This window comes from Streptococcus oralis Uo5 (assembly GCF_000253155.1).
Taxonomy (GTDB): domain Bacteria; phylum Bacillota; class Bacilli; order Lactobacillales; family Streptococcaceae; genus Streptococcus; species Streptococcus oralis_L.
This window is the reverse complement of the sequence record NC_015291.1, coordinates 264,499-322,169: the sequence shown is the minus strand read 5'-3', so window position 1 is coordinate 322,169 and position 57,671 is coordinate 264,499. Positions and strand designations below refer to the sequence as shown.

At 38.4% G+C, this 57,671-nt stretch carries 54 protein-coding genes and 2 pseudogenes (2 of these 56 only partly in view); 11 read left to right on the top strand and 45 right to left on the bottom strand.

The annotated features are described in order from the left end of the window. Nucleotides 1–263, top strand: partial view of a DUF3278 domain-containing protein gene (locus tag SOR_RS01650; protein WP_000711213.1) — the 3' portion only. Its footprint begins 277 nt before the window's first position; the window shows 263 of its 540 coding nt (coding positions 278–540); the start codon falls outside the window, past its left edge; it ends in the stop codon at nt 261–263. A 113-nt stretch (nt 264–376) separates the two neighbouring features. On the opposite strand, the gene SOR_RS10445 is transcribed toward SOR_RS01650, so the two are convergent. From SOR_RS10445 to SOR_RS09895, 6 genes and pseudogenes are all read right to left on the bottom strand, one after another. Further along, complete coding sequence (locus SOR_RS10445) at nt 377–637, bottom strand: TipC family immunity protein (protein WP_415918555.1); 261 nt, start codon at nt 635–637, stop codon at nt 377–379. 50 nt (nt 638–687) lie between these two features. Next, complete coding sequence (locus SOR_RS10440; protein ID WP_013670164.1) at nt 688–993, bottom strand: TipC family immunity protein; 306 nt, start codon at nt 991–993, stop codon at nt 688–690. A gap of 4 nt (nt 994–997) precedes the next feature. After that, nucleotides 998–1,607, bottom strand: a pseudogene (locus SOR_RS01640) (TipC family immunity protein). A 12-nt stretch (nt 1,608–1,619) separates the two neighbouring features. Continuing rightward, nucleotides 1,620–3,275, bottom strand: a complete 1,656-nt coding sequence (locus SOR_RS01635) for a T7SS effector LXG polymorphic toxin (protein ID WP_000510501.1) — start codon at nt 3,273–3,275, stop codon at nt 1,620–1,622. Beyond that, nucleotides 3,265–3,624 carry a DUF3958 family protein gene (locus SOR_RS01630; protein WP_000039826.1) on the bottom strand — a complete coding sequence of 120 codons (360 nt, stop codon included), beginning with the start codon at nt 3,622–3,624 and terminating at the stop codon, nt 3,265–3,267. The genes SOR_RS01635 and SOR_RS01630 overlap by 11 nt, the downstream gene beginning before the upstream one ends. Next, nucleotides 3,621–3,887, bottom strand: a pseudogene (locus SOR_RS09895) (TIGR04197 family type VII secretion effector); the annotation flags it as partial. The gene SOR_RS01630 and the pseudogene SOR_RS09895, both read right to left, overlap by 4 nt. 213 nt (nt 3,888–4,100) lie before the next feature. On the opposite strand from SOR_RS09895, the gene SOR_RS01625 reads away from it, so the two are divergent. Next, nucleotides 4,101–4,577, top strand: coding sequence for a glutathione peroxidase (locus SOR_RS01625; RefSeq protein ID WP_000205054.1), 477 nt, complete (start codon nt 4,101–4,103; stop codon nt 4,575–4,577). A gap of 333 nt (nt 4,578–4,910) precedes the next feature. Further along, nucleotides 4,911–11,105: an alpha-L-fucosidase gene (locus SOR_RS01620; RefSeq protein WP_001083127.1), complete on the top strand. Its 6,195-nt coding sequence runs from the start codon at nt 4,911–4,913 to the stop codon at nt 11,103–11,105. 358 nt (nt 11,106–11,463) lie between these two features. On the opposite strand, the gene SOR_RS01615 is transcribed toward SOR_RS01620, so the two are convergent. From SOR_RS01615 to SOR_RS01465, 31 genes are all read right to left on the bottom strand, one after another. Next, on the bottom strand, nt 11,464–11,757 hold the full coding sequence (locus SOR_RS01615; protein WP_000196988.1) for a DUF5960 family protein: 294 nt from the start codon (nt 11,755–11,757) through the stop codon (nt 11,464–11,466). Continuing rightward, the gene (locus SOR_RS01610; RefSeq protein ID WP_000567206.1) at nt 11,750–12,112 is read right to left on the bottom strand and encodes a hypothetical protein; all 363 of its coding nucleotides are present in this window, start codon (nt 12,110–12,112) and stop codon (nt 11,750–11,752) included. The genes SOR_RS01615 and SOR_RS01610 overlap by 8 nt, the downstream gene beginning before the upstream one ends. Continuing rightward, the gene (locus SOR_RS01605) at nt 12,109–13,524 is read right to left on the bottom strand and encodes a Y-family DNA polymerase (RefSeq protein WP_000540279.1); all 1,416 of its coding nucleotides are present in this window, start codon (nt 13,522–13,524) and stop codon (nt 12,109–12,111) included. The genes SOR_RS01610 and SOR_RS01605 overlap by 4 nt, the downstream gene beginning before the upstream one ends. A gap of 3 nt (nt 13,525–13,527) precedes the next feature. Continuing rightward, the gene (locus SOR_RS01600; protein WP_000284669.1) at nt 13,528–14,214 is read right to left on the bottom strand and encodes a LexA family transcriptional regulator; all 687 of its coding nucleotides are present in this window, start codon (nt 14,212–14,214) and stop codon (nt 13,528–13,530) included. 399 nt (nt 14,215–14,613) lie between these two features. Continuing rightward, nucleotides 14,614–17,256: an AAA family ATPase gene (locus SOR_RS01595; protein WP_000701590.1), complete on the bottom strand. Its 2,643-nt coding sequence runs from the start codon at nt 17,254–17,256 to the stop codon at nt 14,614–14,616. Then, the gene (locus SOR_RS01590; protein ID WP_000789564.1) at nt 17,253–17,948 is read right to left on the bottom strand and encodes an ABC-three component system middle component 1; all 696 of its coding nucleotides are present in this window, start codon (nt 17,946–17,948) and stop codon (nt 17,253–17,255) included. Before SOR_RS01590 ends, SOR_RS01595 begins: the two co-directional genes overlap by 4 nt. Before the next feature lies 1 nt (nt 17,949). Then, entirely contained in the window at nt 17,950–19,332 is a 1,383-nt protein-coding gene (locus tag SOR_RS01585) for a hypothetical protein (RefSeq protein WP_000168642.1), read from the bottom strand. 682 nt (nt 19,333–20,014) lie between these two features. Then, nucleotides 20,015–20,527 (bottom strand): GNAT family N-acetyltransferase, encoded by a 513-nt coding sequence (locus tag SOR_RS01580; RefSeq protein WP_000624240.1) that lies wholly within the window; start codon nt 20,525–20,527, stop codon nt 20,015–20,017. A 135-nt stretch (nt 20,528–20,662) separates the two neighbouring features. Beyond that, nucleotides 20,663–21,628: a hypothetical protein gene (locus SOR_RS01575; RefSeq protein WP_000243685.1), complete on the bottom strand. Its 966-nt coding sequence runs from the start codon at nt 21,626–21,628 to the stop codon at nt 20,663–20,665. Nucleotides 21,629–21,867: 239 nt separating this feature from the next. Next, the gene (locus SOR_RS01570) at nt 21,868–22,686 is read right to left on the bottom strand and encodes a hypothetical protein (protein ID WP_000359970.1); all 819 of its coding nucleotides are present in this window, start codon (nt 22,684–22,686) and stop codon (nt 21,868–21,870) included. 13 nt (nt 22,687–22,699) lie between these two features. Beyond that, nucleotides 22,700–24,022: a hypothetical protein gene (locus SOR_RS01565; protein ID WP_000763234.1), complete on the bottom strand. Its 1,323-nt coding sequence runs from the start codon at nt 24,020–24,022 to the stop codon at nt 22,700–22,702. 105 nt (nt 24,023–24,127) lie between these two features. Then, nucleotides 24,128–24,331, bottom strand: coding sequence for a hypothetical protein (locus SOR_RS01560; RefSeq protein ID WP_000807982.1), 204 nt, complete (start codon nt 24,329–24,331; stop codon nt 24,128–24,130). Nucleotides 24,332–24,406: 75 nt separating this feature from the next. Further along, on the bottom strand, nt 24,407–24,628 hold the full coding sequence (locus SOR_RS01555; RefSeq protein WP_000207593.1) for a hypothetical protein: 222 nt from the start codon (nt 24,626–24,628) through the stop codon (nt 24,407–24,409). Between the two features lie 8 nt (nt 24,629–24,636). Further along, nucleotides 24,637–25,026 (bottom strand): hypothetical protein, encoded by a 390-nt coding sequence (locus SOR_RS01550; protein WP_001106895.1) that lies wholly within the window; start codon nt 25,024–25,026, stop codon nt 24,637–24,639. A gap of 27 nt (nt 25,027–25,053) precedes the next feature. Next, nucleotides 25,054–25,356 carry a DUF4176 domain-containing protein gene (locus SOR_RS01545; RefSeq protein WP_041170803.1) on the bottom strand — a complete coding sequence of 101 codons (303 nt, stop codon included), beginning with the start codon at nt 25,354–25,356 and terminating at the stop codon, nt 25,054–25,056. Continuing rightward, nucleotides 25,244–29,788, bottom strand: coding sequence for a type VII secretion protein EssC (gene essC / locus SOR_RS01540; protein ID WP_000744025.1), 4,545 nt, complete (start codon nt 29,786–29,788; stop codon nt 25,244–25,246). Before essC ends, SOR_RS01545 begins: the two co-directional genes overlap by 113 nt. Before the next feature lie 21 nt (nt 29,789–29,809). Beyond that, complete coding sequence (gene essB / locus SOR_RS01535) at nt 29,810–31,081, bottom strand: type VII secretion protein EssB (protein ID WP_000796948.1); 1,272 nt, start codon at nt 31,079–31,081, stop codon at nt 29,810–29,812. After that, nucleotides 31,082–31,321 carry an EsaB/YukD family protein gene (locus tag SOR_RS01530; protein ID WP_000434883.1) on the bottom strand — a complete coding sequence of 80 codons (240 nt, stop codon included), beginning with the start codon at nt 31,319–31,321 and terminating at the stop codon, nt 31,082–31,084. Nucleotides 31,322–31,387: 66 nt separating this feature from the next. Continuing rightward, a complete protein-coding gene (gene essA / locus SOR_RS01525) occupies nt 31,388–31,852 on the bottom strand; it encodes a type VII secretion protein EssA (protein WP_000720507.1) in 465 nt (154 codons plus the stop codon). An 11-nt stretch (nt 31,853–31,863) separates the two neighbouring features. Further along, nucleotides 31,864–34,893 carry a type VII secretion protein EsaA gene (gene esaA / locus SOR_RS01520; RefSeq protein WP_013670162.1) on the bottom strand — a complete coding sequence of 1,010 codons (3,030 nt, stop codon included), beginning with the start codon at nt 34,891–34,893 and terminating at the stop codon, nt 31,864–31,866. A gap of 71 nt (nt 34,894–34,964) precedes the next feature. Beyond that, complete coding sequence (locus SOR_RS01515; protein ID WP_001173991.1) at nt 34,965–35,249, bottom strand: WXG100 family type VII secretion target; 285 nt, start codon at nt 35,247–35,249, stop codon at nt 34,965–34,967. Nucleotides 35,250–35,480: 231 nt separating this feature from the next. Next, on the bottom strand, nt 35,481–35,789 hold the full coding sequence (locus SOR_RS01510; protein WP_000358232.1) for a hypothetical protein: 309 nt from the start codon (nt 35,787–35,789) through the stop codon (nt 35,481–35,483). 13 nt (nt 35,790–35,802) lie between these two features. After that, nucleotides 35,803–36,117 (bottom strand): hypothetical protein, encoded by a 315-nt coding sequence (locus tag SOR_RS01505; RefSeq protein ID WP_000960732.1) that lies wholly within the window; start codon nt 36,115–36,117, stop codon nt 35,803–35,805. Beyond that, on the bottom strand, nt 36,098–37,819 hold the full coding sequence (locus tag SOR_RS01500; RefSeq protein WP_000185205.1) for an Mbeg1-like protein: 1,722 nt from the start codon (nt 37,817–37,819) through the stop codon (nt 36,098–36,100). Before SOR_RS01500 ends, SOR_RS01505 begins: the two co-directional genes overlap by 20 nt. Beyond that, on the bottom strand, nt 37,809–38,213 hold the full coding sequence (locus SOR_RS01495; protein WP_000747474.1) for a hypothetical protein: 405 nt from the start codon (nt 38,211–38,213) through the stop codon (nt 37,809–37,811). Before SOR_RS01495 ends, SOR_RS01500 begins: the two co-directional genes overlap by 11 nt. A gap of 140 nt (nt 38,214–38,353) precedes the next feature. Further along, nucleotides 38,354–38,776, bottom strand: a complete 423-nt coding sequence (locus tag SOR_RS01490) for a hypothetical protein (RefSeq protein ID WP_000747471.1) — start codon at nt 38,774–38,776, stop codon at nt 38,354–38,356. Nucleotides 38,777–38,911: 135 nt separating this feature from the next. Further along, nucleotides 38,912–39,301: a hypothetical protein gene (locus SOR_RS01485; RefSeq protein ID WP_000664642.1), complete on the bottom strand. Its 390-nt coding sequence runs from the start codon at nt 39,299–39,301 to the stop codon at nt 38,912–38,914. Nucleotides 39,302–39,437: 136 nt separating this feature from the next. Beyond that, complete coding sequence (locus SOR_RS01480; protein ID WP_000747479.1) at nt 39,438–39,848, bottom strand: DUF1433 domain-containing protein; 411 nt, start codon at nt 39,846–39,848, stop codon at nt 39,438–39,440. 53 nt (nt 39,849–39,901) lie between these two features. Then, complete coding sequence (locus SOR_RS01475; protein ID WP_000747460.1) at nt 39,902–40,291, bottom strand: hypothetical protein; 390 nt, start codon at nt 40,289–40,291, stop codon at nt 39,902–39,904. 553 nt (nt 40,292–40,844) lie between these two features. Then, nucleotides 40,845–41,792, bottom strand: a complete 948-nt coding sequence (locus SOR_RS01470; RefSeq protein ID WP_000051821.1) for an AEC family transporter — start codon at nt 41,790–41,792, stop codon at nt 40,845–40,847. A gap of 80 nt (nt 41,793–41,872) precedes the next feature. Then, the gene (locus tag SOR_RS01465) at nt 41,873–43,498 is read right to left on the bottom strand and encodes a malolactic enzyme (RefSeq protein WP_000123930.1); all 1,626 of its coding nucleotides are present in this window, start codon (nt 43,496–43,498) and stop codon (nt 41,873–41,875) included. 359 nt (nt 43,499–43,857) lie between these two features. Between SOR_RS01465 and SOR_RS01460 the strand changes: the two genes are divergently transcribed. Together SOR_RS01460 and SOR_RS01455 are read left to right on the top strand one after the other, a co-directional pair. Then, nucleotides 43,858–44,208: a helix-turn-helix domain-containing protein gene (locus SOR_RS01460; protein ID WP_041170833.1), complete on the top strand. Its 351-nt coding sequence runs from the start codon at nt 43,858–43,860 to the stop codon at nt 44,206–44,208. A 127-nt stretch (nt 44,209–44,335) separates the two neighbouring features. Next, the gene (locus tag SOR_RS01455; protein WP_001049292.1) at nt 44,336–45,214 is read left to right on the top strand and encodes a LysR family transcriptional regulator; all 879 of its coding nucleotides are present in this window, start codon (nt 44,336–44,338) and stop codon (nt 45,212–45,214) included. 545 nt (nt 45,215–45,759) lie between these two features. Here the strand turns inward: SOR_RS01455 and SOR_RS01450 are convergent. Next, the gene (locus SOR_RS01450) at nt 45,760–46,383 is read right to left on the bottom strand and encodes a hypothetical protein (RefSeq protein WP_001086726.1); all 624 of its coding nucleotides are present in this window, start codon (nt 46,381–46,383) and stop codon (nt 45,760–45,762) included. A 254-nt stretch (nt 46,384–46,637) separates the two neighbouring features. Between SOR_RS01450 and SOR_RS01445 the strand changes: the two genes are divergently transcribed. The 3 genes from SOR_RS01445 to SOR_RS01435 all read left to right on the top strand — a co-directional run bounded on the left by SOR_RS01445 (nt 46,638) and on the right by SOR_RS01435 (nt 48,374). After that, entirely contained in the window at nt 46,638–47,033 is a 396-nt protein-coding gene (locus SOR_RS01445) for a hypothetical protein (RefSeq protein ID WP_000708740.1), read from the top strand. A gap of 45 nt (nt 47,034–47,078) precedes the next feature. Further along, nucleotides 47,079–47,699 (top strand): hypothetical protein, encoded by a 621-nt coding sequence (locus SOR_RS01440; RefSeq protein WP_000537624.1) that lies wholly within the window; start codon nt 47,079–47,081, stop codon nt 47,697–47,699. 204 nt (nt 47,700–47,903) lie between these two features. Beyond that, on the top strand, nt 47,904–48,374 hold the full coding sequence (locus tag SOR_RS01435) for a hypothetical protein (RefSeq protein WP_000252743.1): 471 nt from the start codon (nt 47,904–47,906) through the stop codon (nt 48,372–48,374). Nucleotides 48,375–48,694: 320 nt separating this feature from the next. Here SOR_RS01435 and rpsI read toward each other — a convergent pair whose 3' ends face one another. After that, complete coding sequence (gene rpsI, locus SOR_RS01430; protein ID WP_000075973.1) at nt 48,695–49,087, bottom strand: 30S ribosomal protein S9; 393 nt, start codon at nt 49,085–49,087, stop codon at nt 48,695–48,697. Between the two features lie 18 nt (nt 49,088–49,105). Then, nucleotides 49,106–49,552 (bottom strand): 50S ribosomal protein L13, encoded by a 447-nt coding sequence (rplM, locus tag SOR_RS01425; protein WP_001044624.1) that lies wholly within the window; start codon nt 49,550–49,552, stop codon nt 49,106–49,108. Between the two features lie 392 nt (nt 49,553–49,944). On the opposite strand from rplM, the gene SOR_RS01420 reads away from it, so the two are divergent. Genes SOR_RS01420 through SOR_RS01410 form a run of 3 tightly spaced genes read left to right on the top strand, consistent with a single transcriptional unit; the run spans nt 49,945 to nt 51,893 of the window. Next, nucleotides 49,945–50,271 (top strand): PadR family transcriptional regulator, encoded by a 327-nt coding sequence (locus SOR_RS01420; RefSeq protein WP_000273867.1) that lies wholly within the window; start codon nt 49,945–49,947, stop codon nt 50,269–50,271. Next, on the top strand, nt 50,258–50,857 hold the full coding sequence (locus tag SOR_RS01415; protein ID WP_000167722.1) for a DUF1700 domain-containing protein: 600 nt from the start codon (nt 50,258–50,260) through the stop codon (nt 50,855–50,857). Before SOR_RS01420 ends, SOR_RS01415 begins: the two co-directional genes overlap by 14 nt. Next, nucleotides 50,850–51,893 carry a DUF4097 family beta strand repeat-containing protein gene (locus SOR_RS01410; RefSeq protein ID WP_001273948.1) on the top strand — a complete coding sequence of 348 codons (1,044 nt, stop codon included), beginning with the start codon at nt 50,850–50,852 and terminating at the stop codon, nt 51,891–51,893. Before SOR_RS01415 ends, SOR_RS01410 begins: the two co-directional genes overlap by 8 nt. A gap of 171 nt (nt 51,894–52,064) precedes the next feature. Here SOR_RS01410 and SOR_RS01405 read toward each other — a convergent pair whose 3' ends face one another. From SOR_RS01405 to pheS, 5 genes are all read right to left on the bottom strand, one after another. Continuing rightward, nucleotides 52,065–53,264, bottom strand: coding sequence for an ABC transporter permease (locus tag SOR_RS01405; protein WP_001245394.1), 1,200 nt, complete (start codon nt 53,262–53,264; stop codon nt 52,065–52,067). Continuing rightward, the gene (locus SOR_RS01400; protein WP_000895263.1) at nt 53,261–54,154 is read right to left on the bottom strand and encodes an ABC transporter ATP-binding protein; all 894 of its coding nucleotides are present in this window, start codon (nt 54,152–54,154) and stop codon (nt 53,261–53,263) included. Before SOR_RS01400 ends, SOR_RS01405 begins: the two co-directional genes overlap by 4 nt. Nucleotides 54,155–54,404: 250 nt before the next feature. Further along, on the bottom strand, nt 54,405–56,810 hold the full coding sequence (gene pheT / locus SOR_RS01395) for a phenylalanine--tRNA ligase subunit beta (RefSeq protein WP_000961558.1): 2,406 nt from the start codon (nt 56,808–56,810) through the stop codon (nt 54,405–54,407). 76 nt (nt 56,811–56,886) lie between these two features. After that, nucleotides 56,887–57,396 carry a GNAT family N-acetyltransferase gene (locus SOR_RS01390; protein ID WP_000619931.1) on the bottom strand — a complete coding sequence of 170 codons (510 nt, stop codon included), beginning with the start codon at nt 57,394–57,396 and terminating at the stop codon, nt 56,887–56,889. Further along, nucleotides 57,396–57,671, bottom strand: the 3' end of a protein-coding gene (pheS, locus tag SOR_RS01385) for a phenylalanine--tRNA ligase subunit alpha (RefSeq protein WP_000103743.1). It continues 771 nt past the right edge of the window; the window shows 276 of its 1,047 coding nt (coding positions 772–1,047); the start codon falls outside the window, past its right edge; its stop codon occupies nt 57,396–57,398. The genes SOR_RS01390 and pheS overlap by 1 nt, the downstream gene beginning before the upstream one ends.

Genomic DNA, 57,671 nt, shown 5'->3' with positions numbered 1-57,671 from the left:
ACCAGTCCGAAATCCATCACAAAAGCTACAGCAAAAGCCAAATCAACCTTCGTAGTTGGGGTGTATTCATCAGTATTCCAATTGGCTTGTTTGTCTTATCAGCCTTTCACAAACTCTTTGTTCAGCATCTCCCCCTCGATACCTTTTGGGACAATCTCTCCCAGTTCGATAAAATGCTCCCTTTACTAGTGTTGGGGTTGGGTATTGGTGCCATCTTTGGAACCATGACCTATGCCTTTTTATCGGAACACGTTAAAAAATAGAGCAAGATTCGCTAATTTCTCATTTTATAGGCAAAGAATCCCACCTAGTTCGTTCTAGGTGGGATTTCCACTTCAATTCATAGGATAATTTCCAAAATATCTACTGACCCTCGTCACCAATTCTCCCACTGGGTCTCAATCTTGACATCGCCATAGTTGCTTGGCGAGTACTCGCTGTCATAGATGGTACACCAGTCTTTCAAGACTTTCTGGTTAACGATTTCGTCGTAATAAGAATCCAAATCCTTGGCAGTGATACCATACTGCTCTAAGTAGGATTTCACTTGGGCCTCGTCTTTAATGTATGTTTCTGATCTAATTTCATAAATCATAATTTTTTTAACTAATACTTTTTTCTTAAATTCATAATGAATAACAAAGTTAATTTTTTCTCCTGAGTTAGCATATCTTTCAAACCAAATATTTACCCTTTACTACTACCATCAAAATTAAACCGTAGTTCTAAATTCTTTACATCGCTTCCAAGAGAAGAATCATCGTATGTTATTATTGATTCATACTTATCCGTTTCATTCATATTCGAATCATAAAGCTTTCGATTTTTTACTGTCACATTTTTTAAGTCTTTGAAGTTATAATGGCCCAAATAATTTTTTGCTGTTTCTTGGTAAATCTCATCAAAAATGTTTTTAGGTTGACGTACAAAAAAGTAAAAACAGGATGATATGATTATCACGAATAGTGCTACTAGGCCTAGGATTTTCTTCATGTTATCACCAATTCTCCCACTGAGTCTCTACTTTCACCTCGCCATAGTTGCTTGGCGAGTACTTACTGTCATAAATCGAACACCAGTCTTTTAAGACTTTTTGATTGACGATTTCGTCGTAGTCTTTGTCTAAATCTTCTTTGGAAATATTATTTTTTCTTAAATATTCTCTTACTTTTTCTTCATCATCAATAAATTGACCTGGCTTCCTTGGCTCTTCAAAAATCGCAAGCTCCTTTTGAAGTACCTTCTTTTGCATATTATAGTGTGCCGAATACCATAGGGTAATATCTGAATTAATCCTTTTTTCAAAACGTATCGTCATCCCTTTAATACCTTCTCCAAAATTAAAGCTAATACTTATGTCTTTATAACCTTTAGGATGAGTTTGATACTTCCCTGAAGGGGTGTATGCAAAATATTCTCCATCATTAGGCCAACCTGAACTAATTTCAAAGCCTTCTATGTTTCTTAAAATATTATTTGTTCGATAAGTCTTCTCCGTTTCTTGGTAAATCTCATCAAAAATGTTTTTAGGTTGACGCACAAAAAAAGTAAAAACAGGATGATATGATAATCACGAATAAGGCTACTAAACCGAGTGTTTTCTTCATTAACTTTTCCTCCTAGTCTGCCACAGCCTCTAAACGATTTAAAAATGTGGATACTTCTGGGTATTTTTCCTCAATATACTCTTTAATAGATGCCTCACCCTTTTTCAGTATATACGCAGGTACTATGCTATAATAGATCGTCCTTCTGACCTCTTTCCAATCCTTATTTTTCAAAAATTCTCTTTCTCTAAGAGTCGAATCCTTTTGAAGGTCAGCATAGTAAGAAGATATGGCTTGGTCATAGGATTGTCCCTTCTGCATACGGCCGATAAGATTGACCGAGTCCAAATCTGCCTTGTAATCATCCTCGCCAATGCTTGGCTTCATATCGTTCGCATTAAAGGTTGTGTCTCCCTCCCAGCCAGAAAGATCTTTGACATTCTCTCTACCGCCATAGACATCGGCTAACTGAACTTGATTAGGATTAAGATGAGTCGCCATAGTGATAGACTGGTGGGTAAAGTCTGCATGACCTGCCCCATTGTTAGAATAGGCCTTCAGTTTGCTATCCCAAAATTGGTCAAAGTTACCCTTATCACCATAAATCCCTTCATAAGTACTTTTATAGGAATCATAATGGTTAGTTCCATTTTTTTGATCATCATCCTTAATTTTTTCTATGTTATCAGATTTCCCACCTGCCATCTCATGTTGCAGTCTAAGATTATAAATCAATTTTTTTGCATCTGTTTCATCTTTGATTCCAAGTTCTTTAAAAATTTCAAGAAGCGGTTTTTCTACTGTTCTTGATTTTCCTGTAATCGAGCTGCCAACAGTCACATTATAAAAATAAGTTTTCAAATGACCCGCTGTTTCCTTCCACCTAAAGTCATTATAGTAGGCGGCACCGACGACTCGCAAAAAGATATAGTCACGGAACTCTTGACTTGAGGTTGGGAACTTCTTGTCTATCCCTTGCTTGATGGTCAAGAGCTGCTGGGCTGTCTCGGCATCAAAGCCGTATTCTGCCATCATGGTTTGGACAAAGGCTTTCTCTTGACGGCTGAGCTTCAGGTCCTTTGTATCAGCATAGGCAGTCAGGTAGTTGGCCCAAGTCAGGTCAGATGGAACTTTAAAGACCCCTTTCTTTGCATCCCAACTCGTTTCAATCTGAGCTAGTCCACGACTCAGTTGCACATCAATACTAGCTAGATCATCGAACAGGCCTCCTGAGTAGCTATCATAGGCGCGTAGGTCTTTCAAAATCGTTTCATAGACGCGTTTATTGGCATGATGTCCTCGCATGAGTTCCACATTGCTACGTCTCAATCTCCCTTTTTCTTCACTATCCATGGTCAAGGAAGAAAGGGATTGGTTGACTTCATCTAGATAGGCGATCATTTGCTCTTCCTTGCGGATCTTATCAAGTAGATCATCCTCACGCCAACTCTTGCTGTCGACCATCGTTTGGTAGTCTGCTGGTAGTTTCTTGATGGCTTGAGAGAAGGTTTCTGCATAGAGCTGTCCCCCTTTGCTCAAGGGTAGCAAGACACTTGCAAAAAAACTTCTAGCCGAATCATAAGCGTCACCCTTTAGGCTCTCCTTATCCTCTGAAAACTTTTGGATGGCTGATTGCAAGTCTTGATAAGCCTCCACCTGAGATTGGCACATGGTCGCTACACTCGAACTTTGTAGTTGTGATTGTTCCAAATACATATCAATGCCCATGTCGTTTCTCCTCCCCTCTTTCTAGTTCCTTGCGTCTTTCATAGTAAACCGCATCCAAGTCTCCCTCTAACCGGAATTTTTCTTTTTTCAAATCATCCATGTGATAGCTGAGGTCCTCAAAGATTTGGTTTTTAAGTTGGTTTCTTTGCAGGAGCGTTTCTTCCAACTGCCCTGCATATCGGCTCTGATAGGCCGCCTCCCACAAATCACTTTGATAACGGTGGCTAGCTCTATCATATCCTTCAAAGGTTTCTATCAGTGCTTTGGTGCGGTAGTTCTCTTTTCCATTGTCTTCTAGCTGGTACAAGAGGTCTCGCTCTCTTTTCTTCAACTCATCCAACTTACTCATGTATGACTCCCAAAACCATTGGCAGCAGCCTTATCTAGCGCTTCAAAATCGCTCGCTACAGAGTGAAGTCGTTCGGAAGTTAGGACGACAGCGGCTGTAATCTGACTAGCTAGATTTTGATCCTTTGTCAGACATTGATGAGCCTTGTTATTCCCTTGAAGGGTCGTTAAGCCGTCTTGACTAGCCGCAGCGATCGCTGTTAACGATTGACAAGCATTTTTAAGCTGAGTCGCATATGTTTGCGCAAGATTTAGATCGCTTTTTTACTGTTGACATGGCTGTTTTATCCTTTTTCTCATTCCCTTGTGATAAGTTTACTTCATTTAGCTATATAGGCCTATTATACCATGTTTCATAAAAGGAGCATCATTTTGTCCTGATTTATGTACAATTGTGTATTTTTCAACAACTTCTCTCATCCAACTCGACGAAAAAAAGAAAAACTGTTACAATGTAGAAAAAGAAAAGAGACCCTCATGACCAGTGTATATGATTTTTCAGTTTTAAACCAAAACAACCAAGCAATCCCCTTGGAGAGCTATCGTGGTAAAATTCTCTTGATTGTCAACACTGCTACAGGATGTGGTTTAACACCCCAGTACCAGGGGCTTCAAGAACTCTATGAACGCTATCAAGATCAGGGCTTTGAAATCCTAGATTTCCCTTGCAATCAGTTTATGGGACAAGCACCCGGAAGCGCAGAGGAAATCAATAGCTTCTGCAGCCTACACTATCAGACCACTTCCCCTCGCTTTGCCAAGATCAAGGTCAACGGCAAGGAGGCAAATCCTCTTTATGTTTGGCTAAAAGACCAGAAATCTGGCCCGCTAGGAAAACGAATCGAATGGAATTTTGCTAAGTTTCTCATTGGTCGAGATGGGCAAGTCCTTGAGCGCTTCTCTTCCAAAACAGACCCCCAAACCATCCAAGAGTCTCTTCAAAAAATACTTTAATTTCTTTTTAAAACGTATCCTTTCATTTAGTTTGAGCCCTGAAAGGATGCGTTTTTTCTTTAAAAAGTAACTGATTTTCTTTAATTTATATTTCTTTTTGCTATTGCAATTCTTTCATTAATTTAGTATATTTGTTATATTAAAAGTTTTCAGTCATTTTAAGGGAGAAATGACCTTTTAAATTTTTTTATCTTAAAATGAAAGCGCTTTATAAACAGGAGGTAAGGTGGCTTACAAATTATCAGAGAGTTTTTTCATTAAATCAAGTTGTAACCAAGTCAGACTTGGGCTTGGGCAGTAGCTGACTGCCTTTCTAAAAACTAGGAGTATATTATGAATCGATACCTTTTTGAAAAAGGGCAAACATTTAGCATTCGGAAGTTGACTGTAGGTGTGGCCTCTGTTATCGTCGGACTGGCATTTTTTGCTTCTGGAACCGTGCGTGCGGACGAAACGTCTCCTACCACGACATCTAATTTTGACAAACAGATTGAACAAGTCGCAGACATAGAGGAGGCCAAGGCTGAACCAGTCAAAGAAGAAGGCCGTGTAGAAGCTGAAAAGCAAGAAACGCCTGCTGCCGATACCAGCAGTGCTGACTTGCTCCCTGAAGAAATTCAGGATCGTGCTTATCCAGACACACCTGTCAAAGAACTCGACACGACTACTATCGTTGACCAGAAAGCTAGTCCAAAAGTAGAAACTAAGAGCATTCTAAAGGATAAGGAAGAAGCTCCAAAAGAAGCTGAGAATGGAAACCGTGCTATTATTAACGGAGGACAAGACCTCAAACACATCAACTACGAGGGGCAACCTGCTACTGCTGCCACTATGGTTTACAGCACTTACAATGCAGGAGAGCAACGCTACCTCGTTTCAGGATCTGGTATCTTTGTTGCACCTAATTTGATTCTTACCGTTGCTCATAACTTCCTAGAGGCCAATAAAGAAACTGGCGAAGGTCACATTCGTGGTGGAAAATCTGCCCAGTTCTACTATAACGTTGGTTCAAACAGCGAAAAGAAAAACTCACTGCCATCTTCTGGAACTACGGTTTTATTCAGAGAAAAAGACATCCATTTCTGGAACAAGAAGGAGTTTGGAAAAGGCTATAAGAATGACCTTGCTCTTGTAGAAGCTCCTATTCCTCTTCCGATTGCTAGTCCAAACAAAGCAGCAACCTTTGCGCCTTTAGCGGAGCACAAGACGCATCAGCCTGGAGAAGCCATCAGTACGATTGGCTACCCAACTGACTCGAGCTCAAAGGAACTGAAACAACCTATCCTAGCTGGTCAGCTTTACAAGGCAGATGGGACCATCCGATCTGTTGAGTCCTACGATGATAAGGGTACAACTGGTATCACCTACAAAACCACTTCTGTATCTGGTTTGTCTGGTGGCGGGATTGTCGATAGCCAAGGAAAAGTTCTGGGGGTTCACCAACACGGAACCGTTGACAATGGTGTGGCTGAAAAGGATCGCTTTGGTGGCGGACTCGTCCTTTCACCTGAACAACTGAAATGGGTTAGGGACATGATTGCCAAGTATGGTGTGAAAGGCTGGTACCAAGGTGATAACGGAAATCGTTACTACTTTACCGATGAAGGACGTATGCTTCGGAATGAGAAAGCTGTTATCGGAAGCAACGAATATTCCTTCAACCAAGATGGGATTGCTACCTTGACCAAGGGAGTTGAATACGGTCGCGTTGTTATCCAACACGAAGACGAAGAAGGAAATCCTGTCAAAGATAATGATACCTTTATCGAACAGACAGCTGTTGATTCTCCATTTGACTACAATTTCAAAAAAGAAATCGAGCAGACGGACTTCTATCAGAAGAATAAAGATAAATACGAAATTGTATCCATTGATGGCGTAGCAGTCAATAAACAGCTAAAAGATGCATGGACTGAAGAGCACAATGTTGTCAGCAAAGCGCCTGCCGGTACCCGTATCATCAAGGTGGTCTATAAAGTCAACAAAGGCTCTTTCAAAGTTTACTACCGTCAAAAAGGAACCACTACTGAACTAGCGGAAGCGACAGTTGATAACAATGACGGTCAAGAGTATGAGGTTTCCTTTGTCAACACCTTCCATGCAAAAGACATTACTGGTTACCGTCCAGTCAAAACTAGCCTGGAAGCAAGGATCCAGCAAAAAGGTGTGAATGAGGTCGTCTTTGAATACGAGCCAATCGCTGACACATCCAATCCAACGACACCGACTCCTCCAGTCGCTCATCCAGAAGATAAAGAAACTGAGATTGGTAATCATGGACCTCTTCCAAGCAAGGCCCAACTTGATTACCACAAGGAAGAATTGGCGGCCTTCATCCACTACGGAATGAATACTTATACCAATTCTGAATGGGGAAATGGGAAAGAAGACCCTCGATACTTCAATCCAACCAACTTGGATACAGACCAATGGATTCGCACCCTGAAGGAAACGGGCTTCAAACGAACCATTATGGTTGTTAAACACCACGACGGTTTCGTTGCTTACCCTTCTAAGTATACGGATCATACCGTAGCTGCTAGCCCATGGAAAGATGGAAAGGGTGACCTTCTCGAAGAAGTTTCCAAGTCTGCTAGCAAGTACGACATGAATATGGGTGTTTACCTATCACCGTGGGATGCCAACCATCCAAAATACCATGTTGCAACCGAAAAGGAATACAACGAATACTATCTCAACCAACTGAAAGAAATCCTTGGAAATCCGAAATACGGAAATAAAGGAAAATTCATCGAGGTTTGGATGGACGGTGCGCGTGGTAGCGGTGCCCAAAAAGTAACCTATACCTTTGATGAATGGTTCAAATACATCAAAGAAGCTGAAGGAGATATCGCTATCTTCTCTGCTCAACCGACAAGCGTTCGCTGGATCGGAAATGAACGTGGTATAGCAGGCGACCCTGTATGGCATAAAGTCAAAAGGGCCAACATCACAGACGATGTTAAAAACGAATACCTCAACCATGGTGACCCAGATGGTGATATGTATTCTGTAGGGGAAGCTGACGTTTCGATCCGTTCGGGCTGGTTCTATCATGACAACCAACAGCCAAAATCACTCAAAGAATTGATGGATATCTACTTCAAGTCTGTTGGTCGTGGAACCCCACTCCTTCTCAACATTCCACCAAACAAAGAAGGAAAATTCGCAGATGCGGATGTGGCTCGCTTGAAGGAATTCAAGGCAACTCTAGACCAAATGTATGCGACTGACTTTGCCAAAGGTGCCACTGTAACAGCAAGTTCTACTCGTCAGAACCACCTCTACAAGGAAAGTCACCTGACAGACGGTAAAGATGATACTAGCTGGGCGCTCTCAAATGATGCCACAACCGGTAGCTTTACAGTCGATTTAGGACAAAAGAGACGCTTTGACGTTGTCGAACTCAAAGAAGACATCGCCAAAGGTCAACGGATCTCTGGTTTCAAGATTGAAGTCGAAATCAACGGACGCTGGGTTCCATATGGGGAAGGTTCAACAGTAGGCTACCGTCGTTTGATTCAAGGACAACCTGTAGAAGCACAAAAAATCCGTGTGACCATCACAGGAGCACAAGCAACTCCAATCTTGAACAACTTCTCAGTCTACAAGACACCAAGCAGTATTGAAAAAACAGACGGCTACCCTCTTGGACTTGAATACCACTCAAATACAACCGCTGACAAGGCTGGTACAACTTGGTACAATGAATCTGAAGGTGTTCGTGGCACTTCTATGTGGACCAATCAAAAAGATGCCAAAGTAAGCTATACCTTCACAGGAACCAAAGCCTATGTTGTCTCTACAGTCGACCCAGGTCATGGAGAAATGTCCGTCTACGTTGATGGCCAAAAGGTTGCGGATGTGCAAACTAAGAACACTAGCCGTAAACGTAGCCAAAAAGTCTTTGAGACAGGTGATTTAGCACCTGGCCAACATACCATTACCCTTGTTAATAAAACAGGTGAACCAATTGCTACAGAAGGGATCTACACCCTAAACAATGATAGTAAAGGGATGTTTGAACTTGAGTCTACCAACTACGAAGTCGAAAAAGGAAAACCAGTCACTGTTAAGATTAAACGTGTTGGTGGAAGCAAGGGGGCTGCTACTGTTCGCTTCATCACAGAACCTGGAACTGGGGTTCACGGTAAAGTTTACCAAGATACAACTCAAGATGTGACCTTTAAAGATGGAGAAACAGAAAAGACTGTGACCATCCCAACGATTGACTTTACAGAACAAGCCGACTCTATCTTTGACTTCAAAGCCAAGCTCACTTCTGTTTCTGATGGTGCCTTGCTCGGTTTTGCTACCGATGCAACCATCCAAGTGATGAAAGCTGAATTGCTGATCAAGGATCAAACAAGTTATGATGACCAAGCTAGTCAGTTGGATTACAGTCCTGGCTGGCACCATGAAACCAATTCGGCAGACAAGTACCAAAAGACTGAGTCTTGGGCTTCCTTTGGTCGCTTAACTGATGAGCAAAAGAAAAAGACAACTGTCACAGCCTACTTCTACGGTACTGGACTTGATATCAAGGGCTATGTCGATCCAAATCATGGTATCTACAAAGTCTTCCTAGATGGCAAAGAAGTTCCTTACCAAGAGGGCATGGGAAATGCGTCAACTATTGAGGGCAAGAAATACTTTAGCGGTCATTCAGCCCAACGTCAAGGCAATCAAACTCTGGTTAGCTTAAAAGGTCTGGACGAAAACTTGCACGCAGTCACCCTTCAACTAGATCCTGATCGAAACGATTTGTCTCGAAATATCGGTATTCAGGTAGACCAATTTATCACTCGTGGCGAAGGCAGTGAACTCTACAGCAAAGCAGATATCATCCAGTCTATCTCTAAATGGAAAGATGATCTGTCCAACTTTGATCCAGCAGGCTTGAAAAATACGGCTACTGCACGCCAAGCTTTCCAAGCAAATCTAGAAAAATTGAGAAACCAACTCAGTGCTGATGCAGTGGATGTTCAGGATGTCATGTTGACAGTCAGTGCCCTACAAGATATCCTATCCAAGGATGAGAACTATCAAAGAGGCCAAGAGGAGCCTAGTCCAGAGCAACCGGAACAGCCAGAAGAACCTGAGAAACCTGAAAAACCGGCTCAGCCTGAAAAGCCAGCTGAGCCAAAACAACCGGAAATTGAGTACGATAAGGCTATGGACAGCTTGACGAAAGCTATCGAGAAAAAAGTCGCTGAACTTGGATCCAACAAGGAAGCTAAGAAGAAATTATTAGAAATTGCTGACCAAGCCATTGCTGCAATCCAAGAAGCTAAAACTCAGGAAGCAGTCAATAAAGCGCTAGAAACTGCTCTCGAACAAATCAACAAGCTCGAAGCAGCTCAGCCTGAGAAACCTGCTGAACCTGAAAAACCAGTTCAGCCTGAAAATCCGACTCAACCTGAGAATCCAGTTCAACCTGAGAAACCTGGCCAGCCTGAAAAACCAGCTCAGCCTGAAAAACCAACTCAACCGGAAACTCCGGCTCAGCCTGAGAAACCGGCTCAACCTGAGAAACCTGCTCAGCCTGAAAAGCCAGCGCAACCGGAAAAACCAACTCAACCTGAGAATCCAGTTCAACCTGAAAAACCGGCTCAACCGGAAACTCCAACTCAACCGGAAACTCCGGCTCAGCCTGAAAAACCAACTCAACCGGAAACTCCGGCTCAGCCTGAAAAACCAACTCAACCGGAAAAACCTGCTGAGCCTGAGAAACCGGCGCAACCTGAGAAACCAGTTCAGCCTGAAAATCCGACTCAACCTGAACAACCGGCGCAACCGGAAACTCCAGCGCAACCTGATAATCCAGTTCAACCGGAAAAACCTGCTGAGCCTGAGAAACCGGCGCAACCTGAAAAACCAGTTCAACCGGAAACTCCAGCGCAACCGGAAAAACCAGTTCAACCGGAAACTCCAGCGCAACCTGAGAAACCTGCTCAACCGGAAACTCCAGCGCAACCGGAAAAACCGGCTCAGCCTGAGAAACCAATTACTTCTTCAAGTCCTGAGGAAGGGGTTAAAGACCTTGTCTTTACACTTCCAAGCTTAGAAATCGTCAATAAGGTCGTACCGTTCAAGACGATTCGTCGCGAAAACCCACAATTAGACAAAGGAAAAGAGCAAGTTCTATCAGAAGGGAAAGACGGTCTCTTAGTCGAGTATGTTGAAGTGGACGGTGACAATCGCAAGATTCTCCAAACAGAAGCAACTCCAGCTCAAGATCGAGTGATTGAGGTAGGTAGCAAACAAAGCTCAGTTGGAACAGAAGCGCCACCAGTTGTGACTCTTCCTGAGTATGTTCTACCAAGAGAGACTGAAAAACCTGCTCCAGTCGTAACAAATAATTCATCATCAAAAGATGAAAAAGCTCCTGTTACAGCTACAATCAAAGAAGACAAGGAAAGACGACTCCCTGCAACTGGGGAACAAGAAGCAAGTGCCTTCCTCTTCTTGGCAGCCATTACTTCTATCTTGTCTCTCCTCATCTTCCAAAAGAATTTCAAAGACTAATAACCCTCTTTGATTGATTCTTTCTAATGATTCAGTTCCCCCGTTGAGAAGACCATTTGGTCTTCTCTTTTTCTATCTGTAAAATTAAAAAACATCCACAAATATACATGGATGTTTTGGTATGACTCTATAAAGTAAGATGATCATTGAAGATAGCTGTTCTCAAATCCAACCACGTTTTCAAATAAACGCTCATCTAAAAAGAGAGTGCCCCTTGTCTTATCTCATCCGAACTACCATCATAAGTTCTGCAAGAACTCCACAGATAAAAGATGGTGTTTCGAATTCCAATACCATGAGATCTTCTGACGTTCACAAGCCATCTTTCCTAAATCAAACTTCCCTCTTCTACACCTAGTCACTGACTACTATTTTTGAGTCCAGCGTATGCATAGGTTCGATTTCTGGGACACTCTTTTTCCGTCACCACCCTAAAATAAAAGCGATGCTCCCGCCCATCCTTGGCGTTTTCCTTGTTTAAGACAAAGTAGTTTTTCTGATTCATCGCCATGGTGCGTAGGATGTCATCGATCAAAAAAGTCAAAGGCACATTCATAGCAGAGTATTTTTGAAAATCCTCTTCAAAACGAATATAGGCTTCTGAAAAATAATCCATCTGCAGTTTGTTTTCATACAAGTCTTTTCTAGTCATACACTCCCTCCTCCCACAGTCGAATTTCGAGAACATCTGCTACCTCTATCAGCCTGTAGCCCTCACTTGTCCTAATAGATAGAGTTTGAGGTGATAATTCGCTTACCTCTCCGATGATCGTGGTTTTCTGCTTCTTTTCCTTGACTACAAAGTATCCCTTTAGTTGTCCGACATAAAGCTGTGAAAGCAAGAGCGACTTCTCAACGAAATTCAAATTCGTCGAGAAAGCAACCCGATTTTTTTCTTCACCAAGTGAACTAGTATGCTCTGAGAGGAAAAAGCCCATCCACTTCTGCATCCCTGGATCTTGATAGTCACGCGCAGATTGAAAAGGTAAATAAGAACGATCAATCATTTTAGTCCATCTAATCCTCCAGCAGAATGCCCCCCAATCAGCTTGCTTCTGGCAAGACTCCTAGAGGCTTCTTCCAGTGCATTGGCCTTTAAGAGGGAGGTAAAACCAAATTGTTCCCGAATGGAGTCAATGGCCGTCTGGAGCCTTTCTTCTTTTTCTAACTTGTCAACATCATCAAAGAGGGAGATTAAGCCAAAGGACTCGTCCACAAATCCTGAATAGTTGACTCCGACACTTCTGACCGCTCCAGAAGTGTATTTATTATGAAATAGCTTCAAAACGTGGTCTGTTAAAACAGCAGTATTATTAGTCGGTTCGACCTTCATTTGTGTGTGAATAGACGACCTGACCTCCTGTTTAGAGAAACCAACATAGATAGAGACAAGGGTTGTTTTCTTGCCAGCCCTTCTCAGTCTAATAGCCACCTGCTCCGCCATTTCTCGGAGAATAATTTCAATATCCCGTAGCTTTACGTAGTCTCTCGGCAAGATTTGAGAATTTCCTAACCCTTGAGACTTGGCTTTATAGGGCTTATGAACATTGCTCTCATCAATCCCGTTAGCATGAAACCACAAACGCAGGCCAGCCTGACCAAGTGTTTTCTGTAGCTGGTCTGGATTACTGGTGGCCAATTCTCTGATGGAAAAAATCCCCAGAGCATGCAAGCGTTTCTCCATCCGCCTGCCAATCCCCCAAAAGTCCGTCATCTTGGGAATGGCCCAAACCTTCTCTTCCACATCCTGGTAAGACCAGTTGGCCCTCATGGTCGGAGTGTGCTTGGCCTCATTATCCAGAGCCAACTTGGCCAGTAAGGGATTGGCATTGGACATACCCACTGTAGAGTAGATCCCTGTCTGCCTCCAAATATCCCTCTGTATGCGGGCAGAAAGCAGATCCAGCTTGTCTTTGCGAGAGAGACTCTTGTTTGGGATAAAATAGTTGAGCGAACTAGTCAAATCAATAAAACCTTCATCAATAGAGTAGGGATAAATATCATCTGGGCTACCATAGTTTTGAAAGATTCGCTGGATTTCCATATTGACCGCTATGTACTCATCCATCCTAGGAGGGACAATCAAGGTGACTTGAGCCCAATCTTCGATGTAGCGAACATAGTCTGAGTCAGTAGGCAAGCCTTGCTTTCGAGCATTGTAATAAGAAAATTTGCGGGTCTTGATATCAAAGGGCAGATCATAGGCACGCCCCACATTTGACTTGCCAAAAATCTTCTTAAACATGGGAGAGGAGGCTAGGATAAGACCAGTTGAATTATCCGCGCGACTCATGACACAAAGCGAGGTCTTCAGCGGATGCAAGCCCCTTTTTACACACTCGACACTGGCATAGAAAGATTTCATATCGACAAAGGCAATATCACTTTTGGGCTCTCTGGAATAATCAAAGTAGCCCATAGGCTAACCCTCCATCGGCACAAAATTCCCAACGATAATCCCCACAATCCGAGGATCTTCCTCATAGGAGATGAAAATGTCCTTGTATTTAGGATTGATAGAAACCAGACGCAAACCATCTTCCTCCCGATAAACCCGTTTGATATAGGTCTGGTTGTTACAAACCACTGCATAAACCGCCCCGTCATAGTCAAATCCCGTCTCTCGAATCAGAGCCACCGAACCATTTTGATATTTAGGTTCCATAGAGTCCCCAGATACCCAAGATGCAAAATCATGGGCCAACTCCTCGTTAAAGTAGACCGTATCAAAATTCTGATCATCATAGACCGAAGCCCCTATCCCTGCTGACATACGTTCATAGACACGGTACTCGTAGAGGCGCTCTGGCATGGTCGTCACCTTCTGTGTTTGTTCTTCTTGAGCCAGGTTGCGAGCATAGAGCACAACCTTGTCCTTCCCTTGCTTGGAAAGGCTATTGTAGAGACGAACAATCTCGATCTGAGTGAAATATCCCTTTGCCACCTTTAAAATATTTTCTAGCTGGGCAACCTTCTCCTTGGATGGTTCCTTAATTCCACGTTCCCAAGCCGAGTAAGCCTGAAAACTAATCCCCAACCCCTCTGCAATTTCCTTCTGTGTCAATTTCAACTCTTTTCTCCGAGCCTTGAGTTTTTCTGGCTGATACATACTTCACCCCCTAGTGTGATACTTTATTGAGAATATCTCTCTTAGAAAGACAAATCGATGGTTGAGCTTACATCTCTAAAACTCAACCAATTCGGTTTAGTTTTATTATATAAAAAAAGTGGACGATTGTCCACTGGGAAAATCAAATTTTAACAGACATACCTGGAGATTCTGAACAAAAAAAGAACACCTCGAAAGGTGCTCTCTGTAAGTATAGTAATTCTCTCGAATTAACGTTTACTAAATTATGATGCTTTACGAGCTTTCTTAAGACCTTGTTGGAAACAATTCATTTAAAATAGTTTTATAATAACTTTATAGCATTATCCACTGTTTTTTTACTTTTTTTATCAAAGAATAGAATCAAACTATATCAATTCTTCTTACCACGTATTTTATTTATACTTCATAACCCTCCAATAATATGTTCTTTATATTTTTTAGCCCTACATTTGATATTTCAGAATCTGAAAATAGTTCAAATTTATATTTTATAAACATAGCACTACCATCATTATGTGTGGACATAATAATTTGATAGTCTGATAATGAATGTCTTATTAAATCAATTAAAGCATATACATTCATAGAATCCATATCTTGAATCGGATCATCAATTGATAAAAATTTGAACTCTTTGGAAATCTTAAATGTAGTATTTAGTGCCAAAGTGAAAGCAAATGAAATAACAGCTATTTGTCCAGAACTCAATTGATACATCACATCCTGCTCACTATTGCTATTTGCTATAAACCTGATATTAGAATTATTTTGAGTAGTTAGTAGAACTCCCATTCCTTGTTGGTAATTTTGTAAAATTTTAGCAGTATACATATAGAAGGGAAGCTTCAACTTTCGAATCATCTGTTCTTGGTAAGATTTTATATTATCATTTAATTTCCTAACACGATCCTGAAGATAGGTAATCGTTTGTTCAATTATTTGAAGACGTTTCTCAATTTGGTTAGACATTGTTAAACTTTGTAATTCAAACTGGTTAATAATATACTCTCGTTTTTGATTGATACTTTCTATAGTACAGTTCTCAAAAGTTTTCTCATTAGATGCAAAGTACTTATCAAACATATTTTGTAAATCTAAACTTTTAGAATTATCAAATACTATTTGTGATCTAGCCTCCTCTAAGAATACTAATAACCCATCTTTGTTCTCTTCAAATTTATGCAAGGAAATGGGTAAGTGTCCAAAAGAAATTCCAAATTCCCTTATTGATTCTCTAGCTAGAATAGAATATTTTTCTAAAAGTTTTTCAAAATCTACTCTCTTATTTACAACTCTAAGGAAATTATCATAGACTTCATTTGGAATCAACAGTTTTTCTTGCAATGAACTTATTAACTCTTTTTTCAAAATCTCAAACTTTTGTAGCGAAGCATTCTTATCAACTAACATAGGCGTCATCTCTGAGTTCATTGCAACTAAGTTGCTAAAAGACTCAGGAAAATTATACTTACCTATAGAGCGTATCAGCGCCAAAAAATCTTCAGGAAGAACAAAGAGTTTCTCTTGCTCAATTTGAATCTGATTTTGCAACTCCATTTTTAATTGATTTAATTCTTCAACTAAATTTGAAACTTCCATTTCAAAATTAGTCAAATTTTTACGCAGTTGATTCGTTGTTTCTTCATAGGCTACCAGTAAATTCTCGCTTTCAATCCAATCATAACCACAAAACACACATTCTGATTTTTTTTCATCACTATGTTCTTTTAGACGGCTTCTTATCTCGAGTAACTTGTTAATCGAATTTGTACCATTATCCAGTTGCTCTTTTTTAATCTTGTAATTTGTTAACTTGGAATCAAACGTTTCAAGCCATACTTGACCAAATTCCCAATCTGGAAAATCATTTAAAGAATTCTTAATTGTCTCTATATTAAGTTTATCAATTTCGACATCAAGTAGATCCTCTAGAATTTTTCCACGTTTAAACATTCTACTGTCATTTTCCAATGACTCTAGTTGTCCGATATAATTTTTAAGTAAAAAATAGGAATAATTTTTATCATTTGAAATTATAGTATGGTTTTGTTCAATATACTCTATATTATTCTGATTTTTAAAAATTTCTCTAACTATTAAGTAGAAAATAAAGTCTTTATCATCCAGAATCTCTCGCTCAAACTGCTCACTTTGTTTTCTGAGGAAGTAATCCTTTGGAGAAAATGAATTTCGAAATTCTTGTAACTTATCAATTTCTGATAGATATATATTTAAACTTTCATTTGATAATTCGTCATCAAAAACAATCAATTTATTGTTAAAAGTAAAGTCAGTATCTGCTCTAAGGGGTAACTCATTATAAGCAACCTCACTTCCTATAGGAAGATTTTTTAACACGTTTTTTTTCTTTTCCAGCTCGGTTTTACTAGACAGTAACGTTTTTCTTAGTTCAGCTAATCGGTTTTTTCTATTAACATAGTTCCCAATATTTAATAGAAAATTCAGTTGTTCCTTTCTATCTTTCTCCTTTTGCTTCAAATAATAAGCAGTTTCATCCTGTTGAATGTAATGAAATAAATCAAAAGTATCACCTAAGCTGTAATTTTCTGATTCATATCCTAAAAACTGACTAATGACCTTTTGTATATCGTCCTCACTCAAACCATCAAAATCTTCAATAGGTTGAAATGAAATTCCTAGTCCAACTCGAACTGTTCTTTTAAATTTAAAAAATGAAAACTTTGGGACATTGCTTCCCTCAGTATTCAAACTACTCTTATAGAGACTAGATACTATCAGAGAACTACCTTCATCATTTATTAACATTAGCTCAATGAATGTATCTTCCTCAGGATTATTTTGAAAATAAGGAGTGCTAAAACTACTTCTACCATCGCTATAATCGGACTCTTCAATTCGACGGATTCTCCCAGTTAATGATAACTCAAGTGCATCAAAAATTGTAGTTTTTCCAAATCCATTTGGTCCAACAAACAAAGTTACATTCTCTTGAAAATCAATAATTCGAGTTCCCTTTATATTTTTAAAGTTCTTTATAAATTTTTTTTGTATTTTCATGGTAATAATTCTCCTATTTGTAGTAAATCAGAAATATTTTCATCATCGGTAGAAATATCTTTTAGTGATTCTAATAGAATCTCATCAGTGACCTTAGTATAAAAATCCAATAATCTATTATCTAATTCATCATTATCATCCTGATACTGATTTTCTATACTTTGATAAATATCATTTCTTTTAGGGAGTGTAAAAAATGGTAGTTTTACTCCAATTTCCATCGCCATAAAATACGACTCGCTAAAAAACATATCCTCTTCAAAAGCATCAATATTAGAATCTAAGTAAGTATAGAGCGTTTCATTAGTCTCTTTATCTCGTAAATCCGACAACCCATCTTGAGTATATAATAAAATGAACTTTCTAAAATAGTAATAGTCCTCTTCAATTAACAATATTGAGCGTTGGAATTTTTCATCTTCAAATGCTTCTTTTAAATTATCAACTTCTACTAAAATAAACAGAGAGGTATTTTTCTTAATATTCTCGTGTTCTGATTTCAAAGATAATCTTTCAAACTCTTTTATTACTTGTGAAGTCTTATCATCATCAAAAAAATTATGCAGCTCTTCTTGACTATATTGACTAACTATAAAATACTCAGATTTTAATTGATTAGTATATAAATTAAAATCTGTGTCTACACAATCAAAATGATTATGTTTTAACAAATTTACAATGATGTTTTTCATACTACTCCTCTGAAATTCTTAACTCTTTTTCAAGAGCTGTATCAATTTTAATAAACTCCATATTAACATTAAAAATACTATTTTTTATACCAGTATCCCATTCTTCTTTATATCGAATATTCTCAGGTACATCTGATAATTCATCAATCCTCGAATCAATAGAAATATCATTTATTGATCTATTAATCAAAAAATCATGATTGAAAGTTGCTTTTAAAAACTCTGAATTATCAATTATTTCTTGAATTTTTTTTTTTGCAATTATCCCAGGTCTATCCTGAATATCTATCAAAGAAACTCTGTAACTTTTATTATTACTATCTAAATAATTATAACCTTCAAATGAAAAATTTCTAGTTTTTTCTAGTAACAGATAAAATATATTTTCTAAAGAAGGAATAGGAAATAACTCCAGAATATTTTCGTCTGATGTTTTATCAGGTAAAATCATCTTTACAAACTTATAAAATTCATCTTTAGACATAGATAGTAATTTTTTTATTATCTTATCCATTTGAATGAAATCATCTTCACATATATCATCTGCATAACCTTGGTGATACTGCTCCCAGCTATAAATTAACTTATTTTTTAATTCAAATATTTTATCTTTAGGGAATGCATTTTTAATAATAGCAATTATCTCTCCAAAGGATATTTCTGGAAAACCAGATTCACTGTGTGCTTTTCCGATACTATGATCCAATAACGATCCAATATATCTATGATATACTTGTTCAAGATGAGAACTATTCTCTTCTAAAGGATTTTTTTCTATCTTTAAAATTTCTTTAATTTCAGCTTTACAATAATCTCTAATTGTATCATTTTTATCATCCTGAGAAAGTGGACAATAAAACAGTTTTTCAGATTGATTATACTCATAAAGTTTGACACAAGAATCATTATCTGTATATTTTGTTCGCCCAGAATATTTTTTTAAATAATCATCCTTTGATAGTCTAAAATCTGGCACGTCTACAATCACATGTAAAAACCTGGCGTCACAAGGAACCATCACTCGTACTGCATTTCCTTTACCATCAAATTCATGAATCTGAAATCCCTTTGTGTCTATTTTTTCTTTTTCATCTTCAAACTTCCTCTTTTGTATATTAAATAAATCTGAGTAATCTTCTCTTTCATTTCCATTAATATACGCTTTCACTTGATGCCTTGATATTACACTCCTCCCTTTATCAACAATATCAAAATCCTCAGCATTCTCATATCTTATAGCATAATCTTCAAAATTTTCTATTTCATTTTCAATGCACCATCGTAATTGTCTTAGCGCAACTAAAAAACCAACTTTCCCTTGATGGATATAACCGCTCCAACTAGATGTTGCATTCCTGTTCTGATCAACATTTGAACTTGCCATTTATCCTCCTTATATATACACATTTAAATAAAATTAATATGTGGGATCAAGTAGTTAACATCATTATATAATTTCCTAAATAACTCGTCAACTCTAGATCACACACCTTAACACTTACTAAGGAAGTAGTCCTCATTTTAAATTTTATTTTTTCTCTTTAATACATTCTTATTATACAATCTGTTCTAAAATTTTAATTTATGGCATATTTTTGATGCATAATACCTCTCAATATACTAATATTGATATTTTTTCTTGAACTATACTAGCTAGATTTGAGGAAGATTACAACTTAAAAAACACAAATAACTCCTAGACTCTTTAAATAGAACAATTTAATCTACTCCATTTTTAACTAGAGATAACCTTATTAATTGAAACCAACTCTCATCCCGATAATCAAGTCATTTTAGAACTATTAATCTCACATTATTTTAAGAATCACTTCAAAACAATTTGTTATCTTTACAAGTTAAAAAACTAAAATTAAACTTTATAAGAAATCTTTTGTAAAGAAGATTATAAAAATAGATACTTCTCCTCAACGTTTGTTCTATAATCAAATTTTTCAGATAAAATTTTTTAAAGTAGAATAAATCAAAAAACATCCAAGAAAATATTCTTGAATGTCTGGACAGATTATAACTCCATTAACCTTGTTAATAGACCGGAATTGATGATATTATGGTCTCCTTATCTCAAATACTGCTGTATGAACCCACTCATTATGAATTTGTAAGTCATTTTCTATCATTTTACTAAAGATAAAACCATTTTTTAAAAGCACTCTCTGAGAAGCTAGATTATCTCTTGCCGTTCCTGCAATGATTCTATTAAAACCATAAGTAGTAAAGGCTTTGTCTAAAACAAGTTTAACCGCTTCGCTGGCATAGCCTAAATTGCTAACATTTTCCCCAATTCTATACCCAAGTTCTGCTGTTTTCCGATCACCATCTAAGACACTTAAATTGATTCTTCCGACCATAACACCTTGCGAATCTCTAATAAGATGCATGTAGACAGCCCGATTGGTTTGTTCTGTTAACAATTCCCTCGTGATTTCTTTAAAACCTTCTAAATCAAAATAGTTAGCTGGTCTAGGAGGTAAATTCCGCTCAAAATACTCCCGATTTTCTTTTTCAAAAGAATAGACATCTAGACTATTTGCTTCAGACAGCAACTCTAAACTGATCATTTCAAATCCTCTCCCATCATTATCCACACTCAAATTTTCGCATATTGATACCAGCTAAAATCTTGGATAAGCTAACAAATCTCCCCTTCTCTTCTTAGTAAAAATATTGTTAGACTGACCTAGCCCTAGCGACTCCTACTCTAATTTTTGCAACAGCTTTACAACTTGACGATTTTCAATCCTCACATAGTATACACCACTATCATTGACAAGTTTATCCTCTTTATATTTAGCAATTTTGACAGCATAAAGACCTCGTGGTAGGGGTTGGTTGGCAAAAAATTCCTTCATGAGCGCTTCAAGCTCTTTTAGATAGTCATCATACAAGAGATCTCTTTTTTCTTTTGGAACGAAATACTGAAATTCAAATGTTGGTATAAAAATCTCTTTTTGGAAAAGATATTGAGCATCCATTGGATACATTCCTTGCAGAGCTTGGCCCTTGCTTTGATTTTCCTCTAATATTTCATTATAAAGATAGATATTATCAGATTGGTTATTAAATTCAAAATCAATACCTTGATACTTCAAATCAGGCAGTTTAGGATCTTTGATTGAACTGTCCAGTGTTTTTAAAAATTCACTGGTTCCTGGACTAACTTCAATCCCTAAATAGGCTAATTCTGGGAAAACATCATAAATTTTTTTACCATTTTTGTAATCGACCTCTGCATCTGTCTTTCCATATGTTTCACTTTTCGAAAAGCGAGTATAGTATTTAAATCGAGTTTTAACCTGATAGGTTTTTCCAGCTATATTTTCACTATAGGTACCATGGATTATAAATCCTCCCACACTTGTATAGTTTTTCTCGTATTTTTCTAACTCAAACTGTCCTGTAAGACCGTAATTTTGATAAGAACGATGCACAGCTTGCTCAATCTCAGTTCGACTTGCATGGGCAAATAGCCCCCACATATCCATTAGAGAAAAAATCGGACTGAACACTGTGAAGATTACCATTGGAATCGCTATGGATAAGCAACCTATTAATAGCCAATTTCTTTTCTTGGCGTTTCCTTCAGATTTTTTAGCAGTTTTCTGTTTCCTTTTAAAAATTAGAATGAGCAAAACCAAAATCCCTAATACTAATAAAACCAATCTACAATCTCCTTTTATCGTGGATAGCTGTTAACAGGTGTATAGGAGGCTGACAGAAATACTCTTCTCACCTGCTAACTTATCCTGAATTCCATAAACTCGTCTAAAACGAGGAACAATCCTTATCCCATTATACCACATGGGCAATGCCGTGAGAAGATGAGAAAAGCAAAAGAAAACCACCTGAATTTGTTTCAGGTGGTTAGTTTCAAGAGACTAGAAATAGTGTCTATAAATCTTTATCTCTTTTTAGACTTCTTGACATGTTCCTTGTAGATTTTTGACTTTTTCCCGTACCATTCTTCAATGGTATAGCCATATTCTTCACGGTATTTCTCTTGGTTTTTATTGACTGTATTCAAGTTCTCTAGCGTTACTACATTGGATTTAAAAAATGATACCAAAAATAGTCCTAGGAAAATAGGTGCAATAGGTAACAAAGCAAGCAAGAGATACGCTAGGAAATGATTGAGCCCGTTGATGAAGAGATTGATTCCATACATCAACAACCATAAGAACAAAATAACATTCAAAAATTTTTTATAATATTCTGAGGAGAAATAATCCTTTCTAGCGCGTTGCTTTGTAACAAGGATATAGATAAGGTAAATCAGTGATAAGACAAACCCAATCCAGTAAACGATACGAATTGCTACTAGAGGGATTAAATACAAGATGGCTACAAACCAACTATAATATGTAATTACGAGCAAAAACAATTGAAAAATCTGAGTCATTAAATAGGCTTTAATGCGATTTCTTTTAGAAATAATATAAAAACAAGTAAAATGACCGCAACAAAGAAAAAATAGAAAGCCAAAGAAACTATCTGGGGGAATGAGCCCTTTTTCCACTGATGTTAGCTGTGTAACCATTGAGGTCAGTGGAATAGCTGGGTCATACCCAGCTTCACTAGCCATTCGAAATACACTTATCGGTAAAGACGTCCCAATCATAACCATAAGAGAATATAGAGATAGTCCAAAAATCGCCTTTACTAAGTTTAATCTTCGTGCTGTTTCAAGTGCATCATTAATATCTTTTTGCATCTTATCCATCTATTTTCTCCTATTATCCAAACAAGGATGAGACCGTCTTCAGACCACCATTAAAGAAATCAGAAACATTCTTGCCCACACTTTTGACAGTCTCCAAGCCCTGGTGGATTCCATTTCCGATAGACTCCACCGTCGATTCTACCACGTCCACAGCACCATAAGCAAAATTTTTAACTCCGTCATAAACAGACTTTTTAAATTCCGGTGCGACTGCAGAAGTGATAAGATTAAACGTTCCTACACCAAGACCAATGAGAGCTCCTTCTACTGGATGTCCTCCTAGTGCTCCTGCCTTAGCTCCAAGCCACATACCATCTAAGGGGCCAACGTTAGATATGGTATCAATGGTCCCACCGATCACAGACTTCCCGACTTTTCCTACAGCCGTCTTCGAATCGGTCTTGGAATTGTTGTAGTTCTTATAGATATTGACTCCCTCTTCCACGGCCAATACACCCCAACCTACAATTTCTCCCCCGATTTTAAACTTGTCACTTTTTATAAAATCCTTTGCTATATTACCAATCCCTGTTGCATATTCTCCCATAAAAAACGAAGCCGCTGTTTTGATGTGTTTGAATCCCTTTGTAACAGGCCCCACAAGCTTACTTAACTTACTAACCCATTTAGTACTTTTTAGTGCATCGGGCAGGTCCATCATAAAGGTTAATACTTTTTCTACCAACGGGGAGCTTTGAAGAGCTTGACCTATTTCTTTACTATATAAGAGTGTTTGAAATGATATTCCCTTACCACTTCCTGTATATAAAGTGTCTAGTAATTTCGAAAAATCATCAGCACCCTTGATTCTATCTGCCGCAGCTTTCGCCCACTTACCAAGATCTTTGACATCTATCCCAAGGATTTTAGCGATTGCTTCTTTTTCACCTATTCCTGTCAAACTGGATATAAAAGCAAGAAAACTCTCTCTAGCTTTTATCACCTCTGCTTGTGAACTAATATTTCGATCAATTGCAGAAATAGCTGATGCAACCGTTTGAGAGTCTGCTCCTTTTGAAACATCCAAAAACTTGGCGCTATACTGTTTATCTAGACTCACCACTCCATTTAGAGGATTGCTATCTCCTTCCGAGGACATCTTCGTTAGTTGTGTCTCATATTCTTTCAGAGTTTCTAATTTGCTCTTAGCGTTCGTATAAGAGGCAAAGCCTTCTACAACACTGATATCTTGTTCATCCAGTGTATCAATATTCGCACTAACCTTACTTAAAAAATTATTTTCAACATCAGTAATCAAATCTGAAACTTTCCCCTTAAGCTCACTTGATTTACTGTAATACTCACTCATTGGAATTGTAAATACTCCATCAGCCATGCAAATCCTCCTTATTTCTGCTCATCCACTATCTTCTTAGCATCTTCATCTGCTTTTTTGATGATCTCTTCTACTTTTTTCGCATTTTCATTGGTCGTATGCCAATTAGTCTTTGCTTTTTGTTAATTTTGCAGTTAAATCATTAATTGCAGTTTCCAATGCAGTAGCTGCTTCACCCTTAAGATTTGAACTAACGGATGTTTTAACATTCCCTAATTCTGTAATCAGGTTATCAAACCCATCCCCAATTTTTTGTAACTCATCTTGAAACTGTTTATGTTGATCTGCGATATATTTTATTTCTGCCATAATCTATCCCCCTTCACTCAAAATGAAACAGAAGATTCAGCAGACGAAATCTCTTCAGCAAAACTTTTTGCACTTTCAGACAATACAATGCATTCTGCCACTAAGAGCTTTTGGTTTTTTTAATTCTGAATCTACTTTATTAAATAATTTAGTATAGCCGTCCCCCAACAAATCACTTTGAAATAAACTAAATTGGGAAGCAGAAGTTGTCACACTTTTTGTATAATTATCAACGTTTTGTATCAATTTCTCAACCGATGATACAAATGTTTCTTTGTCCATCTTGATAGTAGTCATATTCCCCCCTAATAAACCATAGTCAATAGATAATCACGTACACTCGAATCCAAATCAGCTTGGCTAATAGAATCATATACTAGAGCTTTATTGTTTGCCGAATCTTTTGAATCGTACACCATACCCAATCTCCAACTATTTAAAGCAACGTCAAGATCAAACATCGCTTGAATTTGGGATATTCTCCCATCAACCTCACTGAGAAAACTTGCCTTTTTGGCAGAAATATCTGCACAGTCGGCCTTAATTGTTAGAACATAATCATCAAACTTCGAATCAGCATTACCTTCCCAACCAGAAACATCTGTAGAAACACCTGATACACTATCTGTCGTATCTCCTTCTGTTATGGCAGTTTTAAAAGTATTCAAAGCAGCAATTCTTTCCTTATAATTCATCTACGACCACCTCCATCAAAGTTTTGTTTAATCTATTTTCTTTTTAGGGATCGTAAGAGACTTCTCCCAATTTTGATAAATTTCTATGAAACGTTCTTCCTCTTCATCCACAAAACCTTTGAAAACAACTCGATCAATATTTTCTTGATTAAAGAATATTGTATTATTTGGATTGATACCACTTGGGTAAAGACAACCCATATAATCTACAAACATCTCAGAGTTTGTTTCCTGATCCTGGTAAACGACCCCACGACCGATAACCATGAGTTTTTCTGTTCCTTCTTTTAAATACACTACTGTTCCTAATGGGTAAAGTTTTTCTGACATAATTTATTCCTCGATTTCTTGTTTGATTAATTTTACTTTTTTGAGTTCTTCCTTTATCATAAATATAGGCTTGATCCCACTCTAATTTTTTCTCTCTATTATTTGAATTGTGTTCCACAATTGATTGATCATATAAACGCATAGCAATAACTGCTGTTGTAATATTTTCCTTAATGACTTTAATCACAGGATTTACCTTAAAGAATACTGATTTTGAACCCGCAGTAATAAAGTGCAGACCGTATTTATAAGCATTAATATACAATTGATAAAAATCATCTTCAGATATAGAAACTTTTTCAACAAAAGAAGCCAAATCTGGTATAACGATGAAAGTTTGAACATCTTTTGGAGTTTCTTTTCTGTTTGTTATCTCCTTATCAAGATTACTAAATAGATCTAAGATTTCTTCTCCTGAAATATATGCATTTGCCTTTTCTTTTAAGAATGAATACTCTTCGTTAGAGTCTACTAACAATACATGACCATTGTCTAGACAGTGATTAATTACACTAACTAGATGACAAATTGTATACTGAAGAGATTGCTTACCTTCTGATAAAACTACAATATTTTTTAATGTAGATGGATTAATTGGGATAATCTCAGCTTCCTCGCAACTAATTGCAATCGGTAATTCATGATTTTGAATCGCTTCTTGAGTTGTAGGCAGATTGAGAAATACATCCATCGTCAACTCCTCTGGCACCATCGGGATGGCACTTGGGCGCTGTCCGGTCCAGGCTTCTTGGAGGGAAGCGACTTCCTGACGTAGGTTATTGAGGACTTGGGTGTCATTGGCTCCATAAACTGGGAGTGCCAGCTGGATGACATCCACCTCTTCACGCTTCATAAGGGCACGTCCCTTGATATCTTCCATGGTCATGGCAAGTGGTGTAGAGCCCACGATGGCTCGCACTTCACCTGCCTCATTCTGTGGCAGGCTCAACTGGTGCTTGAAGTTTGAATAAAGTTGAGCACGAAGGTTGGTCTGACGTCCGGCTGTCACCAAGAGGTGAACCCCGATGCTGAGACCTTCACGGGAGATACGCACCAAGAGCTTGAAGAGTTCCGCCTCATAGGCTTCTTCCTTGAAGGCTTCATAGCTATCTAAAAGGATGACAATAGCCGGTTCTTCCTGACCACTAGCCTGACGGTAGAGTTCTAAGGTCCCAACTCCATAGTCCGCAAGCAGTTTCTTACGACGGTTGAGTTCTTTCTCCATGATTCGTACAAACTTAGAGATCTTCTCCGTTTGGTCCAAAAGCATGGTATCAGCCACCTGCGGAAGTTTAGACAATGGAGCCAAACCATTGGTACCAAAGTCCATCAAGTACATGGTAAGGGCCTTGGGACTATGCTTTCTCGCCAAGTCCATGGCTGCGGTTTGCAAGAAGGTCGTCTTTCCTGTACCCGGACTTCCGTAGAGGAGGATATGACCATCCTTGGAGAGATTGATAGAAACGGCTTCCTGCTTCTGAGCCTGCGGGATATCTGCCATTCCAAGTAGAACTGAGAGTGATTTCTCTTGTGCCCATGCTACTGCTGGTTGCACTTCTTCCAGCTCCTCTAGCGCGATGCGCTCCTTAAGTGGTGGCAACCATGGCTGTGGCACTGGAGGAATCTCTTGTTCCTCACACAAGAGCTGGATATGGTGCACTATCGCATCCAACTCTGTTGGAACTTCCTTGATCTCATCCACATCTTCTAAGCCTGAAAGATCTTCATTCAAAATCTCATACTGCCCCAATTCATTGATCAGGTAGATGGTATGGTCCTCGATCCCCATATCGTCTTTGTCCGGCTGGTAATCCGCCCCTGACCAAGCTGACTGGAAGAGTTCATAGACTTCGTTATTTCCGACCTGTAGATAGGCACGTCCTGTCTGAGTAATCTCGGCCGCGTCCGGTGTATGAAGCATTTCATTAGAGTCCGAACGGTCTGCCACCTTAAGGGCGATCTTGAAGCGAGAGTTAGACCAGATCTGGTCATCCACCACACCAGATGGTTTCTGAGTAGCTAGGATCAAGTGGACCCCGAGGGAACGCCCGACACGCGCAATAGATACCAACTCCTTGATAAAGTCGGGCTGGTTGACCTTGAGCTCTGCGAACTCATCTGAGATGAGAAAGAGGTGAGGGAGCGGTTCTGTCGCTTCTCCGTTTTTAAATTTCTTCTGGTATTGATTGATATGGTTGACTTCGAACTCTCCAAAGAGTCGTTCACGACGATGGATCTCCGCATTGATCGAAGCCAGAGCCCGCATAGATTGGGCACCATCCAAGTTGGTAATCGTCCCCAAGAGATGGGGCAGATTTTTAAAGAGATTGGCCATCCCACCACCCTTGTAGTCAATCAGCAAGAAAGCCACATCATGAGGGTGGAAGTTGACAGCGAGGGATAGGATATAGGATTGGATGGTTTCGGACTTCCCTGAACCAGTCGTTCCTGCGATCAAACCATGAGGTCCATGGGCTTTTTCATGCAGATTGAGTTGAACCAGGTCATCCTGACCACGCAGACCAATTGGCACAGCCAAACTCTTGTAAGGTGCGTTCTTTTTCCAACGGCTCGATACCTGCAAATCCTCAAAGGTCTCCGCCCCATACATTTCCATAAAAGTCACAGAATCTGGGATTGAACTCTTAAGGTTTTGGAGGTGATTGAGCGGTGCCAAGGTACGGGCGATCCGCTCCTTGTCATAATCTGCTGGGAAGTGGTCCAAACGGAAGTCCGTCTCTTTCAAAACTCCTTCTTCCATGACCAGTTGGCCTGTATTACGGTCCTTGATATTGATCACTGTCTGGATGTTCTCAGACAAGGAACTCATGACATCCTCTACAAAGATGAGAGAACAGCCTAATTCCGTTGGATCTTCAGTAAAGAACTCCATAATGATATGATCCAAAATCAGCTTCTCATCGGTCACTAAAACCACGTAATGAGGATGGAAGAGGGTGCTCTCCTTGTGGGATGCTTCTTCCTTTTGACTACGACGTAGTTTCAAGATTTGGTTCAAACTATTCAGAACTTGGTCCCGTGTTCGTTGATTGTAGACAAAACCGCGGACATTGAGTTCTTGCAGTTTGGCATGAGGAAGCCAACGCATCCAAGACCATTGCTCTTTTTCCTCTTCAGGCAAAATCGTAATAAACTGCACATCATGGTAAGAATGGAAAGTCGCTAGCTGCATCACCAAAAGTTGCAGTTGTTCTAGGACGAGATTTCTAGGTCCAATATAACCCACCGGTCCATGGCTGAGGTTTGCCGGAATCGGCATGTCTGGGATCTTTTTGTGACGACTATAGAGAGCGTAACCCTCTTCTTCCAGAGCATCCTTCTTACCGCTGCGCTCTTGTTGACCATATTTCAAGTCATAGCTAGTCGGCATTTTCCCGAGTCCCAAACGATAGTATAAAAAGTCAAAATGCAAGGGAGTCTTTTCGTAGATCCGGTGATTGTAACTCTCAACCAAGTCCGTCAACTCTAAAATAGTCGGAAAATGATAGTGCATCCCTTCTTTTTGTTCTCGTTCCAGACGAGTCAATTCCTTGACCTTATCTTTCAGGTAAAGACGATAGAGATCGACCCGTTCCTTCTTATCAGCCTTGTACTTTTTACGATTTTTGATAAAACCACGGATAGAAAAAATCATTGTGGTTATGGACATCCCTACTGTCGCAAGAATATAGATCCCTCGAGGTTGAATCAAGGTGATCAAGACGGTTACCCCGACCATCATCAGAGGAGGAACAATCAGCTTTAACAGTTCATCGCTCGGCTTAACCGGCTCCTGGCCTGGGGGATTGATCAAGATTTTATCCTCGCTACCACGATAGATGATCCGTGGAGAACGATGATAATCTGGATAATCTTCATAAAAACCATATCGAGATGGTTCTCTCAGAGTCAGTTGTTGCCCAACTTGGGCAGGACCCTGAACCCATACTTCATCTGGATAGAACTTGATCGTCACCGCCCCTAGACTCAACTCATCTCCAAAACCAATCAATTGCTGGTCCATTTGTTCCAGATGATTATTTCGATAGAATGCCCCTTTTAGTCGAGTTAGCTTCCATTGATTTTGAGATTTTTGGAGTAAGAGTTCAACATCTTCATCTAGTGTGATCAGCGCACCTCTTTGAGAGCCAATCTGAAACTCTGATAAATCCAAAAGGTCATAAACCCTTGGTTCCCCTTCTCGGAGATAAAAGACGACCTCACCCAAACGCAGACCATCTTTCAAAAGTCCCGCTTCATCGTCGTACTGATAAAAGACCTCGTCACCATCGACCTTGAGCTGAATCGGTATTTCCTGTTGAGAAAGGTAGACTTGAGCCTTTTCAGTCGCCCCAATCAAGACCGTCTTATCTGCACTCAGTTCTACTTCATAACGCAGACCTTGGCTGTAGAAAATGATTTGTTTTTTCATAATTTCTCTCCTTGGTCTACTTTAATTGCTAGAGGAGCTACTTGGAACAGGTTTCTTCTCAGATGACGGTTTGCTTTCAGAAGCCTTATCTTGAGGGTTAGGAGTTGTAGAAGCATTGGAGCTTGATTCACTCGTTAGTAGCTCACTTCGACTATCCCAGTATTTCTTATACTCGCTTTCCAAAGTATTCAACTTACTTTCACGGTCTTTCCCTGACAAGTTTCCATCTTCTCGAACCTGCTTGATTTCCTGAGTCAAAGCATAGAGAATCAAGTCACTGTCGTTAATCCGTTTGGCAATATCAAGAGCCTCTTCAAAACGATTGCGCCCAACCTGGATCCAGTAAGTCAAATAAAGCTCATCTGACTTAAGTGTTACATTATTCAGGATGACTTTCTTTTGTTCAGAAGAAAATTCCAACCCCTGAATATAAGAGTAAGCCAACTCATACTTTTGCGTATTCGGCAAGCTAGCTGGATCAATTCTCTCTAATTCTGTAATAACACCACTATAATCCACTTTAATAAAGGCAGTATCTGCCTGCAACATCTTTTCTTTGAAAGGATTTTGCACAAAAATCAGATAGATAAGTGGAACGATCAACAAGAAAACGCTGGCTGTTAACCAAATCGTTGCCAGTTTAAAGACACGATGGCGTCTACTTGGAACCAAGACCAAATCTGCCCGTTCTTTCGCAGCCTTCTCCGTGTAGTACTTCTCCAAAACAGCTACTGCAGCCTCTATATCATCTGCCTGACATAGGTCATTTAAGAAGTCGGGCAAGGTCTCTAATTCCAAGGAACCATTATAAAGATCCATGAAATCCAAATCGCTAAATAGTGTTACTGTAAAACATTTAGCCTGGCGTAAAAAATCTTCTGAGGATATTGATTGAGGAACCATCAGACCAGGAATTCCACGATAAGCAATCTTAGCCTGAGCATCCTTGGTAATAAAGAGATTTACTGGGTGCAAAAGGAAAGTCACAGGTAACTCCAAGGCGCCCTCTAGACGAAAAACGTTTAGGGCCAAACGGATTCTTTCCGAAATGGTACGTTCCTTTATTTCCTCATAAGTCAGTCCATAAGCTTCAACTTGATAGGAGAAGGTGACACTATCCTCATCAGACACCATCGATTGCTCCAAAAAGAATGGATGATGCAAATCCAATAGTAACAGTTCCCGTAAATCTTGACTCGCAACATCTGAACGTTTGAGTTTTAATTCCCAGTTTGTTTCATTTTTTTCATAGACAAACGACTGTCCACCAAATTCAAATTTTTCTTCAGCCACCTATATCTCCTCAATTTCTACTAAATCTCCTGTCGTCATAGGATAATCAGACAGATGTTTTCCTTCATCAATCAACAAACCTTTATTGACAATTCTTAATTGATATTTTTTTCGCTTGATACCTGGATTAAAAATCGTATCCACTTCTCGCACCAGCCGGCGCACTTCAATTCGCCGTGGAATGCGAATATCCACATCTCTTTCTCTCAAACGTAGGGTAATATTGATATGTTGCTCCACCTTTTTTCACGCCTCCTATGCCTGGTTTATCCTTTTCTAAGTTATTTAGACAGACTAGTTAAAAACTTAGTCCATCCCTTCTACCATCACACGATAACTCATTACTGCCGTTGCTCCAAAAAGCAAGAAAATCAACACCACATAGAATATCTCTGGAAGAAAGTCATTCAGACCACCTTTTTCTACATGGCCTATATTTGTTTGGAACTTGATTGTTTTTTGAGCATTGGGCTGAAACAACTGTTCTTCAGAAGATTTTTTCACTGGTCTCTGTATAGCAGAAAACAGTTGGCCCCTTTCTGTGATCAACTGTTCCTCTTGATGCTGTTGCATGTCCTGCAACCTCTTTTGAGTCGCTTCATTAAAAAGCTCCTTGATTTGTTCAGACTGTAGACCAAATTTCAATCCCTCTTTCTTTTCAAGTCGGGAATCATCAATCTGCAGACTGTTATCCTTCAAATCATCTGCAGCAGCCCCAGAGACTGCTGCACATGTTACTAAGGTAAGAAGGAAAAGAATGATTTTCTTCATATTTCTAATTTCTATTCTTTCTCAGCTTGGCTTGCTTGAAACCACAAACTACTTTCTCTGATAAAAACATTTATAACAAGTAAAACAGCTATGACAACAATCGTTGCAACAAAAGCGATAATTGCTGCTGGATGTCCATCAAAGTATCCTGAGAGCAAACCTTCTAATATCGATAACGCATTGAGATTTTTGATAAATGCTGGGAAACCAGTTAGACTTGCTGTTGTCCCAATAGCATTTGATAGGTAGACAAAGCTAATCATCATAAAGAAGGAGAGTCCCATACCAATCACTCGGAAATGTTTAAGCAATAGATATTGTCCTTGAATCAGTACAAATGCGGCTAAAACAATTAATAGAACCCAAGATGGTTGATACTCACGACCAACCTGTAGCTGAACACTTGATACAACACCAACTACCAATCCGACAACGAGACTTAAAGCAGATAGGATGGTTACCGTCATCAAGTCTGTATCATGTAACTTATCAAGTTTGAACTTATCTTTGACTTTGCGAATAACGTTTTGAGTTGCAAACAGATAGGCTGTGAAGAGACTAACAATCTCCAATAGTAAAATCCATGTAAATGGACGGTAAACATTGACAGTCGCTTTCACTGAAGTAGCATTTTGGGTAACAGGATTGGATAAGAAGTTGAGCAATACTTCGTTTGGCACCCCATTTTGATAGGCATTATTCAGAACCTTCACAAAGGATTCTACAAAGTTTCCATTGTTAGTCAATTCTTCGTTAAACTGCGTCATCAAGGAGTCAGCATCTTGTGACAACTTTTCAGTACTTGTTTGAGCGTTTGACAATTCACGATTGAAATTACCTAAAGTTTCATTCACAGACTCTGCAGCTTTGACATTACTTTGAGAAGACTCCTTCACACCCGTAGTTTCTGACAATAGAGCTGCATAATCAGTATTTAGAGTTTTCAGTTGATTATTAGTCTCTTCAAAAGCATCATTGCCTTTCCCTTGCTCCCCAACCAAATCATCTAGTTTCTTTTCCAACTTCTTGTACAACTCTAACTGTTCATCGATTTTTGTATTCAATTCTTGGTTGGTAGTCAAAACATCCTGCACATTTTTTTCTAAAATAGGCTTCAGAGTAGTCAAATTTGACAAGGCTTTATCTACTTTCCCTTTAGCACCATCTTTATCTGTATCGCTAGTAGGTGCAGTTAAGCTGTCTTCATACTTCTTCAGATTTGAACTAATAGCTTCAAACCAAATATCTGACAATGCTTTAGACACATCACTATTTTTTAACCCTCTGACGGTATCGTATGCTTGTTTTAGTGATTCTACCTTTTGGTAGGCAGAAGCTATTTTCTGAACTTTTTGTCCGTAAGAAACTGCTGCTTGCTGAACGGCTAAGACATCTATCGGAGCACTGATTGCTTGAACATCATTCAAGGAAATATCAACAGTCTTTGGCTCCGCTTTTGGAGTTGGGCTTGAAGCCCCAGTTGAACTTGTAGTTGGAGTCGGAGCTGCCTCTGCAACACTATAGGCTACTTTGAAAGTCCCACCCGTCTTCAAATCAATTTCTTGACCAAACTCAACTGGTGTGCCATCATAAGTGACCGAATGAACCGTCACTCCTGTTCCAGCCTTCCATGATACCTTAGCCTTTGTTCCTGTTCGTCCAACAGCACTCGTACTAGTAATTGCCTTATTTTCCAGATTCTTCAAGTCCGTCAAAGAAATCTCGTCGCTTGGCTCTTTAATCGTTTTTAAATCTGTATAGTTTACAGAAGGAATTGTGATTGGTGTCATACCAAAACCACTAAATTCTTTTCCACTAAAGTCTTCTTTGGGTAATTCTGAGATTGCAGAAGCCAGCTGCTCTTTTAGAGATTCCTCAACCTTCTCTAAATCCTTGTTTGCAGCTTTATCCAAAAATCGACCGAGAGTGATTTCGCTCTTATCACTTGTTCCATAGTAAGTGGCTAATTTCTCATCAATAAAGTTATGAATATCCTTTTTATGATTTTCAAACTTCGTTCTTTCGTCTGTTAGATTTTTCTGTAAGCTACCAATCTCTGTGCTGATGCTTTCTGCTACTTTTTTATAGTAAGCCTCAACTTCTGGTGACGTTCCATCAGTGGATGCTGGTGTTCCATCTATATTAGAAGTCAGAATACGTTGAGCTTTAATTAATTCCTTATAAGTTTTAATTTGTCCCTTAACGTCTTCCCGACTCTGAGAGATGAGCCCAGTGATAACATCCGCATGATTTTTCTTCTCAGTGACCCTATCCTGAAGCAGAGTGTCAAGCTTTTTACCATAGGCAATCTGTGAAACGTCATAACGACCAAAAATCTGAGAATAACTATCCAAACCTGTCTTTAAAGCACTGTTGGCGTCAACAGAAGAACTAGACATACTATAGAGAGTTGGGAAAAGATTTTTAGAGTTGATAGCTGTATTATATAAATTCGTACGATAGTTTCCGATATTGGTCGCTTGTATCTGTGAGCTAGCTTGAACATTCTTTTGTGCAGTGTAAAGATTGTTCAAAATACTAGCCATATACATATCGACTAACTGACCATTCAAATCAGCAACAATATCTTTCGCTAGTTTATTTGCATCATTTTCTACTTGCAAATTTCCTTGCGCATTCACCTTATAATTGATGGTTGTCTTATCAACATTGATGCTGTTAATATCGAGTATTTTTTCAGAAAAGTCACTAGGAATTGTTAAAACGAGTTGGTATTTCCCACTTTCTAACCCAGAATCAGCTGCTCCACGAGGGACAACAGACCAGTTTTGTGAATTATCACGCTCGATATTTTTTACATAACTAGCACCTAGATTGTATTCTTTTGTATCTACGTAGACAGGCTTATCTTCATTTACGATAGCTACATTTAATTTTGTCTGCTGATTAGCCTTTGCATTATTTTCATTGCTAATCGTTGTATTTTTTTGAACAGATAGATTCAAAAAAATAATCAATGCAAGCAATCCTAATGCCAGCAGACTACTTCCTATATATTTAAAAATTCTATTCTTCCTCATATTACTTTAAATTTTCTCCGTCATAAAAAATAGGAAGGCTCTCGCCCTCCTAAAGCCACTTATATAACAAATTAAATTTGTGATGCAAGATCTTGGTCGTTTTGTTCAACAATTTCAGCAACCTTGTTCAACTGTGCATTGATCTCATCAAGCAAAGTTGCAAACTCCTCAATTTTTGGAGACAATTCTGTGAATTGGCGATCAAAGCTCTCAAAAGCAGCACCTTTCCAGTTGTCTCGGATAGTATTTTGCTCTTGAGTCAATGTACGAAGTACTTGTCTTACTTCCTCAGAACCTTGAGTGTACTTTTGAGCAGAGGTGCGCAATTCTTCTGTTGTTAATTGAATTAAAGCCATGTGAAACTCCTTTATATTAATTTATGCCCTCATTATATCAATAATTTGCCTCAATTGCAAGTTTAAAATTCATTTTTTATTCTATTTATAAAAAAAATAAGAGCTATTTCCATCTAAAAACTAGTAAGAAAGATTAAATTATCTACTTTTCTTGTATAATTACTTCTTTTTTTATTTATAATAACAAAGTATAACAAACTCATATCATCCTTCTTTTATAAGGTATATTTGTCAAACGTTCTTTTCTTCTAACTTTCTATGAAAGTTTTTATTCTCTTGATGACGAGCTTCCAACACATTCTCTATACGACTCTTGTAAAGTTGATGATAGTTATCCAAATTGTTCTCTATCTCAAAGATATATGGTTGAATTTCAGCAAAACTACTGTCTCTGCATGCATAGGAAAGCGCCTCTAGGAGATGATCCGTCTCCCTACTAAACTTGTGGAAATCATCATCCAAATCCATCTCTAAACGCTCTAAGTCTCGTAATTTACGATTATGCTCATCCTCTAGTTTCTGAAGTTCCTTTTTATCCATCACAAGTTTTCTCCTAGTTTTTGATTGGACTTTGTAAAGTAGGGGTTTGCATGGTCTGAGTCAAGTAAGTTTCAGCAGCATCAGCAGCCTTGCCCTCAAATCCACCCTTAATATTGTTTACATAAGTCTTCGAAGCGTACTCATGCATATCTGAGGCTGCTTCTTGTAACTTTTTAGCTAACTCCACTCCCTTAGCAAGGATTGACAGTTCTTTTGCAGTTACTAAGGCCCTGACTGCTTGGCGTTCTTGTTCCTTCATTCTTTCCTTGAAGCCTCTGTCGAGTTGCTCTCTTGTAATTAAAGTATCCTCATCCGTTAGGACTAACATTCTTTCCCCTCCATGTTTGTTTTACATCCGCCAATAGATTGTTAAAATCTTCAGCACTATTTGTATCTATGGTTTCAAAGGAACCACTAGCTTTAACCAGGCTTTCCCCTAGCTGCTCAATTTGTGTCAGGAAGGATGTTGCTGCTGTCTTCGTGTCACTTGCAACGCCTTCATCCCAAAAGCTTGTTGTGTCAAAACCAGAAAGTAGATTTGTAACTTCTGAACTTGACAAATATCCAACCATGTCAAACGCTGTCTGTCTTGTTTCTTTTATCATGTTTTGAATATCTTCCTTAGCATCTGAAAGTAAAGTTTTCACAGATTTAACTTTGTCTTCCATGTCAAAATTTGCCAACTGGGCTGCTGTCTGAAGCAACTGAGCTCGAACCAAGATTCTTTGATTTCCTGAAAGATTGCCGCTTCTCAGTTGTTCCTGATAACGAGGAATAGCTTCTCGATCCCACTTTATAGATTCCTGACGAGCTTCTTCGACGATCTTACTATATTCAGTTGTAAAATTCTCGTAAACGGCATAACCAATAGCTGCCTTTATTTTAAACTCACCCCTCATAATGGCATTTAAAACATTTGAGGCTACATTTTCATCGACTCCTAGATTTCTTAAAACATCCAAGGTTGTCGCAATTAATCTAGCCAGCTTTTCACCTGCCCTGAGCAATTCTGGGTGAAAATCCTCAGACGCAGTCAATAAATTTCCCTTTCCATCCGATTGGAAAACACCAAAGTCATGGGAACTTTCCGGATCAGTAATCTGGGTATAATGCAAGGGGACAAGGACATTGACTTTACCGACGGGTTTCTTAAGTGGTTCATCGGAATCCCCAGGTAATTTGGTGATGGTATGCTCACGATTAAGCATCCCCACGACATCAAAAGGATTGACATAGTACTCGATTTTTTCGCTAATCTTTTTGATTTTCTCGTCACTGAGTCCCATTTTCTTTAAACTCTTTGTCGTGTCCGGGCCGTCAAAGAGGACGACTTTGCCGATTTTCTCCAGTTCTTGATCACTGAGGCCAGCTACCCCTTGCGCAGAGACAATGGTTCCTAGGGAATGAGCTGCAATGTCCATCGTCGCATTTGGAGCCTTTTCGCGCATCTCAGCGATTTTCGTTTTCATTCCTACTGTTGCTAACTTGGCTTGCGGCGTATGGATATGGTTGAGCGCAAACTGAGCATCGTTGTCAATCCAGTCGTTCAAATTCTCTATACTGATAGCATCACTTCCGCGGATGGTCATATAGGTTTTCTTGGTATCTTTAGTTAAGGTTGGCGTATCCGTTAAGTAGTAGGCATTAAAACCAGCTCTCTCATCCGTTAAGAGTCCTTTTTGATAGCGTTTGATAGGATACTCTTCTTGGTGAATCCCTCCTCCAGGATCACCAACTTGGAGTTTTATCGTATCTTCCACAGTATGTAAATCAGGATCTGGTTGCAAGTAGACCTTACCATTATGAGGAAGATTTTTACCTCCGGGAGTGATTTCCCATTCTTTTTTATCCTTGTTATAAATCTTAGTATCTTGAGAGAAATCGAAATAGAGTGATTGACCTGAATTTAACAAAGCCCTATTTTTTTCTCTCTGAGATTCATAAGGAAATTTTATTGGTCTACCAGTATAGGCTGACTGAGCTAAATTCGCATAGAAATTATCAAAATCTTTTAAATTACTATTCGTCAATACCTCTTCCTCCTACACGTAACGGACCGCTTAATATCATAGAATCAAAAATTACTTTTTCATTTTCAATTTCAAACATGACACTCCAATCTGACTCTTCTATATTATTAAATTCACCAAATATACTCACAACTTCCCCTCCACCTTGTGGAGTTCCATTTCCAACTTTTTCCCACATTGTTTCATCCCAATCAATCTGAACAGATTCTATCTTTGCATTTTGAGATTTTACAAAATCCTTAATCTCCTCTTCATGCTCCTTTAAATAAGCCAACTGCTTGGCTCGCGGACTAAGAAATACTCCTCCAAATAGATTTGTTTTCTGCGCCATCCATGCGCCTCCTCCGAATACTACAAGGGCTAAAATCAGCCAAACCAAAGTACGTTTTTTCATCTCTTTCCTCCTAAATAGTGGAATCTATGTATATTATATCATGAATGTAAAAAAAAATACTTTTAGCAAGTATTCTAAGTCAATTGGGAATGAATGGTGTTAAATTTGAGTAAAAATTATCAAAGTTTTTTAAATTACTGTTAGTCATAATAATACCAAACCCCGTCCCTATAAATTCTTATAGGTTGCATTTCATAAATCCCAAATTCCCTTGGTGTACTATTCCTATCATTATCTAAGGAAAAACCAACCGTAAATTCTGTTTTATCATTATTATTTACCTTTCCTCTAAGTGTCAACATATAGCCTCCGCCTTGAGGAGTTCCATTTCCTACCTGACCAACCTTCATACTATCCCAATCAAACTGAACACTTTCAACTTTAGGACTTAAAGCTTTCACAAAATCAGCCATATCCTCTTCATGCTCCTTCAGATATGCCAACTGCTTTGCTCGCGGACTAAGAAATACTCCTCCAAATAGATTTGTTTTCTGCGCCATCCATGCGCCTCCTCCGAATACTACAAGTGCTAAAACTAGCCAAAGTAAAGTACGTTTTTTCATTTCTTTCCTCCAATATAGTGGAATCTAAGTTTATTATATCATGAATGTAAAAAAACTTTTGGCAAGTATTGTAAGTCAGTAGGGAATGAGTGATGATAGATTTGAGTAAAATTTATCAAAGGTTTTAAGTCACTATTAATCAAAAATCCTTCCTCCTACTCGCAATGGACCGCCTTGCATCATAGTATCAAAAGCAACTCGTCCATCTTCAATTTCAAAAATTACTTGCCAAGTTGAGCCCTCTATATTATTAAAACCTCCTCCAACTATTACAACATTACCTCCTCCTTGTGGAGTTCCATTTCCAACTTTTTCCCACATTGTTTCATCCCAATCAATCTGAACCGATTCTACTTTAGGATTTAAAGATTTTACAAACTCCTTAATCTCCTCTTCATGATCCTTTAAATAAGCCAACTGCTTGGCTCGTGGGCTTAGAAATAAATTTGTTTCTTGTGCTAGCCATGCGCCGCCTCCAAAGACTACAAGAGCTAAAACTAGACAAAGTAAGGTACGCTCTTTCATCTCTTTCCTCCTATATAGTGGAATCTAAGTTTATTATATCATGAATGTAAAAAAACTTTTGGCAAGTATTCAAAGTCAGTGGGGAATGAATGATGTTAAATTTGAGTAAAAATTATCAAATTTTTTTAAGTTGCTATTACTCATAAAGATCCCATAAATTTCCTTTCAAAATTCTTATTGGCTGCATTTGAATAATAACAAGTTTCTCAGGGGTTTCATTTAAATTATGTTTTAGCGGAAACCCTAATGTAAATTGAGTATCCTTATTGTTATTGATTCTACCGTTCAATGTTATCATATAACCACCACCTTGAGGAGTTCCATTCCCTACCTGACCAACCTTCATACTATCCCAATCAAACTGAACACTTTCGACTTTAGGATTTAAAGATTTTACAAACTCCTTAATCTCTTCTTCATGCTCCTTCAGATAAGCTAACTGCTTAGCTCGTGGGCTCAGAAATAAATTTGCTTCTTTCGCCATCCATGCTCCGCCTCCGAATATTACAAAAGCTAAAACTAGCCAAACCAAGGTACGTTTTTTCATTCTTTTTCTCCTATATATTTGAGTAAAAATTATCAAAGGTTTTTAGATTACTGTTAGTCAAAAATCCTTCCCCCCACTCTTAAATAATTGGCTAAAGCCATTGAATTAGGAATAATTTTACCATTCTCAATATCAAAAGTTACATTCCAAGAGGAGGACTCAATATGATTAAAACCACCATATACATTTACAATTTCTCCGCCTCCTTGAGGGGTCCCATTCCCAACTTTTTCCCATTTAGTTTCATCCCAAGAAATCTGAACAGATTCAATCTTTGAATTTTTAGACTTTACAAATTTTACAATTTCTTCTTCATGTTCCTTTAAATAATCCAACTGCTTAGCTCGTGGGCTTAGAAATAAATTTGTTTCTTGTGCTAGCCATGCTCCGCCTCCAAATATTCCAAGTGCTAAAATCAGCCAAAGTAAGGTACGTTTTTTCATAATGATGCTCCTTCAGATATATCATCTCCCTCTTACAATCCAAAACTCCTTAATTAAAAACAAATTACGGATCTATTGTTGCATTAGAAATAGAAGATTGTCATTAAAACTAGTATAGCATAAAAGCCTCAAACAGCCTATTTCACCAATCACTCTTCTTGAAGGCTTGTTAATAATCTGACCAGAAGTATCTGAGTTGAATACAAAGAAACAACTGACTTTGTCAGATTGCAGCCACATTTGTAAGCGACTAAAGTCGCAACAACTGTGTCAATTGCACCAATTTAAGTATGAAAGTACAAAAAGAACACCCCGAAAGATGCTCTTTGTAAGTATAGTAATTCTCTCGAATGAACGTTTACTAAATTGTGATGCTTTACGAGCTTTTTTCAAGCCTGATTTGGAAAGCACGAGTTTCAGTTGGACTAAAAACAGCGTAATATCAAGGTTTTTCAGAACGATATCTACTGATTAATTTCATAAAATTTAAATCAATATTTATTAAATAGGGAAATTTCTTAACGCATAACTTTCAATCCTATCCTCTTCCTTCTTATCCTAATAAAGTTTGTATTATTGGAATAACAACGATAAATAGAACCGTACTTAAAGTCACTACATTCGTAGAGAATTCCACATCTCCTTTTCCTTGATTAGCAAGGATTGGGAGAACAGCTAAAGCTGGCGTAGCGGACTGAATCATAAAGGTCTTAAATTCTACTGTCGCCATATTTGGTGCAAAGAACTTCAATACAAGAAGCATGATTAGAGGAGCTAGGATAAAGCGTCCAACTAAAGTGACAATTGTATCTTTATCAAAAGCAATGGTATTCAAGCCTGCCTTAGCAAGAACGATACCAATATAAATCAGAGATAAGGGAGTGACGATATTTCCAACATAGGTTAAGGTATTCGTTGCGAAATCTGGAATAGGAATTCGGAGAATCAAAAATAGTAGAGCCACAAGAAAACCTACAAGCGGAGCTGGTAGTAATTTCTTCCAGTCAAATTTACTTGTCTCCTTGCTTTGACCCGATTTACTATCGCTCGTCATCAAATACACGCCCAATGTCCAGGTGGAAATCGTATTGGTGATATAGTAAATTAAGAAATAAGGAAGAGCCTGATCCCCAAAAAGAGCAACGTTTAATGGTAAACCGATAAAAATAGTATTGGCATTCACAAAGGTATTAATCATGGTCCCTCGCCGTCCTGGACGAACCTTGAAAACCACAACTGCAATATAAGCTACGATATAGCCCAAGATAAAGGCCACAAATGTATAAAGGAGACCTCCAGAAAGACTGATTAGTTTATCTAGTGTTAGGTATTTCATCACCGACACAAAGATTGATGCTGGCAAGGCTACATTCATGATCAAACGAGATAGGTTAGGTCCAAAGTCATCTCCAAACCATCCCTTCACCTGAAGAATATACCCCAAAACAATAATAGCAATTATCGGAATGATACTCGTAATCGAGGTTAAAAAGAGTGACATAGGTATCCTTTCTATATTACTTAAGTCCACAGCCCATACAAATCTGTCGCTATAGAAGGATAGACAGCAACAGGAATGAATTATCTATACTCTGGATACCACTTCAAATCACGAACGGCTTTGACCATATCTGTTTCCTTAGCGCGTGCAAGACCTTGTTCTTGCGCTTTTTTAGCGACTGCTTCCGCTACTTTAATAGAAACATCTGCTACATATTTGAACGGCGGCAAAACAGGAGCTCCTGGTTGGCCTGGATTGACAATACCACTCAATGAATGAGCCGCTGCTCCAATCATTTCATCAGTTAAAAGACTTGCTTCAGAAGCCAGCATACCTAGACCAAGACCTGGGTAAATCAAGGCATTATTGGCTTGACCAATCACATAGTCGACACCTTTATAAGAAACCGTATCAGCAGGAATTCCTGTTGCGACAAAAGCTTTGCCATCTGACCATTCAATCAAATCTTTGGCAATAGCTTCAGCTAGTTTGGTTGGATTTGACAAAGGGAAGATCATCGGACGTTCTGTGTTTTCACACATAGCCTCTACTATTTCTTTAGTGAAGGTATTAGGTTGAGTCGAAGTTCCTACAAGAATGGTTGGCTTCACAGTCTTCACTACTTCAAGCAGGTCAGTCAACTTGTCTGCGTTACTAAAGTCAGCACGTTTCTTAGCAAACGGTTTTTGTTCAGGAGTTAGGTCATCCATATCATCAAATAGAAGACCTTGTTTATCAACCATAAAGAAACGTTTATAAGCTTCTTCTTCAGAAAGACCTTCACTCACCATTTCACGAAGAACACGAGAGGCAATTCCTGCACCCGCAGTACCACCACCATAGCAGAGATAAACTTGATCTGTTAATTTTTCACCACTAATATCCAGTGAGCCAAAGATACCGCCCAAGGTAACAATCCCTGTGCCTTGAATATCATCATTAAAAGTTGGAATTTGTTTCCGGTATTTTTCAAGGATATTGGCAGCATTCAAGCGGCCGAAGTCTTCCCAGTGAAGGTAGAGTTTAGGAAAGAGACGCTCGGCTGTTTGAACAAATTGGTCAATGAAGTCGTAGTAACGATCTCCGCGGACCCGTTCGTGACGATTTCCTAAGTAATTAGGATTGTTACGAAGTTCTTCACGGTTAGTCCCTGCATCAATGACTAAAGGAAGAACCATAGAAGGATCGATTCCAGCAGCACCCGTGTAGACCATCAATTTCCCGACAGAAATATCAACACCATTTGTTCCCCAGTCACCGATTCCAAGGATTCCTTCTGCATCTGTTACAACAATGAGGCGAATCTCGCGATCCCCAGCAGCATTTTTCAAAGTGGCTTCAATATTTTCAGGATGATTGATATCAAGATATCCCGCATATTGTGGATCTACAAAGAGGTCACTATAGCCTTCAATGGTATCTGCAATGGTTGGATCGTATACAATTGGATTGAATTCCTCCAAATGTTGAGAAAAGAGGTAATAGAAAAGAGTCCGGTTGGTATTAAAAATTTCCATTAGGAAAAGACGCTTTTCTAAATCATTGGCTTTTGTTTGCATCTGTGCATAAGTTTGCGTCGCTTGTTCTTCAATCGTTTGAACATACGGTGGCAGTAAACCAATAAGACCTAGTTCCTTTCGCTCCTCTAAGGTAAAGGCAGTACCTTTATTGAGGAAAGGGTTGTTTAAAATATCATGTGCAGTCATAGTGCAACCTCCTTTTTACTTCTATTATACCACTTAAAACGAATTGTTCGGAAAACTTTGTTGTTTAAAAAATACAATCGTGTACGCATATGTTATAATGAGTCTACGAGAACAATTTTCTAATAAGCTCTTTTATACTTAAAACACCATTATTAATGACACTTTAAGTTGTTATATTTTATAAAGTTCTGGACTCATAAAACTCTCAATGATCACTCTTTACTAAAAGTTTCGAGCAAAAGAAACTAATCTTACAAATTGGCAATCCGAATTAAAATAAATATCATGTAAGTTCGTTATATAGTACTTTGTATTTTTTAAGATGTTTTTTTGTCATGCAAAACTTGTATTCTATTTATATGACGAATAAAAACTATTTACAACACTATATTTCCCAAAAAGTGAAATATTTTCGAACACAGAAAAAAATGAGCCAGGAAGAACTTTCGGAACAAGCAGGACTTGGGCTTAAGTATATCAATCAACTTGAAAACCAAAATGTGAATCTGACCATTCACAGTCTTGAAAAAGTGATTGTCGCCCTAGAGATGACCCCAGAGGAATTTTTCAATTTTGATAGCCTTGAAGCAACCTCTGATAAGACTGACAATCTTTCACTCAAAAGAATCAACATGAAGGTTAAACAACTCCCCATTGATAAACGAGAAAAGATGTTGGTCATTTTTGAAAGTATCTTAGATAACCTTTGATATCCCTGACTCACTTACATTTTAACCGGTGAATACTCGTATAGTCAAATTGTAGGATACGGATAAAAATTATTTATCTGGTGATTTCCACTTATTTTCCTTCTCTAACTAATGAAAGTGAGCCCATATGAATTTAAAAGATCTACAATATTTTTATGACCTCTGCCAGCTTCAATCCTATACGGAAGTAGCAAAACAACATAAAGTCAGCCAACCATCTATTTCTTATGCCATCAAGCGCTTAGAGGAATCTTTTAATTGCAAATTGATTCACCATGATCCTTCACATCGCTCCTTTAAACTAACTAATCAAGGACAAATCCTTCTGAAGCATACAGAACTGATTTTACCTGAGGTCATTTCTACTCGCAAAGAAATTAATCGCTCTTTGGCGCATTGCTCTACTGTAGGATTCCCTCCTATTATCATTCAGTATCTTTTCTCTGTCTTAAATAAAGAAGCTGAATTTGATTTTTTAAAAAAGGTACGTCCTATTCGTGGTGGATCCGTAGAATTATTAAATCTTCTCCTTAAGGGAGAACTAGATGCGAGCTTACTCGGCTTGATTGAACCACTCAATCATCCTTTAATAGGGACACATGAACTCTTTCATAAAGAACTGTATGTCGTTTTATCTAAGAACCATCCTCTTGCCAATGCTCCTTCCCTTGCTTTTGCAGAATTAGTAGATCAATCCTTTATACTCTTAGACGAACACTTTGTTCATCTAAAAGCTTTTGAACTACTTAATCAAAAGCATCAAAACAAGGCAGAAATATTCTTTAAGACTGATGACATTGTCGTTCTTAAAGAACTTTTAAAGAAAGGGATTGGCGTTAGTTTACTGGCTGATATCGCACTTTCTGATGAAGATGATGATTTAATAAAAATCTCTCTAATACCGGAGGACCAGATAACATTTACAGTTTATTACGCTTATCTCAAATCAGCTACACCGTCATCAGAAGTAGAGGACTTATTTAATCTCATTAAATCATATGAATAGAAAAAAACTCTAACTATCAACTACCTGATAGCTAGAGTTTTTTACATTATAGGTATTAAACTAAAGCACGAAGAAATAGGATATGATCGCCGAATCTTTTCATTTACCTGATACCCTTCAAGGAGATTTCTAATTATAAATCAACAAGATATCAATAAAAAAGAACACCCCGAAAGGTGTTCTTTGCAAGTATAGTAATTCTCTCGAATTAACGTTTACTAAATTGAGAAGCTTTACGAGCTTTCTTAAGACCTGGTTTGGCTAACCTAACAACTAAGCTCTTTCAAATACGTTCAATTAAGCTATTTTTAACTACTAAAATCTCAACTAATCTTAAATAGTTTTATTTAAATAGGATAAGTTTTCTATAAAATAATCCTCAACGAGTCAGCTATATCAGTTATTTACCCTAAATTAGAAAATGAGTGCCAAAAACGATAAGACGAAATATCATCCCTACTTCAAAAAGTAAGGATGATATTTTATATTATACTTAGCAAAAGAATAAATGTATACTATTTTACTATAGACCTATTCTGAAAAAATTAATACAAATGTGAATATAAATCTAGGATAGGTACACCTTTTTTATATAAGAAATTGCCTATTGCCTTTTCAATATCATGACGTCTATATCCATTTGGAATATTGCCTAACGGAAAAAGCAATACAAAAGACTCATCCCATTTTAGTCCCAAGTTATGAAGAATAATACCAGCAGAATTATACTCCCATTCATCTTTATCTCGCTTTTCATACTCATTATATACTCGAATTTTTGAATTATACTCAGATTTATTCTTAGGAATTTGAAAGTTAACATCATTACTTGTAGCAACAACTCCAAGATGGCCATTGTTAGCAAATTTTAACCATACTAAATCTTTTTCACTATTCAAGCTATACTCCTTTTGTATTTCTCTATAGTCAATCTTTTGGGGATCTATCCTAGGTTTTTTAGTCGTTCTAATTCCAACTTTTTCTAAAAATGCTAAAATCTCTTCTTCTATTATTTCTATTGCTACTACAGGTTTACTATTTTGTCTTTCTGCTTCTTTAAAACGAGACTCCCCATAATGTACTGATTGGCAATACTGTTTCCCTTGATCTGTGTATCCAAAAGCTCCATCGATATCAATAACTAAATATTGTTCTAGTAAACTATTCATTTAACACCTCCTGATAGGTTATTATATAATACGTTTTGATTATTGTCAAAAAACTATAAATACTTGGAATTAAAAAGCTTTTTAATCACACTCCATTTTCAAACAAACTGTAACAATCAAAAAATTCTGGCTATTTCAACAATACTTTTTTAACTTTATCTACAAAATTTTTACAAAAATTCTTGACTTTCTGTTTAGATAGCGCTAAAATATAGTGGTCGTCGTTCTACCACATATCCTAAAAGGAGATTCGTATGAAAATTTACACTTATTCAGACTTTCTGAAAGATAAAACTGCATTAACTTTTGAAGAAGCCGGGGAAATTTATGGCAATCTAGTTAGCTCTTTAAATACAAAAGATCCTGATTTTCTTGAAAACTGGATTACGTTAATCGAATTAGCAGCGGAATATACTGAACTTCGAGTCAGATCTGAAACAATTTCACTACCCAAAAGAGAGCAAAATGATATTTCTAGGAGATCTACTCATGAATCTTTTAGAAGACAACTAAAAGTTATTAAATATTTCTCTGAAAATGACGAAAAAAATACTAATTGGTATGATCAAATTACAGAGGATCGACAACGTCAGGGAGATTTTGCAAATTATTTAGCATATATCTACTCTGTAAATACTAGAAAAAAATAGATATAAAAAATATAATTTTTTATATCTAATCAATAGGAGGATTTTATGGGAACTTGGAGACCAAATCGAGAAGAACGAGTAAAAATTGGGATCGAGACATTTAAAAATCACCCAATAGATAAAAGTTTTAATGATTACTATTCGGAAGTTAGAAAACACGTTGAAACTTGCCTAAAACCTTTAAATGAATTGCCCGGTTACAAAACACAGAGCATTAACTATAAGATTATAGACGCTGACTTTAATATAAAAAAAGACTATAAAAATGAAAAAGGTGAATGCATCTTTGTTCAGTTTTGCGAAACTGGGCATGTTGTAGTTGTCGGTGCAGGTCATGATTACGGAATGCCAACCTCTAATACTTTTATTAGTACAAATATTATAAATGAATTAGGTAACAAATGGAGTAATAATGCCATTTTAATTTTTATAACTGGACTTAAATTTGAGACAGATAACGACTGCGAAGATTGTGGTTCAATTAGTACAGATCATGACTTACAATACAGAAATGTAATTGAAATGTATATAGGAGAATACCTTTTAAAACAAAAAATAGCAATACTTAACAAATATTCTCACCAAAACTTTATACCAGATAAATGGTGGGAAAAATACATTGAGAAAATCTTTGATTATTATAACATTAAAAAATTAAAAGTATAACTTTCATTCACTAATGGCATAGACTAGAAAAAAGTCAAAATTTGTAATATTTAGGTTAAACTTAATATTGTGCGTTTTATCATAACTATCTTTTTTACTAAAATTGAGATTCAAGTTTTTTACATAAATTTTTATTAGTCTATTTAAAACCAACTTAATAAATGAGGAACAACGAAATAATAGACAATTTTAAAAGGAGGATATATGGTTAGAGTATATAAAACTGTGCGTCTTGCATATGAAGCTAAAGTGTGGATAGATGAACTTATTCAAAAGAATGAACGTAAAATCAAAGAACTAAGTCAGGATAATTTTCTGAATACTCTAGAACAAACACTTCTATCAAATCATTACGATGAATTAAATGGTCTCTCTTTCAATATTGTTTTGAAAGCTTCTATTGGAAGCGTAATTGAAGAAGCATATAGAAATACAAAACATTACTCCATTGACAGATGGCAAAAATTACGTCAAGAAATGGAAAAGGATATCAAAAATGTCAATCCTAGTTTAGAAACATCAGTAACCCCTAGACTCTATTTAGATGAAAATGTTCTAAATGGTATTGATGAATTTCGATATCATTTAATGAAAGAAGATGGCGCTACTAGATTACCAAGACTTAGCTACATCATTAAACTCGTTGTATATTCCTATTGGAAGACACAACAATAACCTAAGCAAACCCTGCTTAGGTTCCCCATACAAATAATTGTGTAGTTGTTTTACCACTTGCTAAAGGATTGTTTATAATTAAACTAAAAAAAAGCTATGTCAGAAACTCTTACTCATAGCGATAAACAGGTAACAAAAATATATGTAAATACAGCTGATACCGTTAATCAGACAGTCGGTGAAATTGCTTTTAGGAATCTCAAAAAATGATTCAGGGAAATCTCAGGGAAATTTTCAGGGAAATTCTTGATTTTTAAACAAAAAAAGACATCCAAGAGTAAATTCTTGAATGTCTGTAAACGTTGATATAATCGTATTGATTAACGTTTTGAGAATTGTGATGCTTTACGAGCTTTCTTAAGACCTGGTTTCTTACGCTCAACCTTACGTGAGTCACGAGTAAGAAGTCCTGCGCGTTTCAATGAATCGCGGAAGTCTGGGTCTACTTGAAGAAGGGCACGAGCGATACCATGACGGATAGCTCCTGATTGACCAGCGTATCCACCACCTACAACGTTAACGAAAACGTCGTATGAACCTACAGTTGAAGTAACTGCGAATGGTTGGTTGATAACGAGACGAAGGTCAGCGTGTGGGATGTACTCTTCAACATCTTTTTTGTTAACAGTGATTTTACCAGTTCCTGGAACAAGGCGAACGCGTGCAACAGCGTTTTTACGACGTCCAGTACCTGCATATTGTGCTTGTGACATACTTTATTGTTCCTTTCCTTAGATAAGTCCTGAAATATCAAGAACTTCTGGTTGTTGTGCAGCGTGAGTGTGCTCAGCTCCAACGAATACTTTCAATTTCATACCTTGAGCGCGGCCAAGAGTATTGTGTGGAAGCATACCTTTAACTGATTTTTCGATCAAACGTACTGCGTTTTTAGAACGAAGTTCACCAGCAGAGATTTGTTTCAATCCACCTGGGTGGTTTGAGTGAGTGTAGTAGATCTTATCAGTTGCTTTTTTACCAGTCAATTTAACTTTTTCAGCATTGATAACGATTACGAAGTCACCTGTATCAGTGTGTGGTGTGAATGTTGGTTTGTTTTTTCCGCGAAGTACGCTAGCAACAACTGCTGAAAGGCGTCCAAGAGGTACATCAGTTGCGTCAACAACGTACCATTTGCGTTCTACTTGGCCTGGTTTAGCCATGAATGTAGTTTTGTTCATGATTTCTCCTATATGAATATCGTTTTTGTTTACTGGGCGGATGTTCCGGTCCGCGGGGTATTTGAAAGGTTCCGGGGCCTTACAAATGGGGTAAACAATACCGTCTACTATCATACCAAATTTTACTATTAAAAGTCAATAGATATGAAAATATTTTTCCCTTTTATCATCAAAGAAGCTTTCATATTAATCATTCTCAATAAGCTTTCTTTTCCATTTTTAATCGATGTACTACTTCTTATTTTATAGTAGATATGTTTTTGCGTAATATCATTACAAACTATTTTGTTGAATTATATATTTTTTTATATATCATACTTGACAATTATTCTAAAAGAAGGTAATCTATATATAAATTAATTATATATTTTTTTTATATAAGGAGGTGCTTCATGTATTTCCCTACATCCTCAGCTTTAATAAAATTTCTCATCCTTGCCATTCTTGAAAAAGATGATTCCTACGGTTATGAGATTAGTCAGACCATTAAGCTAATTGCTAACATCAAAGAGTCTATTCTTTATCCCATACTAAAAAAGCTGGAACAAAATGATTATCTCGCAACTTATTCGAAGGAAAAACAGGGGCGTAAACGAAAATACTATACACTTACTTCCTACGGATATGAATACCTACTTACTCTGAAAGAAGAGTGGAAACTTTATACTACAACAATCGACGGCATCGTAGAAGGGAGCATTCGACATGACAAAAACTGAATATCTAGCTGAGCTAGAAAAGTATCTAAAAAAACTACCACGTAAGGACTACGAAGAAACTATAGAACATTTCACTGAGTATTTTGACGAAGTAGGACCTGAAGGTGAAGTAGCCGCTATTGCTGATTTAGGAAGCCCTAAGGAAGCGGCCCACGAGATTATGTTGAATCTTTTGGACAAAAAAGTCGAGGAAGATAATCAAGACAGCAGTTCATCAAAAAATACTAAGAACATCGTCCAGATCGCTATCCTATCCATTTTGGCAGCACCCTTGGCTATTCCGCTCTTTATAGTAGCAGCACTTTTAACTTTTGTTTTCTTCCTCTTAGTCTTTATCTTTGCTCTCGTCATGGCTATAGGTGCCTTTGCATTCTTTATTTTTGGAATCAGCCTGATCTGGGACACTTTGACAGTGGGACTGACGACATCGATCCCGGCCTTCCTGTTCACTCTGGGGCTCAGTGTTCTAGCTCTGGGACTGTCTGGCATCTTCTACGCAGGCATTTCTCCTGTTACTCAGTTTGGTAAGGCTGGCTTTGTCAAGCTAGCAAAAGTATTTGCAAAGAAAGGAGCACATTATGGCTAATATCAAATTGAAAAAACCTCTTTTATCCGCAGCTATTTTAGCCTGCCTCTTTGGTGGAGCCTTGACAACTATCGGCTCCATGACAGGCGGTGTCAATGACTTGGTCAATTCTGCCAAAAGCAAGGTAAAACTAACGAAAAAAGAAGAAAGTTTCTCTGATCTTTCTTCCCTAAATATTAACTTAGCAGCTAGAAACCTCGTCATCAGCGAATCTCCTGATGACAAGGCTCACTTGACCTATTACCAAAGCGATGGTAACTATCAGATCGATGGAAGTTCACTCGGAAACATCACGACAAGTTCTGAAAACGGAAACTTAAACATCAAGGAAGATGGTGCAGGCTCCTTCTACATAAGCGCTGGCATCCGCTCCTTACTCAGCTTATTTGACCAAGAATCTCAGGGGAAGAGTACTGTGCAGCTTTCCCTGCCTAAGGGGACCAAGCTTGAGACATTCAGCGGCAGTTCGTCATTAGGAGATGTTACGCTGTCCAATCTATCAGCCAAAAATGCTGACTTCTCTCTATCCAATGGCTCGTTGACTGTAAATGATAGCCAATTCGCATCTGGTAAATTTAAGAACTCTCTGGGAGAGATTTCCTTTAATAACAGCCAGATTAGCTCTGGAAAAATCAATGCTTCTTCGGGTAATATCGGACTAAATAATAGTCATTTTGAAACTGGTGAAATCACTGCTGCTCTGGGCGATATCAATCTAAATTCAAGTAAAATTTCCGACACTAGTTTAAAAATATCTAGTGGCTCAATAAGTTCCAAGCAATTAGACTTAGTTGGAAACATCTCCATCACTAATCAGCTAGGAGATATCAACCTGCAACTGGTTCCCAATAGTTTGAATAAACTATCCTTCGATCTAAAAACAACTCTTGGTGATATTGATATCCCTAACGGCATCAATGTAGAATACACTAAAGACAGCAAGCATACTGGTAGTACTCTCGTTCACAAAATTGAAAATCCTACTGCCACTCTCACTATTACTGCAAAAAGTGGAAATATTAAGCTAAACGAATAAATCATTTTTTGCATGTATAGGTGAAAAAGGATCTATGCCTTTTTCCCTAGTACTATGTATTTTTAGTTATTGTTTCTAAAGAAAGTATTAGGATAAAAACACTCAAAAAGGATAAGATTTCACTTGAATCTTATCCTTTTGTTATTTTATATTTTCTTTTAATCCGCAAACCTATTTATAAGCTAAGGCACGTTTAAAGGTTTTCCAGATTCCCAAATCATCTGTTTGAAGGACTAGACTAGCATACATGCGTCCGATAAAGGCTGTTGCAGTGACTGCAAAAACAACCGTTATGGCAAGCGAAATCCAAGCTTCTAAACCACTGGCATACCCATTTATAGCTCTAAACGGCATAAAGAAGGTCGAGATGAAAGGAATATAGGAGCCAATTTTCAGAACTAAATTGTCCCCAGCAGCACCTAGAGAGGTCACACCGACAAATCCTGCTATAATCAAGATCATCAATGGCGACAAGGCCTTTCCTGAATCCTCAGGGCGAGAAACCATAGAGCCTAGAAAGGCTGCTAAAACAACGTACATAAAGAGGCTAACCAAGACAAACAATAAGGTATTGAGCGAGAAGGCCTCTCCTAGATGATTTAAAATCCCAGATTGTGCCAAGATAGGGATGTCTTTAAAGAGCAGAATGGCAGCCAGCCCACCCACGACGTAAATGCCAATATGAGTCAAAATCACAAGAAGCAGAGCCAGCATGCGAGCGTAGAAATAATGACTTGCTCGGATACTAGAGAAGACCACCTCCATGATTTTGGTTCCTTTCTCGCTAGCCACTTCCTGAGCAGTGACACTAGCATAGGTAATCAAAATCATATAAAGGAAGAAGCCAAGCCCTGCGGCCGCAATGGTTTGAACAATTTTTTTGTTTTCCTTAGATTCATCAATTTTCTCAGTAAAATCAACGGTTTGACTCAGGCGTTTTTCCTGTTCTTGAGACAAATTAGCTGACGAACGATTGAGTTGGTATTGCAGTTCGTTTAGCTTATTGGTTACCGCTAGTTTGATGCCTGTTTCAAGAGAAGTTTCACCATGATAGACGGCCTTGAGGACGCTGTCCTCTTGGTCAATGGTTAGGTAACCCTTGATTTTCTCATCCTTGATAGCAGCCTGGGCACTGGCTTCATCCTTATAATCAAAGTTGATACCATTGGTACCCTTGAGCCCTTCTTCCACAGATGGCACAGTTGTTACTACTGCTATCTTGCTATTCTTGGCCATAGAAGACCCTTGGAGAAAGCCGATTCCTACAGATAAGGCTAAAAAGAGGAACGGCGAAATCACCATAAAGAAGAAACTCCACGACTTGACATGTCGAAGATAGGTTTCCTTCATTACAACCCACATATTTCTCATACTTCCACCCCTGATTCTAGTTTAAAGATTTCATCGATTGTTGGAGCCTGCTGGTCAAAGGTCGCAATATATTGACCTTGAGTGAGGATGGGGAAGAGTTCCCTTCCAGCACTTTCATCATCTAGGATCAATTTCCAACTACCTTGCTTGGTCAAGCTCACCTGTTTGACGTGAGGAAGTTTTTCCAATTCTTCCTTGCTTTGTTCACTTGAAACAAAGAGACGTGTTTTCCCGTATTGATTGCGAACATCCTGAACTGGTCCATGCAAGACCACACGCCCGTCACGAATCATCAGGATATCATCGCAAAGTTCCTCAACGTTGGTCATAACATGGTCAGAAAAGATAATGATTGCACCACGCTCTTTCTCTTTCAAGATGACTTGTTTGAGCAACTCGGTATTGACTGGATCCAAACCACTAAAAGGCTCATCCAAGATAATCAAGTCTGGCTTATGGATTAGGGTGATAATCAGCTGAATTTTCTGCTGATTCCCTTTGGAGAGACTCTTGATTTTGTCGGTCAATTTACCCTTTACTTCCAATTTTTCCATCCATTGAGGGAGTTTTTCCTTGACTTCCTTAGCATCCATGCCTTTTAGAGTCGCCAAGTAGCGAACTTGCTCAAGGACTGTCAACTTGGGCATGAGGCTACGTTCCTCAGGCAGATAGCCAATCCGAGCGTAGGTTTCCTGACGAATCTCCCGCCCATCCAGACTGATCTCTCCTTGATACTCTAAAAATTTCAACATACTGTGGAAAATCGTTGTTTTCCCAGCACCATTCTTCCCGACCAAGCCCAGAATCCTTCCTGGACTTGCCTGAAAATCGACACCAAACAAGACTTGCTTGGGACCGAAACTTTTCTCTAGATTTCTTACTTCTAACATTTTCCACCTCCGAGATATGTTGCACTTATTATACTCCTTTTTGATAGCCTTTACAACGATTTATGTCCATTTTATCGGATTATAAGTAGCAAAAGTATCCTATCTCTAATAAATTTAAGTGCTTTAGCGATAGCTTTAGTATAACTCATTAAAGACTTTCTGAGATGGCTTCCTCCTCAACTATCGCTTTTCTCTTCTGAACTGTCCTTTTGAAACTAAAAATCCACCCCGAGGGATGGATTTTAGACTATTAACGCACTTCTGCATTCACTTTTTCTTCGAGTGATGCTTGGATTTTTTCCATATAGCGTGCGACTTCTTCGTCTGTTAAGCTATCTTCTGGATTTTGGAAGGTCAAGCTATAGGCCATTGACTTCATGCCAACTCCCAGTTTTTCGCCTGAGAAGACGTCAAAGAGTTTGATATCTGTCAAACGTTTCACGCCTGCAGCTTGGATAGCGTCTACAACTTCTTGATGAGTGACTTCTGCCTTGAGGAGTAGAGCCATGTCACGACTGACTGCTGGGAATTTAGTGATTTCTACAAATGGAGCAGCTGGTTGAAGGGCAGCTTCGATAGCTGAAAGGTTAAGCTCCGCTACATACGTTTCCGGAATATCATAAGCCTTGGCAGTGACTGGATGCACTTGGCCAAGGAAACCAAGAACTTGGTCGCCGAGTGAAATCACGGCCGTACGTCCTGGGTGGAGACTTGCAATCTCAGCTGTTGCTGTATAGGTCACTTCAAGTCCCAAACGATCAAAGAGCGCTTCTAAGATTCCCTTAGCATAGAAGAAATCAACTGGAACTGCTGCCGTTTGGAAATCTTTTTCAGCAACCAAGCCTGTTAAGGCAAAGGCAAAACTGTTGATTTCGTTTGGTAATTCTTCTTTTGGATTGCCTGTTTGTTCAAAGACTTTTCCAATCTCGTAAAGGGCCAAGTTTTTGTTCTTACGCGCTACGTTGTAAGCAACTGTATCAAGGATACCTGAGACCATATTTTGGCGGAGGACAGAACGGTCCACTGTCATTGGCCACATGAGTTCTGTAAGGTTACTTGGTTGAGCTGTGAACTCAACTGCTTTTTCAGGCGTTGTCAGAGCGTAGGTAATGATTTCTGTCAAACCTGCTCCTTCAGCGATGGTACGAACTTGGCGACGCAATTTTTGTGTCGCAGTCAATTCGCCAGCTGTACCGTCATCTTTTGGAAGACTAGTTGGCAAGCGATCATAACCATAGATACGAGCGATTTCTTCAAAGAGGTCCGCTTCGATGGTGATATCCCAACGACGACGTGGAACGCTGACTGTAAAGCTTTCTGCATTGCCAGAAAGGCCAAAGCCAAGACGACGGAAGACATCTTCCACATCAGCATAGGAAAGCTCCGTACCAAGGACGCGGTTAACGTCTGCAAGGGTTGAAGAAACTTCCACATCTGAAGTGTCAAGCTCCCCCGCTGAAACGATGCCCTTACGCACCGTCGCACCTGCAAGATCAGCAATCATGCTAGCCGCCGCATCAAGGGCTTCATTAACAGTTGCCACATTGATGCCTTTTTCAAAGCGAGAAGACGACTCAGAACGAAGGTTGAGGCGTCCGCTAGTCTTGCGGATCGATTTGCCATTGAAAACAGCTGCTTCAAGGACAACACGACTAGAATTTTCAGAGATTTCTGTTGCTTGACCACCCATGACACCTGCAAGGGCTACTGGCTTGTCTGCGACAGTGATGACTAAGTCATTTGCTTCCAAGTCACGCTCTTCACCGTCCAAGGTCACCAATTTTTCACCAGCACGCGCTTCACGCACACGGATGTCGGTCCCTTCAAAGGTATCCAAGTCAAAGGCATGCATCGGTTGACCAAAGTAAAGCAGGATGTAGTTGGTTACGTCTACGACATTGTTAATTGGACGGATACCTTCGTTCATAAGGAGGTTTTGCAACCATTGTGGACTTGGTGCGATGGTCACATTATCCAAGATACGGGCCGCATAGTAAGGCGCCTTGTCTGTCTCAATACCTACAGAAAGAGCATCTGCTGCAGCTTGATCTGTTTCTGAAAGAGAAAACTCTTTAAAGCTAACTGCCTTGTCATAGATAGCTGCTACTTCGTACGCCACCCCACGCATAGAAAGAGCGTCCGCACGGTTGGGTGTAATAGAAAGCTCGATGATTTCATCATCTAAGTCTAGGTAAGAGAAGACTTCCTCACCTGGAACGGCATCTTCTGGCAAGATTTGGATGCCATCTGCGAATTCCTTTGGTACAACGGAGTCAGAAATCCCCAACTCACCCAGTGAACAAATCATCCCAAGTGACTCAAGACCGCGGATTTTCCCTTTTTTGATCTTGTAGTTATCAGCGATGCGAGCTCCTGGAAGAGCCACCATGACCTTGATACCAGCACGCACATTTGGGGCACCACAAACGATTTGACGGGCTTCTTCTTCGCCAACGTTAACCTGACAGACATGCAAGTGTGTTTCTGGCACATCTTCGCAAGACAAAACCTCACCGACGACAATTTTTGAGAGACCAGCAGCCGATGATTCGACACCTTCGACCTCGATCCCTGTAGTTGACATTTTCTCAGCCAACTCTTGTGATGGCACATCAATGTCCACCAATTCTTTTAACCATTTATAAGATACAAGCATAATTTAGTTCTCCAGAATGACAGTTGCCACTCTAGCTCTTTTCCTTTCCTATCATTTCAATAGAAGAATCCTCTTCTTACCTTAATTTCTTTTTCAGTAACCAATCTGTATCTACTTTTTGACCAACCATAAAATGATGTTGGCTAAATTTTTCAAAACCATATCGGTTATAAAACGCTTGAGCTTTTGTATTATGCTCCCAAACACCCAACCAAGCCCAGGAAAAACTATTTTTGGTAGCAAGTTCAAGAGCGAATTCAAACAGTTGCTTACCTAGTCCAAATCCTTGGAATTTTTGTAGCACATAGAGGCGTTGAATTTCAAAAGCATCCTCTAATTCTCTCTCAGTCTGAGCACTTCCCCAGTTGACTTTGAGAAAACCAGCTATCTCCTCTTCATGCATAATGAAATAGGTTTCGGAATCTGGATTTTCCAACTCAGTTGACAAAACTCTCAGACTATAAGTCTTTTCAAAGTATTCCTGTAACTGCTCTTCCGTATTATCATGAGCAAATGTTTCACGAAAGGTTTGTTTGGCAATTTTGGACAACATCCCAATATCTGCCTTTTCTACTTTTCTAATCATTATTTAAACTGTTCTGAGAAGCGGACATCTCCTTGATAGAATCCGCGGATATCGTTGATTCCGTAACGGAGCATAGCGACACGCTCTTGTCCAAGACCAAAGGCAAAGCCAGAATAAACAGTCGCATCGATGCCACTCATTTCAAGGACACGTGGGTGAACCATACCGGCACCCATGATTTCGATCCAACCTGTTTTCTTACATACGTTACAGCCTTCTCCACCACACTTGAAGCAGGAAACATCCACTTCAACAGATGGCTCTGTGAATGGGAA

Excerpts from the sequence above, each read along its gene's own strand:
- SOR_RS10440 (WP_013670164.1), bottom strand. The coding sequence starts at position 993 with ATGAAGAAAATCCTAGGCCTAGTAGCACTATTCGTGATAATCATATCA.
- SOR_RS01635 (WP_000510501.1), bottom strand. The coding sequence starts at position 3,275 with ATGGGCATTGATATGTATTTGGAACAATCACAACTACAAAGTTCGAGT.
- SOR_RS01630 (WP_000039826.1), bottom strand. The coding sequence starts at position 3,624 with ATGAGTAAGTTGGATGAGTTGAAGAAAAGAGAGCGAGACCTCTTGTAC.
- SOR_RS01625 (WP_000205054.1), top strand. The coding sequence starts at position 4,101 with ATGACCAGTGTATATGATTTTTCAGTTTTAAACCAAAACAACCAAGCA.
- SOR_RS01620 (WP_001083127.1), top strand. The coding sequence starts at position 4,911 with ATGAATCGATACCTTTTTGAAAAAGGGCAAACATTTAGCATTCGGAAG.
- SOR_RS01615 (WP_000196988.1), bottom strand. The coding sequence starts at position 11,757 with ATGACTAGAAAAGACTTGTATGAAAACAAACTGCAGATGGATTATTTT.
- SOR_RS01610 (WP_000567206.1), bottom strand. The coding sequence starts at position 12,112 with ATGATTGATCGTTCTTATTTACCTTTTCAATCTGCGCGTGACTATCAA.
- SOR_RS01605 (WP_000540279.1), bottom strand. The coding sequence starts at position 13,524 with ATGGGCTACTTTGATTATTCCAGAGAGCCCAAAAGTGATATTGCCTTT.
- SOR_RS01600 (WP_000284669.1), bottom strand. The coding sequence starts at position 14,214 with ATGTATCAGCCAGAAAAACTCAAGGCTCGGAGAAAAGAGTTGAAATTG.
- SOR_RS01595 (WP_000701590.1), bottom strand. The coding sequence starts at position 17,256 with ATGAAAATACAAAAAAAATTTATAAAGAACTTTAAAAATATAAAGGGA.
- SOR_RS01590 (WP_000789564.1), bottom strand. The coding sequence starts at position 17,948 with ATGAAAAACATCATTGTAAATTTGTTAAAACATAATCATTTTGATTGT.
- SOR_RS01585 (WP_000168642.1), bottom strand. The coding sequence starts at position 19,332 with ATGGCAAGTTCAAATGTTGATCAGAACAGGAATGCAACATCTAGTTGG.
- SOR_RS01580 (WP_000624240.1), bottom strand. The coding sequence starts at position 20,527 with ATGATCAGTTTAGAGTTGCTGTCTGAAGCAAATAGTCTAGATGTCTAT.
- SOR_RS01570 (WP_000359970.1), bottom strand. The coding sequence starts at position 22,686 with ATGGATAAGATGCAAAAAGATATTAATGATGCACTTGAAACAGCACGA.
- SOR_RS01565 (WP_000763234.1), bottom strand. The coding sequence starts at position 24,022 with ATGGCTGATGGAGTATTTACAATTCCAATGAGTGAGTATTACAGTAAA.
- SOR_RS01560 (WP_000807982.1), bottom strand. The coding sequence starts at position 24,331 with ATGGCAGAAATAAAATATATCGCAGATCAACATAAACAGTTTCAAGAT.
- SOR_RS01555 (WP_000207593.1), bottom strand. The coding sequence starts at position 24,628 with ATGACTACTATCAAGATGGACAAAGAAACATTTGTATCATCGGTTGAG.
- SOR_RS01550 (WP_001106895.1), bottom strand. The coding sequence starts at position 25,026 with ATGAATTATAAGGAAAGAATTGCTGCTTTGAATACTTTTAAAACTGCC.
- SOR_RS01545 (WP_041170803.1), bottom strand. The coding sequence starts at position 25,356 with ATGTCAGAAAAACTTTACCCATTAGGAACAGTAGTGTATTTAAAAGAA.
- essC (WP_000744025.1), bottom strand. The coding sequence starts at position 29,788 with ATGAAAAAACAAATCATTTTCTACAGCCAAGGTCTGCGTTATGAAGTA.
- essA (WP_000720507.1), bottom strand. The coding sequence starts at position 31,852 with ATGAAGAAAATCATTCTTTTCCTTCTTACCTTAGTAACATGTGCAGCA.
- esaA (WP_013670162.1), bottom strand. The coding sequence starts at position 34,893 with ATGAGGAAGAATAGAATTTTTAAATATATAGGAAGTAGTCTGCTGGCA.
- SOR_RS01515 (WP_001173991.1), bottom strand. The coding sequence starts at position 35,249 with ATGGCTTTAATTCAATTAACAACAGAAGAATTGCGCACCTCTGCTCAA.
- SOR_RS01510 (WP_000358232.1), bottom strand. The coding sequence starts at position 35,789 with ATGGATAAAAAGGAACTTCAGAAACTAGAGGATGAGCATAATCGTAAA.
- SOR_RS01505 (WP_000960732.1), bottom strand. The coding sequence starts at position 36,117 with ATGTTAGTCCTAACGGATGAGGATACTTTAATTACAAGAGAGCAACTC.
- SOR_RS01495 (WP_000747474.1), bottom strand. The coding sequence starts at position 38,213 with ATGAAAAAACGTACTTTGGTTTGGCTGATTTTAGCCCTTGTAGTATTC.
- SOR_RS01490 (WP_000747471.1), bottom strand. The coding sequence starts at position 38,776 with ATGAAAAAACGTACTTTACTTTGGCTAGTTTTAGCACTTGTAGTATTC.
- SOR_RS01485 (WP_000664642.1), bottom strand. The coding sequence starts at position 39,301 with ATGAAAGAGCGTACCTTACTTTGTCTAGTTTTAGCTCTTGTAGTCTTT.
- SOR_RS01480 (WP_000747479.1), bottom strand. The coding sequence starts at position 39,848 with ATGAAAAAACGTACCTTGGTTTGGCTAGTTTTAGCTTTTGTAATATTC.
- SOR_RS01475 (WP_000747460.1), bottom strand. The coding sequence starts at position 40,291 with ATGAAAAAACGTACCTTACTTTGGCTGATTTTAGCACTTGGAATATTT.
- SOR_RS01470 (WP_000051821.1), bottom strand. The coding sequence starts at position 41,792 with ATGTCACTCTTTTTAACCTCGATTACGAGTATCATTCCGATAATTGCT.
- SOR_RS01465 (WP_000123930.1), bottom strand. The coding sequence starts at position 43,498 with ATGACTGCACATGATATTTTAAACAACCCTTTCCTCAATAAAGGTACT.
- SOR_RS01460 (WP_041170833.1), top strand. The coding sequence starts at position 43,858 with ATGACGAATAAAAACTATTTACAACACTATATTTCCCAAAAAGTGAAA.
- SOR_RS01455 (WP_001049292.1), top strand. The coding sequence starts at position 44,336 with ATGAATTTAAAAGATCTACAATATTTTTATGACCTCTGCCAGCTTCAA.
- SOR_RS01450 (WP_001086726.1), bottom strand. The coding sequence starts at position 46,383 with ATGAATAGTTTACTAGAACAATATTTAGTTATTGATATCGATGGAGCT.
- SOR_RS01445 (WP_000708740.1), top strand. The coding sequence starts at position 46,638 with ATGAAAATTTACACTTATTCAGACTTTCTGAAAGATAAAACTGCATTA.
- SOR_RS01440 (WP_000537624.1), top strand. The coding sequence starts at position 47,079 with ATGGGAACTTGGAGACCAAATCGAGAAGAACGAGTAAAAATTGGGATC.
- SOR_RS01435 (WP_000252743.1), top strand. The coding sequence starts at position 47,904 with ATGGTTAGAGTATATAAAACTGTGCGTCTTGCATATGAAGCTAAAGTG.
- rpsI (WP_000075973.1), bottom strand. The coding sequence starts at position 49,087 with ATGTCACAAGCACAATATGCAGGTACTGGACGTCGTAAAAACGCTGTT.
- rplM (WP_001044624.1), bottom strand. The coding sequence starts at position 49,552 with ATGAACAAAACTACATTCATGGCTAAACCAGGCCAAGTAGAACGCAAA.
- SOR_RS01420 (WP_000273867.1), top strand. The coding sequence starts at position 49,945 with ATGTATTTCCCTACATCCTCAGCTTTAATAAAATTTCTCATCCTTGCC.
- SOR_RS01415 (WP_000167722.1), top strand. The coding sequence starts at position 50,258 with ATGACAAAAACTGAATATCTAGCTGAGCTAGAAAAGTATCTAAAAAAA.
- SOR_RS01410 (WP_001273948.1), top strand. The coding sequence starts at position 50,850 with ATGGCTAATATCAAATTGAAAAAACCTCTTTTATCCGCAGCTATTTTA.
- SOR_RS01405 (WP_001245394.1), bottom strand. The coding sequence starts at position 53,264 with ATGAGAAATATGTGGGTTGTAATGAAGGAAACCTATCTTCGACATGTC.
- SOR_RS01400 (WP_000895263.1), bottom strand. The coding sequence starts at position 54,154 with ATGTTAGAAGTAAGAAATCTAGAGAAAAGTTTCGGTCCCAAGCAAGTC.
- pheT (WP_000961558.1), bottom strand. The coding sequence starts at position 56,810 with ATGCTTGTATCTTATAAATGGTTAAAAGAATTGGTGGACATTGATGTG.
- SOR_RS01390 (WP_000619931.1), bottom strand. The coding sequence starts at position 57,396 with ATGATTAGAAAAGTAGAAAAGGCAGATATTGGGATGTTGTCCAAAATT.